The sequence below is a fragment of the Pseudomonas sp. Y39-6 genome (genome assembly GCF_023651955.1).
GTDB lineage: Bacteria > Pseudomonadota > Gammaproteobacteria > Pseudomonadales > Pseudomonadaceae > Aquipseudomonas > Aquipseudomonas veronii.
On record NZ_CP069594.1, the window covers coordinates 630,975 to 686,448 of the forward strand.

Sequence of the window (55,474 nt, forward strand, 5' to 3'; positions counted from 1 at the left end):
GCCGCCGTTGATCGTGCTGCTCACGCCTGGGCGTTTCAACGAAAGCTATTTCGAACACCTGTACCTCGCCCGTCAGCTCGGCTACCCGCTGGTGGAAGGCGGCGACCTCACGGTGCGCGACAGCACGGTGTTCCTGAAAACCCTCAGTGGCCTGCGTCGGGTACACGCGATCATGCGCCGCCTCGACGACGACTTCTGCGACCCCCTCGAACTGCGCACCGACTCGGCCCTCGGCGTGCCCGGCCTGCTCGACGCCGCGCGCCAAGGCAACGTGCTGGTGGCCAATGCCCTGGGCAGCGGTGTACTAGAATCCCCCGGCCTGCTGGGCTTTCTGCCGAAGATCAACGAATTTTTGTTTGGCGAAGAACTGCTCCTGCCGTCCATTGCGACGTGGTGGTGCGGCGAAGCGCCGGTGCTTGCCGAAGCGCTGGAGAAACTGCCCGAGCTGCTGATCAAACCGGCATTTCCGTCACAGAGCTTCAACCCGGTCTTCGGCCGTGACTTGAACGACGCACAACGCGAGGCCCTGGCCGAGCGCATGCGCGCGCGGCCTTACGCGTATGTCGCCCAGGAGCTGGCGCAGCTGTCCCAGGCGCCGGTGTGGCACACCGTCGAAGACCACCTGCAACACCGCGCCATCGGCATGCGCGTCTACGCCGTGGCCAGCGCCGACGGTTACCGGGTATTGCCCGGCGGCCTGACCCGCGTGGCTGCCGAGGCCGATGCCGAGGTGGTGTCGATGCAACGCGGCGGCGCGAGCAAGGACACCTGGGTGCTCGGCGAACGCGCCGCCGGCGGCGAGCAGTGGCGCGCGCAGCGGCCGATCGGCGCCCATGACCTGGTGCGCCGCGACCCTTATCTGCCGTCGCGGGTGGTGGAAAACCTGTTTTGGTTTGGCCGTTACTGTGAACGCTGCGATAACAGCGCGCGCTGGCTGCGCATCGTGTTGGCGCGCTATGTCGACGGCGACGATCCGCTGGCGTTGCAAGCGGCGGTCGAACTGGGCGAAAACCTGCGCCTGTTGCCGGAGGAGGGCGAGTTGCCCGAACGCCTGCTCGCGGCCTTGCTTGGCGACGACTGGCCGTCGAGCCTGCGCGCCAACCTGCAGCGCTTGCAGTGGGCGGCGTCCCAGGTGCGCGGCAAGTTGTCCCGAGAGAACTGGCAGGCCCTGGTGGAGCTGCAACGCGAAGCGCTGGAACTGGAGAGCGAAAGCCCCGACTTTGGCGAGTTGCTGGACTTCCTCAACCGCCTGGTGATGTCCCTGGCGGCGCTGTCCGGGTTTGCCCTGGACGACATGACCCGCGACGAAGGCTGGCGCTTTCTGATGATGGGCCGGCGCATCGAGCGCCTGCAGTTTCTCAGCAGCAGCCTCGCGGCGTTCCTGCGCGGCGTGGCGGTGTTCGATCAGGCCGGGCTGGAATGGTTGCTGGAACTGGGCAACAGCAGCATCACCTACCGCTCGCGCTACCTGGCGGTGCCGCAACTGATTCCGGTGCTCGACCTGTTGCTGCTGGATGAGCAGAACCCCCACGCCGTGTTGTTTCAGTTGAAGCTGGTGAGCCGCACCTTGCGTCGTCTCAACGATGATTTCGCGGTGCCCCGGGAAACCGGCCTGGCGCCGTTGGTCGAGCGCCTCGCGCGGTTCGACCTGGGTTGCCTGGAGAACCCGCTGTTTGGCGAGGCCAGCGTGCGTGCCGCGCTGGACGGCCTGGCCGACCTGCTGCAAGCGGTCGCCGATGAGAGTGGGCAAGTGTCGGATCGCCTGGCCTTGCGCCATTTTGCCCATGTGGATGATGTCAGCCAACAAACGGTGTCGGTGTGATGAGTGCGCGCTATCAGATTTTTCACGATACCCATTACCACTACGACAGCCCGGTGTCCCTGGCCCAGCAGTTGGCGCATCTGTGGCCACGGCCATGTGCCTGGCAGCGCTGCACCTCGCAGCAACTGGATATCAGCCCGTTGCCGTCCTCGCGCCGCGATGAGCTGGACGTGTTCGGCAACCCGATCACCCGCCTGGCGTTCGAGCGGCCCCATGATGAATTGTTGGTGAATGCCGGGCTGACCGTGGAAGTGCTGGCGCGGCCGCTGCTGGATTTCCAACAGTCGCCGGCCTGGGACCAGACTCGCGACAGCCTGACCTACAGCAGCCAGCCGCTGTCATCGGCGTTGATCGAAGCCTGTCGCTTTCGCTTCGAATCGCCCTACGTGCATCTGAAGAAAACCTTCGTCGAGTTCTCCGAAAGCTGTTTCCCGCCCGGGCGTCCGCTGTTGCTGGGCGCTCAGGCCCTGATGGAAAAAATCTTCGGCGAATTCACCTTCGATGCCGAAGCCACCCAAGTCGCCACGCCGCTGGTGGAGGTGCTGGAGCGCCGTCGCGGGGTGTGCCAGGACTTCGCTCACCTGATGCTCGCCTGCCTGCGCTCACGGGGCCTGGCGGCGCGCTATATCAGCGGCTACCTGCTGACCCAGCCGCCGCCCGGCCAGCCACGGCTGATCGGCGCCGATGCGTCCCATGCGTGGATTTCGGTGTACTGCCCGATGTCGGGCTGGGTGGATTTTGATCCGACCAACAATGTGCAGCCAGCACTGGAACACATCACCCTGGCCTGGGGCCGGGATTTCTCCGATGTTTCGCCGTTGCGTGGGGTGATTCTGGGGGGAGGCAGCCATGACCCGGAAGTGCGGGTGACGGTGATGCCGCTCTTGTAGGAGCGAGCTTGCTCGCGAAAAAACCGAGGGCGCCGCGTTGAACCAGGCACCCCGCGTTATCGTTAACGCACTTCGCGAGCACGCTCGCTCCTACAGTGATGCTTACTCGGCCGGGTCTTTCGGTGTCTCGGTGTCGTCGGTTGCCACTTCGCCTTCCGCATCCGGGTTCAGTGCGCCGGTCTCTTCGTCTGCAGCGGCTTTCTTGCGTTGCAGCTTTTCCTCTTTCTTCTGTTCCTTGGCCAAGTCTCTTTGACGTTTGGCGAAGGAGTAATTAGGTTTGGCCATGGGCGATCCTCTAGGGTCGAAGGTGAGGGTGGGCGGCGCGCAGCTGCCTTGGGTCGCTATGGTAGCAGCTTAGCGGCGCGCTTGGCCTTCACTTACCGCAGGCGTATGCGGCCAACAGACCGCTGAACAGATGATTGAGGTGCATGGTCCGGACTCCAGTGGGTGATGGACCGATCATAGGCGGGACGTGGCACTTTGGCTGGTTGATTGTATCGATAAGTCTGATAGCCTAAAGTTGTATACAATTTGTTGATTCAGGTCATAAGACTTTCTGCCCGCCTCGGGCACCCTTGTCGCACTATGCGTTGTTTAAACCCTGCCTTGGAGAATCACATGTTTGCCAAACTCGTTGCTGTTTCCCTGCTGACTCTGGCAAGTGGCCAGTTGCTTGCTGCAGAGTGCAAGGTCACCGTCGACTCTACCGACCAGATGTCCTACAACACCAAGGAAATCGTGATCGACAAGAGCTGCAAGACGTTCACCGTCGAGTTGACTCACTCCGGCAGCTTGCCGAAAAACGTCATGGGCCATAACTGGGTGCTGACCAGCGCCGCCGACACGCAAGCGGTCGCGACCGATGGCATGGCTGCCGGCCTCGACAAGAACTACCTGAAAGACGGCGACGAGCGCATCATCGCCCACACCAAAGTCATTGGCGCTGGCGAGAAAGACGCGGTGAGCTTCGATGTGTCCAAGCTGAAAGCGGGCACTGACTATGCGTTCTTCTGCTCGTTCCCAGGCCACATCTCGATGATGAAAGGTACTGTGGTCGTCAAGTAAGACCGCATTATCGTTCATCGGGGGCAAGCCCCCTCCCACATTCGACCGCATTCTCATATGGGAACTCGGTCAACTGTGGGAGGGGGCTTGCCCCCGATGGCTACCTCACAATCAACACAACACTATCTGGTTCACCTCACGGCGCAAACGGCATGACCCGCTTGTGCTCGGTCTTGCGATACGTCTCGCAAATGATCCTGAACGCTTCTTCCCGCACCGGCTCGCCGTGCAGGAACGCATCGATCTCGGCATAGGTCACGCCATGTGACGCCTCGTCCGGCTTACCCGGCGAGAGGTCTTCCAGGTCGGCGGTCGGGATTTTCTCCACCAGCGACTCCGGCGCACCGAAGTGCCGCGCAATCGATCGCACCTGGTTCTTCACCAGCCCGCTCAACGGTGCCAGATCGCAGGCGCCATCACCGAACTTGGTGAAAAAGCCCATCACCGCTTCCGCCGCATGGTCGGTGCCGATCACCAGGCCGCTGGCCGCGCCGGCGATGGTGTACTGCGCGACCATCCGCATGCGTGCCTTGGTGTTGCCCAGCACGAAATCGCGGGACACCGCCGCCTTGCCTTCAAATGCCGCCACTTCATTGGCCAGGGATTTCACCGCTGGGCCGATGTTTACGGTGTGGCGCTCATCCGGCTCGATAAAGTCCACCGCGGCCTGGGCGTCGATTTCATCGAACTGGGTTTCGTAGGGCAGGCGCACCGCGATAAAACGATAGGCCTCGTCGCCGGTGCTGGAGCGCAGCTCCTGCATGGCGCGTTGGGCGAGCAGGCCTGCGGTCAGGGAGTCGACGCCACCGCTGATGCCCAACACCAATGTCTTGAGCCCTGAATTGCGCAGGCAGTCCTGGATAAAGGTCACGCGCCGGGCGATTTCGGCCTCAAGGGCGGCCTGGTCTTTGAACGGCGCTTGAACCTTGAGCTGCTGCGCAATCTCACGCTGTACGGCTTGCATGATTCACTCCTTGCTGGAAAGGGCAGGTACTTTGAAAACGTGTCGCAAATAGGCGACGAAATTCGGGTCCGTGCAGTGGGTCTTGCCCGCTTCATCGGAGATCTTCGCGACGGGCTGGCCATTGCAGGCCGTCATTTTAAGCACAATGCTCATCGGTTCCACACCTGGAATATCGCAGGTCAGGTTGGTGCCGATGCCAAAGCTCACATTGATCCGACCACGCAGCGCCCGGAATATCTCCAGGGCCTTGGGCAGCGACAGGCTGTCGGAGAACACCAGGGTCTTGCTCATCGGCTCGATGCCCAGCTTGTGATAGTGGGCGATGGCTTTTTCCGCCCACAGCACCGGGTCACCGGAATCGTGGCGCAGGCCGTCGAACAGCTTGGCGAAGTACAAGTCGAAGTCGCTGAGGAAGGCGTCGGTGGTGATGCAATCGGTCAGGGCGATACCCAGCAGGCCGCGGTATTCGCGGACCCAGCAGTCGAGGGCGGCGATCTGGCTGTCGATCAGGCGCGGGCCGAGTTGCTGGTGGGCCATGATCCATTCATGGGCCATGGTGCCCAGCGGTTTCATATCGAACTCGCGAGCCAGGTGGACGTTGCTGGTGCCGACAAACCGGCCGGGGAAGTCGTGCTTGAGCACGCTCACCACTTCTTCCTGCACGCGGTAGGAGAAGCGTCGGCGAGTGCCGAAGTCCGCCACCTGCAGCTCGGCGAGCTCGTCGCTGCTGGCGTTTGCGATCAGCCAGTCGAACTTGCGGTACAACTGCTCGCGGGCCTGTTCGAGGACCACGGTCTGGTAGCGATAGCGGTTGCGCACTTCGCTGATGATGGCGAGCATCGGCACTTCAAACAGGATCACATGCAGCCACGGCCCGCGCAGGCGGATAAACAGCTCGCCGTTTTCGATGCCGGTGTGGACATAGCGCAGGTTGAAGCGGAACAAGCCGAGAAAGCGCAAAAAATCCGGCTTCATGAAGCTGATGCGCTCCAGGAAACTCAGTTGGTCCGCGCTCAGGCTCAACTCGGCGAGGCGCTCGAACTGGTAACGGATCTCCGCCAGGTACGGGCGCAGGTCTTCACTGTTGCGGCAACGAAACTCCCATTCAACTTCCACATTGGGGTAGTTGTGCAGCACCGCCTGCATCATGGTCAGCTTGTAGAAGTCGGTGTCGAGCAGGTTCTGCACGATGCGATCGGCAAACACACTCTCGCTCATAACGGGAATCTCCAGACAGGACGGCGATGGGCGCCGGCCTTTACGCACAAGAAAGGAAGGGGGCTAGTGGCGCATAGACCTGTGGGGTTTTGCCAGTGATTTTTTCAGTGAGGCCACTGGCCCTATCGGGGGCAAGCCCCCTCCCACACTTGGAATGCGTTTCAAATGTGGGAGGGGGCTTGCTCCCGATAGCGGTTGTGCAGACAACACAGGTTCACACTTGCTCCATCATCCACTTCACAAACTCCCGCACCTTGGGCACCTCCGCCGAATGCTCGGGGTACGCCAGGTAATACGCATCCTGGCTCGGCATTGCATGCTGCCAAGGGATCACCAGCTTTCCGTCGGCCAGTTCCTCCTCCACCAGGAAGCGCGGTAGCAACGCTACGCCACAGCCCACCTGCGCCGCCCGAATGCACATATAGAACGTGTCGAAACGCGGCCCGTGATAGCTGTGCTCGGTGTGAAACCCCTGGTCGGCGAACCAGTCATGCCAGCCCTGGGGGCGCGAGGCGTTTTGCAGCAGGACCAGGTTGCTCAGTTGCGTGGGGTCGGTGAAGGCTTGTGCGGGCAGGCTTTCCGGGGCGCACACCGGGATCAGTTCTTCACTGAACAGTTTCAGGCTCTCGGTGCCGGGGCGTGAGCCTTGGCCGAAGTAGAACGCCATGTCGGCCTTGCCTTGCAGCAGCTCGTCCGGTTCCTGTTCGTTGCACAGGTCCAGGTGGATTTGCGGATGACGCAAGCGCCAGCCCTTGAGGCGCGGCACCAGCCAGCGTGCGCCGAAGGTGTAGGGCGTAGACACGCGTAATACTTCGGTCTCGCCACCGTAGGAGCGCAGGTAATGGGTGGACATCTCCACCTGGGTGAGGATTTTGCGCACTTCCACCAAATACAAATCGCCCGCCGGGGTCATCTGCAAGCGTCGACGTACCCGGCGAAACAGCAGGTGCTGCAGCAGTTCTTCCAGTTGCGCGACCTGTTTGCTCACCGCGCTTTGCGTGAGGTTCAGCTCCTCGGCGGCGCGGGTGAAGCTCAGGTGGCGGGTGGCGGCTTCGAAACACTGCAGGGCAGTGATCGAGGGCAAATGTCTTTTGTTCAGCACGGCATGCCTCTTTTTATGCTTTGCATGAATAAACGGAATGATATCTCGCCTAATCGTCGTTTGTTGGCAAGTCTTGGGCCAGCTACAAATAAGCCCTGGATCGCCGTGCGGGCCGCGGCGCAATTTTTTCTGTATAGATTGAAGGAGTGACCCATGGTTGCCGCATTGCTTGATCGTCTCGGGGTAAACCCGGCGCTGTACCAAGCGGGGAAACAACCCGTGCATTCGCCGATCGATGGCAGCCGTATCGGCAGTGTGAACTGGGAAGGCGCCGCCGAGGTGGAGCAACAGGTCAGTCGCGCCGAGCATGCATTCGAGGCCTGGCGCAAGGTGCCGGCACCGCGTCGCGGCGAGTTGGTGCGCCAGTTCGGCGACGTGTTGCGCGAATACAAGACAGACCTGGGCGAGTTGGTCTCCTGGGAAGCCGGCAAGATCACTCAGGAAGGCCTGGGTGAAGTGCAGGAAATGATCGACATCTGCGACTTCGCCGTCGGCCTGTCGCGCCAGTTGTATGGCTTGACCATCGCCTCCGAGCGCCCGGGCCACCACATGCGTGAAACCTGGCACCCGCTGGGCGTGGTCGGTGTGATCAGCGCGTTCAACTTCCCGGTGGCCGTGTGGGCGTGGAACACCACCCTGGCCCTGGTGTGCGGCAACGCCGTGATCTGGAAGCCGTCGGAAAAGACCCCGCTCACCGCCCTGGCCTGCCAGGCGCTGTTCGAGCGCGTGCTGAAAAAATTCAACGATGCGCCGCAATACCTGAGCCAGGTGATCATCGGTGGCCGCGATGCCGGTGCCGCGTTGGTGGATGACCCGCGTGTCGCACTGATCAGCGCCACCGGCAGTACGCGCATGGGCCGTGAAGTGGCGCCGAAAGTCGCCGCGCGCTTTGCCCGCAGCATCCTCGAGCTGGGCGGCAACAACGCGATGATCCTCGGCCCAAGCGCCGACCTGGACATGGCGGTGCGCGCCATCCTGTTCAGCGCCGTCGGCACCGCCGGGCAGCGTTGCACCACGCTGCGCCGGCTGATCGCCCATGAGTCGGTCAAGGAAGAAATCGTCACGCGCCTCAAGGCCGCCTATTCCAAGGTACGCATCGGCCACCCGCTGGAAGGCAACCTGATCGGCCCGCTGATCGACAAGCACGGCTTCGACGCGATGCAGGATGCGCTGGAGCAGGCCCTGAGCGAAGGCGGCAAGGTGTTCGGTGGCAAGCGCCAACTGGAAGACAAATTCCCGAATGCCTATTACGTGTCGCCGGCGATTGTGGAAATGCCGGAGCAAAGCGACGTGGTCTGCACTGAGACCTTCGCACCGATCCTGTACGTGGTCGGCTACAGCGACTTCGCCGAAGCCCTGCGCCTGAACAACGCCGTGCCGCAAGGCCTGTCGTCATGCATTTTCACCACCGATGTGCGCGAAGCCGAGCAGTTCATGTCGGCGGTCGGCAGCGACTGCGGCATTGCCAACGTCAACATCGGCCCGAGCGGCGCGGAAATCGGCGGCGCGTTTGGCGGTGAGAAAGAGACGGGCGGCGGGCGTGAGTCGGGCTCGGATGCGTGGCGCGGGTACATGCGTCGCCAGACCAATACCGTGAACTACTCGCTGGAACTGCCGCTGGCCCAGGGCATTACCTTCGACTGATTACCTTAAGTCGAAGTGCGGTCAAAATGTGGGAGGGGGCTTGCCCCCGATGGCGGTGTGTCAGTCAACAGATGTCCAGCTGATCCACTGCCATCGGGAGCAAGCCCCCTCCCACAGTTGAGCTATATGCAGTTCGGAATAGATGTTTGTTAGGTCTCATCGGAGTCTGGCAATGGCACTACGCGAAACATGTTTGTGGGAACAACTCACCCCTGGCCGGCCGGATCGCGCTGCGCTCAAGGGCGAAGTGAAGGTGGATGTGTGCGTGATCGGCGCCGGGATTACCGGTTTGTCGGCGGCCATTCACTTGCTGGAACAAGGCAAGACTGTCGCCGTGCTGGAAGCCCATCGCACCGGCCATGGCGGCTCGGGGCGCAATGTCGGGCTGGTCAACGCCGGCCTGTGGATTCCCCCGGACGAGATCGAAGCCGGTTTCGGCGAGGCGGTGGGCAGCCAGCTCAATCGCATGCTGGGCGCGGCGCCGTCGCTGGTGTTCAGCCTGGTCGACAAATACAACATCGATTGCCAATTGCGCCGCGAGGGCACTTTGCACATGGCGCACAACGCCCGGGGCGAAGCGGATTTGCGCAGTCGTGAAGAACAATGGAAGCGCCGCGGCGCGCCGGTCGAACTGCTCACCGGTTCAGCCTGCGAGCAAGCCACCGGCACTCAAAAGATCGCCGCCGCACTGCTGGATAGACGTGCCGGCACCTTGAACCCGATGGCCTACACCAGCGGCCTGGCCAATGCGGCCGTGGGGTTGGGCGGGCAGCTTTTCGATCATTCCCCGGTTGCGCGCCTGGAACGCCAAGGTGCGGAGTGGTCGGTGCAGACCGCGAACGGTGCGGTGCAGGCTGCACAAGTGGTGATCGCCTCGAATGCCTACACCGAAGGCGAATGGACCGAACTGCGGCGCAATTTCTTCCCTGGCTATTACTACCAGGTCGCCTCCGCACCGCTGACCGACGACGCGGCCCAGCGAATCCTTCCCGGTGGCCAGGGTTCGTGGGACACGCGCCAGGTGCTCAGCAGCATCCGCCGCGACGCCGATGGCCGCCTGTTGCTCGGCAGCCTGGGCAACGGCAACCAGAAACCGACGTGGTTTCTCAAGGCGTGGGCCGATCGGGTGCAGCAGCACTACTTCCCGTACCTCAAATCGGTGCAGTGGGAATGCACCTGGACCGGCTGCATCGCGTTCACCCCGGACCACTTGATGCGCTTGTTCGAACCCGCGCCCGGCCTGGTGGCCGTGACCGGCTACAACGGCCGCGGCGTGACCACCGGCAGCGTGGTCGGCAAGGCCTTTGCCGACTACTTGTGTCACCAGAATCCCCAGGCTCTGCCGATTCCGTTCGCGCCGATGCAACCGCTGGCCGGGGTGGGCCTGCGCAGTTGCCTGTATGAAGCCGGATTCTCGCTGTATCACGCCGGCCAATGCTTGCGGATCGTGATCTGATCAGCGAAATAGCCTTCAGAAGCCGGCACGTTCTTCGCCGACGACTAATCTGTATTGGTGCAAGTTGTAGCAATCACGCACTGTAAATGTGCAGTTCCGTTACGTGCATTGTTACAGCTGTAGGAAGTGTCGTTTGGCGGTCTGGTTGCAGGTGCGACCCATGAAGGTTGTACTTTTTTGATCCATGGGTTGCACCTATTGAAGTTAGAGGGTTGCACGTCCCGACGAACGGAGCCGAAACACCTGCAATAACAATGACACCGTGTCTTTTTGAAGAATAAAAACGTAATGGCACGCGGCTTGCTCTGGGCTTTCAGTGAAAGTTTTGGTTGAAGGTTTGCAGTGAATACTTAGTGCCAATAAACAAAAACCTCGGAGCACCACTCATGTCCCAGACGTTTTACAAGAAAGGTTTTCTGGCCCTCGCCGTTGCAGCGGCGCTGGGTGTTTCTACGTTTGTTCAAGCTGATGTGAAGATTGGCGTAGCGGGGCCGATGACGGGCGCCAACGCCGCTTTCGGTGAGCAGTACATGAAGGGCGCCCAGGCGGCAGCCGATGTCATCAACAAGGCTGGCGGCATCAACGGTGAGCAGATCAAGCTGGTCGCCGGTGACGATGCCTGTGAACCCAAGCAGGCCGTGGCCGTGGCCAACCGCCTGGCCGACCAGGACAAAGTGATCGGCGTGGTCGGGCACTTCTGCTCGTCCAACACCATCCCGGCGTCCGAGGTCTACGACGAAGCCGGCATCATCGCCATCACCCCAGGCTCGACCAACCCGCAGGTCACCGAACGCGGCCTGGGCGCCATGTTCCGTATGTGCGGGCGTGACGACCAGCAAGGCATCGTGGCCGGCGACTACATCGTCGACGTGCTCAAGGGCAAGAAAGTCGCGGTCATCAACGACAAGGACACCTACGGCAAAGGCCTGGCCGACGCCACCGCTGCCCAGTTGACCAAGCGCGGCGTGAAACCGGTGCTGGAAGAAGGCCTGACCCGGGGCGAGAAAGACTTCAGTGCCCTGGTCACCAAAATCCGCTCCTTGGGCGCTGATGTCGTGTACTTCGGCGGCCTGCACCCGGAAGCCGGTCCGCTGGTTCGCCAGATTCGTGAAGCAGGCCTCAAGGACGTGAAATTCATGTCCGACGACGGCATCGTGACCGACGAACTGGTCGCGACCGCTGGCGGTGCGCAGTACGTGGACGGCGTGTACATGACCTTCGGCGCTGACCCGCGCCTGCTGCCGGACAGCAAGGCAGTGGTTGAAGAGTTCCGTAAAAACGGCACCGAGCCAGAAGGCTACACCCTGTATGCCTACGCGTCGGTCCAGGCCCTGGCTGCCGGCTTCAACGGTGCCAAGTCCAACAAGGGTGAAGACGCCGCCAAGTGGCTCAAGGCTCACCCGGTAAAAACCGTGATGGGTGAAAAAGCCTGGGATGCCAAGGGCGACCTGAAAGTCTCCGACTACGTGGTTTACCAGTGGGACAAAGACGGCAAATACCACCAGTTGGAAAAGCAGAAGTAAGGCTGAGTACCACAGACCTAATGTGGGAGGGGGCTTGCCCCCGATGACGGTGTATCAGCCACCCGATGTATAGCTGACCCTCCGCAATCGGGGCCAAGCCCCCTCCCACAGGGGGACTGGGTTGTGATTGAGATCTGTCTTTTCCTCCAGAAGCGCCGCACACCTACCGGTGTGCAGGTGCTCACCGCGTGAGATTGCGTTATGGATGGTATTTTCCTGCAGCAACTGGTCAATGGCCTGACCCTCGGGTCGGTCTATGGCCTGATCGCCATCGGCTACACAATGGTCTATGGCATCATTGGCATGATCAACTTCGCCCATGGCGAGGTTTATATGATTTCCGCTTACCTCGCGGCGATCAGTCTGGCACTGCTGGCTTATTTCGGCATCGAATCCTTCCCGCTGCTCATTCTCGGCACCCTGATCTTCACCGTGGTCGTCACCGGCGTTTACGGTTGGGTCATCGAACGGGTCGCCTACAAACCGCTGCGCAACTCCACCCGACTGGCACCGCTGATCAGCGCCATCGGTATCTCCCTGATCCTGCAGAACTACGCACAGATCGCCCAGGGCGCCAAGCAACAAGGCATTCCGACCCTGCTGGCCGGCGCCTGGCGCGTCGATATCGGCAGCGGTTTCGTCCAGTTGACGTACACCAAGGTCTTCATCCTGGTCGCTGCCTTCGCCGGCATGGCCTTGCTGACCTACATCATCAAGTACACCAAGCTCGGCCGCATGTGCCGCGCTACCCAGCAAGACCGCAAGATGGCCTCGATCCTCGGCATCAACACCGACCGCGTGATTTCCTACGTGTTTGTCATCGGTGCCGCCATGGCGGCCCTGGCCGGCGTGTTGATCACCCTCAACTACGGCACGTTCGACTTCTACGCCGGCTTCATCATCGGCATCAAGGCCTTCACCGCGGCGGTACTCGGCGGCATCGGTTCCCTGCCTGGGGCGATGCTGGGCGGGATCATCCTCGGTATTTCGGAGTCGCTGTTCTCGGGGTTGATCAACTCTGACTACAAAGACGTGTTCAGTTTCTCCCTGTTGGTGGTGATTCTGATTTTCCGTCCCCAGGGCCTGCTTGGTCGCCCACTCGTGGCTAAGGTATAAACATGTCTGCTGCCAAATCGATTGATATCAAAAAAAGTGTGGTCGATACGATCCTCGCCGGGCTGATTGCGTTGATCGTGTTCGGTCCGATCGTCGGCGTGGTGCTCGACGGCTACAGCTTCAACCTGCAACCTGCGCGCGTGGCGATCCTGGTCGCCATCGTGATGGCCGGCCGCTTTGCCCTCAGCCTGTTCCTGCAAACGCCCAAGGGCGTGAAGATTCTGCAGGGCTTCGAGAACAGCGGTTCGGGCGTCCACGTGCTGGCGCCGGACTACAAGTCGCGGCTGCGCTGGATCATCCCGGCGCTGATCGTGATCGCCATCGTGTTCCCGATCTTCGCCAACAAGTACTTGCTCACCGTGGTGATCCTCGGGCTGATCTACGTACTGCTCGGCCTGGGCCTGAACATCGTGGTCGGCCTGGCCGGCTTGCTCGACCTGGGTTACGTGGCGTTCTACGCCATCGGTGCCTACGGCCTCGCGCTGGGGTATCAATACCTCGGCCTGGGTTTCTGGACGGTGCTGCCGCTGGCGGCCATCGCGGCGGCGCTGGCGGGGTGCATACTCGGCTTCCCGGTGTTGCGCATGCACGGCGACTACCTGGCGATCGTGACCCTGGGGTTTGGTGAAATCATCCGCCTGGTGCTGAACAACTGGCTGTCGTTCACCGGCGGGCCAAACGGCATGCCGGTGCCTTCGCCGACCTTCCTCGGCCTGGAATTCGGGCGCAAAGCGAAGGACGGCGGGATTCCGTTCCATGAGTTCTTCGGCCTCGATTACAACCCCAACATCAAGTTCATGTTCATCTACATCGTGCTGTTCCTGGTGGTGCTGGCCGTGCTGTACATCAAGCATCGCCTGACCCGCATGCCGGTCGGCCGCGCCTGGGAAGCCTTGCGCGAAGATGAAATCGCCTGTCGCTCCATGGGCCTGAACCACGTGCTGGTCAAGCTCTCGGCGTTCACCATCGGCGCCTCCACAGCTGGTTTGGCCGGGGTGTTCTTCGCCAGTTACCAAGGCTTCGTCAACCCGTCGTCGTTCACCTTCTTCGAGTCGGCGCTGATCCTGGCCATCGTGGTGTTGGGCGGCATGGGCTCGACGGTGGGCGTGGTGATCGCGGCGTTCGTGTTGACCGTCGCGCCGGAACTGCTGCGCAGCTTCTCTGAGTACCGCGTGCTGCTGTTTGGCGTGTTGATGGTGGTGATGATGATCTGGCGGCCACGCGGCCTGATCCGGATCAGCCGTACCGGTGTGACCCCACGTAAAGGAGTGGCGCCATGAGCAAGGAAGTCATCCTGTCCGTGGAACATCTGATGATGCACTTCGGTGGCATCAAGGCCTTGAGCGACGTGAGCCTCAAGGTCGAACGCAACTCGATCTTCGCCCTGATCGGCCCCAACGGCGCCGGCAAGACCACGGTGTTCAACTGCCTCACCGGCTTCTACAAAGCCAGTGGCGGCAAGATCGAACTCAACGTGCGCGGCAAGCAGACCAACGTGATCCAACTGCTCGGCGAGCGCTTCGAGGCCATCGACTTCGTGTCGCCGAAAAGCTTCTTCAGCCGCGTGTACTACAAGATGTTCGGCGGCACCCACCTGGTGAACCGCGCCGGCCTGGCGCGGACCTTCCAGAACATTCGCCTGTTCAAGGAAATGTCGGTGCTGGAAAACCTGCTGGTCGCCCAGCACATGTGGGTCAACCGCAACATGCTCGCGGGCATCCTCAACACCAAGGGCTACCGCAAGGCTGAAAGCGACGCCCTCGACCACGCCTTCTACTGGCTGGAAGTGGTCGACCTGGTGGACTGCGCCAACCGCCTGGCCGGTGAGCTTTCCTACGGCCAGCAGCGCCGCCTGGAAATCGCCCGCGCCATGTGTACCCGGCCGCAGATCATCTGTCTCGACGAACCGGCTGCGGGCCTCAACCCCCAGGAAACCGAAGCCCTCAGCGCGATGATTCGCCTGCTGCGCGACGAACACGACCTCACAGTGGTGCTGATCGAACACGACATGGGCATGGTGATGAGTATTTCCGACCACATCGTGGTGCTGGACCACGGCAACGTGATTGCCGAGGGCGGGCCGGATGCGATCCGCAACGACCCGAAAGTGATCGCGGCCTACCTGGGCGCGGATGAAGAGGAGCTTGTATGAACGGGCCTATCCTCGAAATGAAGGACCTGGACGTGTTCTACGGCCCGATCCAGGCGCTGAAGAAAGTCTCGCTGCACATCAACGAAGGCGAAACGGTCAGCCTGATCGGCTCCAACGGCGCGGGGAAATCCACGCTGCTGATGTCGATCTTCGGCCAGCCACGGGCGGAGTCGGGGCAGATCCTCTACAACGGCGTCGACATCACCCACAAGTCGTCCCACTACATCGCGTCCAACGGCATTGCGCAGTCGCCGGAAGGGCGGCGGGTGTTCCCCGACATGACCGTCGAGGAAAACCTGCTGATGGGCACCATCCCCATCGGTGACAAGTTCGCCCAGGAAGATATGCAGCGCATGTTCGAGCTGTTCCCACGGCTCAAAGAGCGGCGTAACCAACGGGCGATGACCATGTCCGGTGGCGAGCAGCAAATGCTCGCCATCGCCCGCGCACTGATGAGCCGGCCCAAGTTGTTGCTGCTCGACGAACCGAGCCTCGGCCTGGCGCCGATTGTGGTGAAGCAGATCTTTTCCACCCTGCGCGAACTGGCGGCCACCGGGATGACCATCTTCCTGGTGGAGCAGAACGCCAACCATGCGCTGCGTCTGTCAGACCGGGCGTATGTGATGGTCAACGGCGAGATTCGCCTGACAGGCACCGGCAAGGAGCTGCTGGTGAACGAGGAAGTGCGCAACGCCTACCTCGGCGGCCACTGACGCATAAACCTTGTGGGAGGGGGCTTGCCCCCGATGGCGGTGTATCAGTCAGAACACCTGATACTGACCCACCGCCATCGGGGGCAAGCCCCCTCCCACATTTGTTTTTGTGGTGTTCACAAGTGCGATCCCAAATTGTGGAAAACAAATCCGGCCACCTTCCAAAGCGCGACAGATAGCCGCCGCAAATCGCTGTTTTGTCACAGTTTTGACTTGTCCCCATCCGCTGTGGAACCGGCTGTGGGTAACGTGGGAGTAGCTGGCTGAAAGCCTTTGATTACGTGGCCTGCAGCGTGATGGTTGTTTTTTGATCAGTGGCTTTTTGGCGACCTGCCGAGGGGTTTGTCAACCTGTTTAAAGACACAGGTATATGACCGGATTATGTCTGTCCAACCTGTGGATAAGTCTGTGGTTAAACTCTGGAAAGACGCCCGCAGAGGCCGGAATGACTGGCCTGGAGCCATCGTTCGGTTTTTCCTCTCGTGCATGGGCCTACATACCGCCTCGTCCAGGTCAAGCAAAAAACTTTGCAAAACCGCCTGAAAGCCTTGTACACAGCGGCTCTGGGCTTTTTGCACTTGCCCCCAAAGACTGTGGGCGCAATTGTGGATAACCTGCGCGCATATGGCTGCAGGCCACGGTGTGTAAGGCTTTGCGTGGTTTGGTTAAAAACTGATCAGGCGTGCATGGCGTGATGTGCATAGCGGTTGCCGCGACGACGGCGTAAGGGCATTCTGCTGGCTTATTTTTTCCCGATGCCCGCAAGGAGAACACCATGTCCAACACGCTGTTTATTACTGGCGCAACTTCAGGTTTCGGCGAAGCCTGCGCCCGTCGGTTTGCCGAAGCTGGCTGGAAAATGGTGCTCACCGGTCGTCGTGCCGAGCGTCTGAACGCGCTGGTCGAAGAGCTTTCCAAGCAGACCGAAGTACACGGCCTGGTGGTGGACGTGCGTGACCGCCAAGGCATGGAAGCGGCGATTGCCGGCCTGCCGCCCGCGTTCGCCAAGCTGCGCGGGCTGATCAACAACGCCGGCCTGGCCGTGGGCACCGATCCCGCGCCCAAGTGCAACCTCGACGACTGGGAAACCATGGTCGACACCAACATCAAGGGCCTGCTGACCACCACCCACCTGCTGTTGCCGCGCCTGATCGCCTATGGCCGCGGTGCCGGGATCATCAACCTGGGCTCCATCGCCGGCAGCTACCCGTACCCGGGCAGCCACGTGTATGGCGGCTCCAAAGCGTTCGTGAAGCAATTCTCGCTGAACCTGCGCTGCGACCTGCAAGGCACCGGCGTGCGTGTGACCAACATCGAGCCAGGGCTGTGTGAAAGCGAGTTCTCCCTGGTGCGCTTCGGCGGCGACCAGGCGCGCTACGACGCCACCTACGCCGGCGCCGAGCCGATCCAGCCGCAGGACATCGCCGACACCATCTTCTGGGTGCTGAACACCCCGGCGCACGTCAACATCAACCGCCTTGAGCTGATGCCGGTGAGCCAGAGCTGGGCCGGGTTTGCGATTGAGCGTGGGGCCAAGTAAGGGGTTAGACCGAGTCGCCTGTATCGGGGGCAAGCCCCCCTCCCACACTGAATTGGGTTCACACATCAATATCTGTGAACCACCTTCAAATGTGGGAGGGGGCTTGCCCCCGATGAGGCCCTGAAGGTCAGCCGAGAACCTTGACCAACCCCTGATAACAGGTCGCCAGATGATACGGCGTGGTCGACGGCATATCCCGTCGGCTCACGCTGCCCTGGGCATCCAGGCATTCATTCCAGCCCTTGGCATGCAGGAAGTGCTGCTGCAACGCGAGCAACTGGCGCTGCAGCACGGCTTCGCTGCCCGGCCGCAAGGTCAGTGCGCGCAGGTATTCCGCCTGGGCCCAGATGCGTTGGGTGCCGTCGCGCACGCTGCCGTCCGGGGCAAGCATGCCGCTGACCGCGCCGGTCCGGTTATCCACACCCGTTTGCTCGGCATAGGCAAAGGCCCGCGTCAGCGAAGCATGCAGCGGCGTGCCGCGCAGCACGTCGGAAGACTCAAGCAAGAAGAACCACTCGAACTGGTGCCCCGGCTCAAACCAGTTATCCACAGCGCCCAGCGGTTTTTCCATCATCACGCCGTGCTGGCGCTCGATGAAACGCTGCTGCATGGCCGTCGCCAAGGCCAGCAATGCGGTTTGCACCGCGGCGTCTTCACGCACCGCCAGGGTGGCGAGGAAGCCTTCCGCCAGGTGCATCAGCGGGTTTTGCAATGGGCCGGACTTGAGGGACGACCAATTACGCTCCAGCACCGCCTCGTACAGGCCATCGCCGCTGGCGAAACGTTGGGCGACCACTTCCAGCGCCGCATTCAACACCGACTCCACCAGCGGTTCGCGTACCTTGGCCCAGTAATGGGCGCAGGCGAAGATGATGAACGCGTGGGTGTAGAGGTCCTTGCGCTTGTCCAGCGGCTGGCCGGCGGGGTCGATGCTGTAGAACCAGCCGCCGTGCTCGGCGTCGTGGAAATGCCGTTGCAGCGAGCGGAACAACACGGCAGCGCGTTCTTCGGCAAAGGCTGCGCCGGGTTCGCCGATCAGGCTGGCGAACAGGTACAACTGCCGGGCACAGGCCATGGCGCGGTAGCGTTGCGGCGGCAGCGGCCGGTGGTCGGCGTCCAGCGCCTCGTAGGGCAGCGCCAGCTCGGCGTTCCAGCCCGGGCCCTGCCAGAGCGGCACGATCAGGTCATGGAAGTGCGTGAGCACGGCATTCAAGGAAGGCTGAAGGGCGGAGCTTGGAGCGATGGGCATCGGCTGGCGTCGTCACGGCAGGGGTGTAGGCGCGCATGGTAGCAGGCTTGGGAACGGTGGTGTCTGCGCCACCGCTATCGGGGGCAAGCCCCCTCCCACATTCGACCGAGTTCCAACTTTGGAATGCAAGCGAATGTGGGAGGGGCGGTGCGACGATTCGACTTGCCCCCGATGAGGCGCTTAATCGCGCCGCAAATCAGCCAGCCAGCAACCAAACCCCGGTCGCCGCCGAAGCCGCCCCGGCAACCCGCACCAACGGCGCCGCCGCAGTCGGCAGCCAGCGCACCACGGCATAACCGGCAGCGTGCAACGCAGCGGTGGCGCCGACAAATCCGGCGGCATACGCCCAAGGGCTGGACATGTCCGGCAGCTCCAAGCCATGGGCCACGCCGTGGAACAGCGCGAACAAGGCCGTCGCCCCCAGCGCCATGAACAACGGCGGGCGCACCGCCAGCGCCACCGCCAGGCCCAGGGCCAGCACCGACGCGGCAATCCCGCTTTCCAGCGCCGGCAACGCCAGGCCTTCAAAGCCCAACAGGCCGCCGAGCAACAGGGTGGCCACGAAGGTGCAAGGCAGCGCCCAACGCGCCGCGCCTTTTTGCTGGGCGGCCCACAAGCCGACCGCCAGCATGGCCAGCAAATGGTCGAGACCGCCCAATGGATGGCTGATACCCGCCACCAGGCCGTTGTCGCCGTGACCCGGGTGGGCGAAGGCCAAGGCGGGTGCGAGCAGCAGGGCGGCGGTGGCGAAGAGTTTTTTCAGGCGCATGGACAGGTTCCTTATGGGGTGATCAGGCCGCAGTCAGCAGGCCCTGGCGTTCGATGAAGGCGACGATCTCATCCAGGCCGACGCCGGTTTTCTGGTTGCTGAACACAAAGGGTTTACCGTTGCGCATGCGTTGGGTGTCGCTGTTCATCAGTTCCAGCGAGGCGCCGACCAAGGGCGCCAGGTCGATCTTGTTGATCACCAGCAGGTCGGATTTGCAGATGCCGGGGCCGCCCTTGCGCGGCAGTTTATCGCCGGCGGACACATCGATCACATAGATGGTCAGGTCCGACAGTTCCGGGCTGAACGTCGCCGACAGGTTATCGCCGCCCGACTCCACCAGGATCAGGTCCAGGCCGGGAAAGCGCCGGTTGAGTTGGTCCACCGCTTCCAGGTTGATCGAGGCGTCTTCACGGATCGCCGTGTGCGGGCAGCCGCCGGTTTCCACACCGATGATGCGCTCGGGCGCCAGGGCCTGGTTGCGCACCAGGAAGTCGGCATCTTCGCGGGTATAGATGTCGTTGGTGACCACCGCCAGGTTGTAGCGATCACGCAAGGCCAGGCACAGGGCCAGGGTCAGGGCGGTCTTGCCGGAGCCCACCGGGCCGCCGATGCCGACACGCAGAGGTTGTGTGTTCATGTGCTTCTCCTAGGAACGGAACAGGCGGCTGTACTGGCGCTCGTGGGCCATGCACGCCAGGGACAGGCCGAACGCGGCGCTGCCGAAATGGTTGGGGTCGATGTGGCTGGCGTCCTGCTGGGCGTGTTGCAGCAGGGGCAGCAGTTCACTGGTCAGGCGTTGGGCGGCCTGCTGGCCGAGCGGCAAGGTTTTCATCAGCACGGCCAGCTGGTTTTCCAGCCAGCTCCACAGCCAGGCGGCGAGGGCGTCGTCGGGGCTGATGCCCCAGGCGCGTGCGGCCAGGGCCCAGCCCAGCGCCAGATGCGGCTCGGCGTGTTGTGCGAGAAAATCACGGGCCGCGTCGTCCAGTTCCGGCAGGCCGTTGAGCAGTTGCTGCAGGGAGTACCCCATCTGCCGGCTCTCCTGATACAGCTCGCGGGTCTCGCGACTGGCGCGGTGTTCCTCGCACAGTTGCGTCAGTTGCGACCAATCGCCGGCCACGGCGGCGCGGCAATGCGCGAGCAACAGCGGCGCTTCGAAGCGGGCGAGGTTGAGCAGCAACTGGTCGCTGATCCAGCGGCGGGCGCCGGCCGCGTCTTTGACGCGGCCATTCTCCACGGCCATTTCCAGGCCCTGGGAATAGCTGTAGCCGCCAATCGGCAATTGCGGACTGGCCAGACGCAGCAGCGCCCAGGCTGGGTTCATAAACGCACGCCGAACTGATGCAGCTTCGGCGGGTAGTTGAAATCTTCATCGCCATGGCGTGAATGGTGGTGGCCGCCGCCGTAGGCCCCGTGTTCCGGCTGGAATGGCGCTTCGAGGGTTTCGGTCCGCGCGCCCAGCTGTTCAAGCATGGCCTTGAGCACGTAATCATCCAGCAGGCGCAGCCAGCCGTCGCCTACTTGCAAGGCCACGTGGCGATTGCCCAGGTGATACGCGGCGCGGGTCAGTTCAAATGCATTGCGACAGGTGACGTGCAGCAGTTGTTCAGGGCGCGCGCAGACGCGTACTACACGTCCGTCTTCAGCCTGTAGGAACTCGCCATCGTGCAGCGGCGGCTGGCCACGCTCCAGGAACAGGCCGACGTCTTCGCCGTCGGCACTGAAACAGCGCAGGCGGCTTTTGCTGCGTGCTTCGAAGTTCAGCAGCAACTCGGCGACCCAGAGGGCTTGCGGGGCGATTCGGCGGTGGATCACCAGCATCAGAAGGCTTCCAGCTATGAGCGATAAGAGAGCTAGAGCAAGGGGCTTGCCAATCCCGCGCAGGAGTAGGAATTCCCTGAAGGCGAGCGCAGCGATGCCACCGAATAGGGCGTCAGTCAGCGCCTTTATGCTTCAATTTGGTGCGCGTCTGGAGGTGTGGCACTGGATGGGGGCGTTGTGTGTGGATGTGGCGTGCGGTTTTGCATGAAATTTCTCTCATCTAATTCGCACTGGTGTTTTTTCAGATTTCTCCTACGCGGTATCCGGATTCCGCGTTCAAAAAGTTACGCGCTGTTTCTTTAGGATTTGCGCCGTCTTAACACCACGGCGATTCATCAATGTTCAAGTCACTTTTCTTTTTAATCCTTTTCAGTCTTTCCTGTGTCATCTCATCGGCCTCGGCCAACCTGAAACCCCAATCGACATTCGGCTCTTCGCTGCCTGGTGTCCCAACGTCTTCGGTGGCGAATGTGGTCGACCGCGCCCATGCCCTGCTGGGCACCCCGTACAAATGGGGGGGCACCTCGGCCGAGCAAGGGTTTGATTGCAGTAGTTTCCTGGTCTACCTGTTCAAGACCGAAGCCAACATTCACATCCCGCGCACGACGGCGGCGATGCACCGTTCAACGGCTGCGACCGTCAAGCGCAACGAGCTCAAGCCGGGGGACGCGGTGTTTTTCAAAGGCAACGGGCGCGGTCAGGTCAGCCATGTGGGGCTGTATATCGGCGAAGGGAAATTCATTCATTCGCCGCGGGCCGGCAAGAATGTGCGGATCGATTCGTTGAGCAACAACTACTGGAACAAGAACTACACCGGCGCCAAGCGTTTCCACACGGCGGGTTGACGGCTTACTCGGTGCTGCCGAGGCCCTGCCAGTGCTTGAGGCCAATGAAGATGAAGCGCAACTGTTGGGTGATTTTCGCCTGGGGCGTGAGGTGGGCGGGCAGCGCGTGGGCGGGCGGGTCGATGATGTCGGGCAGGGTGGCGAACACACTTTTGACGATCAGGTCGGCCATCACGTGCAGGCCGTCGGCGTCCAGGTGTTGGAGCTTGGGCATCAGGGTCAGGTCGGCGGCCAGGTCACTGGTGATGTCTTCGCGCAGCGCGCCGATGGCTTGGCGCACAGCCAGACAGCCACCGTACTGTTCGCGGGCCAGGAACAGGAATTGCGAGCGATTGGCCGCGACCACATCGAGGAAGATCCGCACGGACGCATCGATAATGCCGCCCATCATAAATTCGTTGTGGCGCACCAGGCGGATCGTGGCACGGAAGGTCTGGCCGACTTCGCTGACCAGCACCAGGCCCAGTTGGTCCATGTCGGCAAAGTGACGATAGAACCCGGTGGGCACGATCCCGGCTGTCTTGGCCACTTCCCGCAGGCTCAGGCTGCCGAACCCGCGGCCACACTCCATCAGATGGCGGGCTGCGTCCATCAGGGCGAGGCGGGTCTGTTGCTTCTGTTCGGCACGGGGCAGCATGGCGGGCGGGCTTTGTCGGCAAGTACAGCGACGCACTCTAGCAAAACCGCTTCATAGACGTCGAACTTGGCAGGGCATTGCGGCGTGGATACGTGACACGTTGTGCAGAAAGTCAAAAGCCCGATCCAGGGATCGGGCTTTTTTCCGGGCCACCACAGGCTTAGCTCTGAGCTTGATGCAGGTCTTGCAGACGGTCGGCACCGCCTTCAGCAACACCTTCTGTATAGGCACGTTTGTTGGCGTGTTCAGCACCACCTTCAACCAGGCCTTTTTCTTCCAGGCGGTTGTGGCCGTTTTCGGTCACGCCTTCGGTGTAAGCGCGTTTGTTGGCTTGTTCCGAACCATTTTCAGCAACGGCGCCTTTGGCGTAGTCACGGTTCTCTTGTTCTTGCGACCCGCTACGGGCGAGGGTTTGGCTGAATTGAACGGCATCGGCTTTGGCTTGTGGGATCGCTTGTTCAGCGGCCGGCAGGGCAAAGGCACTGGATGCCAGGACGGACAGCAGCACGGTAGCGAGTACTTGGCGTTTCATGATCGGTTGCTCCTTGGGAGGGCGATTAAGTGGGTACGGGGCTAATGCTACTCTCGATAAGTCGATATAAAAGTTCATAAACCCAATGGTAATAATCAACGGAATTGATTGTTCCCATGGGAGGCTCTAAGTCGAGCCTCTCAAGCCCGCGGTTTTGCACCGCGCTGGGTATTTTCGACACGCGCCTGGGTAACAATGGTGCGCTGGCGTGGGATAAATCTGTCGAAGTGGTCAGAAAAATGGGTTTTTTCCGGCAAAACGTTGATTGGGTTAAACCCCGGGAGGGTTTGCCAGTCCTAGCTGTATAAGCTGTCTCAAGGGCTGTGACTCAGCCAGTCGTATTCAGGAGCTCTGTGCAATGACGCGCACTCGTAAAATCGTCGCTTGGTGCTGCGCCAGCATCGTTCTATCAATCGCCGTGGTGGTGGTGTTTTTGCTGTTCTTCGACTGGAACCGCATCAAACCGCCGCTCAATGCCAAGGTTTCCGAAGAACTGCATCGGCCGTTCGCCATCAATGGCAACCTGGCGGTGGTGTGGCGCCGTGAACTGGACGAGGGCGGCTGGCGCGCCTGGGTGCCCTGGCCCCATGTCATTGCCGAAGACCTGAGCCTGGGCAACCCCGACTGGTCGAAAACCCCGCAGATGGTCACGCTCAAGCGTGTGGAGCTGCGTATCTCGCCATTGGCCTTGCTGGTGCAACGCGTGGTGATCCCGCGTATCGACCTCGTCGAACCGAGCGCCGAGTTGCAGCGCCTGGCCGATGGGCGCGCCAACTGGGTGTTCACATTCGATCCCAAGGACCCTAACGCCGAACCCTCCGCCTGGGTGGTGGACATCGGTGCCATCGGCTTCGACAAGGGCCACGTGACCCTCGACGACCAGACCCTCAAAACCCAACTGGACGTGATCATCGACCCGCTGGGCAAACCCATTCCGTTTAGCGAAATCGTCGGCGATGCGGATGCCAAAAAGGTCTTGGAAAAAGGCGCGGCCCCCCAGGACTATGCGTTCGGCCTCAAGGTCAAAGGTCGCTACCACGGGCAGACACTCGACGGCAGCGGCAAGATCGGCGGCCTGCTCGCCTTGCAGGACGCGGCCAAGCCGTTTCCGCTGCAAGCCCAGGTGAACGTCGCCGACACCCGCATCGCCGTGGCCGGCACCCTGACCGACCCGCTCAACCTCGGTGCCCTGGACCTGCGCCTGAAACTCGCGGGCGCCAGCCTGGGCAACCTGTACCCGCTGACCGGCGTCACCCTGCCGGACTCGCCGGCCTATTCCACCGATGGGCGCCTGATCGCGCAACTGCATCAAGCCAGCGGCGCGACGTTCCGCTACGACAACTTCAACGGCAAGATCGGCGACAGCGACATCCACGGCAACCTGGCCTACGTCGCCAGCCAGCCGCGGCCCAAACTCAGCGGCACGCTGGTGTCCAACCAACTGCTGATGGCTGACCTTGCGCCCTTGATCGGTGCCGACTCCAACGCCAAGCAAAAAGCCCGTGGCGGGATGAGCAAGCAACCGGCGACCAAAGTGCTGCCGGTGGAAGCGTTCCGCACCGAGCGCTGGCGTGACATGGATGCCGACGTGGAATTCACCGGCAAACGCATCGTCCACAGCACCGACTTGCCCTTCACCGATCTCTATACGCACTTGGTGCTGACGGATGGCGAACTGAGCCTGCAACCCCTGCGGTTCGGCGTGGCCGGCGGCAAGCTCGATGCACAGATCCGCCTGAACGGGCGCATCACGCCGATGGAAGGCCGCGCCAAATTGACCGCGCGCAACTTCAAGCTCAAACAGTTGTTCCCGACCTTCGAGCCGATGAAAACCAGCTTTGGCGAACTCAACGGCGATGCCGATATTGCCGGGCGCGGCAACTCGGTGGCGGCGTTGCTGGGCTCGGCCAACGGTGACCTGAAGATGCTGATCAACGACGGCGCCATCAGCCGAGGCCTGATGGAAATCGTCGGGCTCAACGTAGGCAACTACGTCGTCGGGCGCCTGTTTGGCGACAAGGAAGTGAAGATCAACTGCGCGGCGGCCGACTTCGGCATCAAGACCGGGCTCGCGACCACGCGCTTGTTTGTGTTCGATACCGAGAACGCCATCGTCTATATCGATGGCACGGCGAACATGGCCTCGGAGCAGCTCGACCTGACCATCACCCCGGAGTCGAAAGGCTTCCGCCTGTTCTCGCTGCGCTCACCGCTGTATGTGAACGGTCCGTTCATCAAACCGAATGCCGGCGTGAAAGCCATCCCCCTGGCACTGCGTGGCGCCGGCATGGTCGCGCTGGGCGTGATCGCCGGCCCGGCTGCCGGGTTGCTGGCACTGGTCGCGCCGAGCGGCGACGTGCCCAATCAGTGCGCGCCGTTGTTGCAGCAGATGAAGGAAGGCAAGGCGCCGAAGACCGTGAAAGGTTGATTCGGCGCAGTCGTAAGAAAGGGCGCCCCTAGGGGCGCCTTTTTGATGGCGGTGCTGTAAGTGTGCTCCTGGTCTTGCGTAGTTCATTTCTGAAACAGCAAATCCGCCCCTGATTCCCCTTATACCTCCTGCGGCGCCTTCTTATAGTCGGCGGTCACAGTCACTTGGAGGTGGACGCGATGCAGGAGCCTTATGTGTTTATCGCCATAAAGGGCGTAGCCGTGGGCGCTTTAGGTAGCCACACCGGTGAGCAAATAGGCTCCCTCCTTTACCAAGTTTCAGGGAGTGGGCAATGACGCTTGAGTCCATGGGGATAGTCTCGGGGGTTATTATGATGCTGAGTTTCCCTATATCTTTTTATTCTATGTATACAAAGCTGGAAGAGGCCGAGAGCTATTTGCGGTTCAGCACATTTATAGTGATGTTCAAGCACATGTTCAAAGCCGGATTGTTTGAGGGGAGGATGAAGAGACTCTTCGCTGTCGCCCTTGTTATTCTTATGCCCGCGGCTTTTCAATGGAGACGTTTAGTACTCGTTGAAGATGTGAAAGCTATTCCCATAAGACTCAAACTCTGGATGGTCATGCCCTTCCTGCTCACACTGTTTTCCATCACTGGAATGGTCCTGTCATGGTTTCTGACGAACTGACGGTCAAAAGGGGAAGCGGTCTAATCCGCTTCCCCCTTTTTAGACGCGCAGTCATTTACAGACTTTCGAGAATATCCGCCATGTCATCCGCATGCTCTTCTTCCTGAGCCAGGATTTCTTCGAACAGGCGGCGGGTGGTCGGGTCTTTGTCACCGATGTACTGGATGATTCCACGGTAGCTGTCGACCGCAATCCGCTCGGCGACGAGGTCTTCGTAGACCATTTCCTTCAAATTGTTGCCGGCCACGTATTGCGCATGGGCGTTCTTCGATAGCAGGTCCGGGTTGAATTCCGGCTCGCCGCCCAACTGCACGATACGTTCGGCGAGTTTGTCGGCGTGTTCGGCTTCCTGGGTCGCATGTTCGAGGAATTCTGCAGCGGCGATCTGCGCCTTCACGCCGCTGGCCATGAAGTAGTGACGCTTGTAGCGCAGCACGCAGACCAGTTCGGTGGCCAGCGAGGCATTGAGCAGGCGAATAATCTCTTCGCGGTCGGCGTCGTAGCCTTCGGTCACGGCGCCGTTTTCGACGTTCTGGCGGGCGCGTTGGCGCAGGGTCGCAACGTCAGTCAGGTTTGCTGCAGTCATCTCAACCTCCTGGGGCTAATCCGGTTTTACGCCACGCTCTGTCGGCGTGATCGCTCCAAGTTGTGAGTCGTGGGCGGGGCAAAAAGTTTTATTGGATTTGCCGGCAGATGTCATCAGCCCGTCGCCGGATTGGGTTAGCCTGCGCTCATCCTTTCTTGATCAAGGACGTTCGCTTCATGTCGCAGTCGTTAGCCACGCGTTACCCCTTGGTGCTGGTGCCGGGCATGCTGGGGTTTGTGCGCCTGGGATTGTTTCCTTACTGGTACGGCATCGTCCCGGCGTTGCGGGCCGGCGGGGCGCAGGTGTTTGCGGTGCAGGTGGCGCCGCTCGATTCCAGCGAGGTGCGTGGCGAGCAGTTGCTCGCGCAGGTCGAGCGGATTCGCCGCGAAACCGGTGCCGACAAGGTCAACCTGATCGGCCACAGCCAGGGTTCGCTCACTGCGCGCTATGCCGCGGCCAAATGTCCGCAGTGGATCGCCTCGGTGACGTCGGTGGCCGGCCCCAACCACGGTTCGGAGCTGGCGGATTATTTCCACACCCATTACCCCCGGGGCAGCCTCAAAGGCCGGATGGTCAGCGCGCTGTTTCATCTGGTCGCCGCCGTCATGAGCCTGCTGGAGACCGGCTACCGAGGCCCGCGCTTCAAGGCCGACCTGCATGCCTCGCACCAGTCGCTGACCAGCGCCGGCGTGGCGGTGTTCAATCGTGAGTATCCCCAGGGATTGCCGCCGACATGGGGCGGGCAGGGCGCCGCAGAGGTCAATGGCGTGCGCTATTACTCATGGTCCGGCACCTTGCAGCCGGGTAAGACCGATCGCGGGCGCAACCTGCTCGATGGCACGAATCGCAGTTGCCGCTTGTTCGCCCGCAGCTTCGTGCGCGAGAAAGGCCAGTGCGATGGCATGGTCGGGCGCTACAGTTCACACCTGGGGACGGTGATCGGCGATGACTACGCCCTCGACCATTTCGATATCGTCAACCAGTCGCTGGGGCTGGTGGGCAAGGGCGCGGAGCCGATCCGCTTGTTCGTCGAGCATGCGCAGAGGCTCAAGGCGGCTGGGGTGTAGGAGATGCACCGCGTTATCGTTCATCGCGGGCAAGCCCCCTCCCACATTGGACCGCGTTCGCCCTGGCGCCTCGGTCAACTGTGGGAGGGGGCTTGCCCCCGATAGCGATAGCTCAGGCAACGCCCAGCTTACGCCCGACCGGCGTAGTCCAGCGCTCCGACAAAATCACCCCGCCCAACGTCAGCAGCCCGCCCACCAGGTGATACAGCGCCAACGCTTCCTTCAACACCAGCGCCGCGATCAGCGCGGTAATCAGCGGCAGCAGGTTGAAAAACAACGTGGTGCGGCTCGGCCCCAGGGTTTTCACCGAGTGCATCCAGGCCAATGGTGCGAGCATCGAGGCCAGCAGGCAGGCGTACAGCACCAACGGAATATTCGCCCAGCCCAACCCGGCTTTTGCCGAGTACAGAAACAGCGGAAACAGCACCACCACGGCCACCAGCACCTGCAGATACAGCAACACCAACGGCGGCAGGCGCAGCTGCCATTTTTTCAGCAGGGTACTGTAGACCGCGTAGGCCAGGGTGGCGACCAGCATCATCGCGTCGCCCAGGTTGACCCCGTGTTGCAGCAGCGTGCCCAGGCTGCCGGACGACACCACCACCGCCACGCCAGCGAACGACAGCACCGCGCCGCTCAGCGCGCCGAAGGTCAGGCGTTGGCCGAGGCTGATGATCGCCGCCGTCAACGCCATCAATGGCATCAGCGACAGGATGATGCCCATGTTGGTGGCGCTGGTCAGCGACGCGGCGTAATAGGCCAGGCTTTGATACACCGCCATGCCCAGCACGCCGAGGATAAAAATCTTGCCCAGGTTCGGGCGGATGATCGGCCACTGGGCAATCACCGGCTTGAGCATGAACGGGGTAAACAGCAGCGCCGCGAGCAACCAGCGGTAGAAGCCGATTTCAGCGGGGAAGATCGAACCCACGGCCAGTTTGTTGACCACGGTGTTGCCGGCCCAGATGAAAATGGCCAGCAGGGGATACGCGTATTGCATTGAAAACAACCCAAGGTGTTGGTGAGACGGGAGTATGGCGCAGTACCGACGGGCGAACATCCGTAGTCGGTGAAGATGTTACAAGGTTTGGCTACACTCCTCCGTAGGCCGCGCCCTCCGGCGCGGTAACAGGGAGAAAACTCCATGAAGATGCTGCGAATTCCGTTGTTGATGATGGGCCTGCTGCTGTGTTCCCAAGGCTTTGCCGCTACCGCCCAGCAAAATAAAATGACCACCTGCAATGCCGAGGCCACCACCAAGACGCTCAAAGGCGACGAGCGCAAAGCGTTCATGAAAACCTGCCTGTCGGCGCCCGCCGCCAATGATGCGAAGACGCTGACCCCGCAGCAGCAGAAGATGAAAGATTGCAATGCGTCGGCGAAAACCAAGGCGCTGACCGGCGATGCGCGCAAGACGTTCATGAGCACCTGTCTCAAAGGCTGATCGCGCGTTCGCGCTCGCTGAAGATCAAATGTGGGCGGCTGGCTGGGCCCCCCGGTCTACCTGAAGGGCCAGCCCGCTCCCACGCTTGATCGCATTGACTACCGATCCACTCGCTTGATTCCCTCAAGGCTGGCAGACTGCCCATCCTTTAACGCCGTTCGTTTTGAGGCTGTATGCCAACGTTTTCTCAGCGTCACGTGTTATTGCTGGCCAGTTACATCATCATTTTCGGCGGATTACTGCTGGTTCTGCCGCTGAAGTTGCTGCCCAGCCTGCTGGCCGGGCTGTTGGTATTTGAACTGGTCAACATGCTTACCCCTCAACTGCAACGGCTGATCGAAGGTCGGCGTGCGCGCTGGCTGGCCGTGGCCTTGCTCGGCACCCTGATCGTCAGCGTGTTGACCCTGATCTTTGCCGGCGCGATCAGCTTCCTGCTCCACGAAGCGGAAAACCCCGGGGCCTCCCTCGACAAATTCATGGGCGTGGTCGACCGCGCGCGCGGCCAGCTGCCGCCGTTCCTCGACGCTTACCTGCCCGCCAGCGCCGCCGAATTCCGGGTGGCCATCGGCGACTGGATCAGCAAACACCTCAGCGATCTGCAATTGGTGGGCAAAGATGCCGCCCACATGTTCGTCACCCTGCTGATCGGCATGGTGCTCGGCGCGATCATGGCGCTGCAGCGCATCCCCGACCTGACCAAGCGCAAACCCCTGGCTGCCGCGCTGTTCGATCGTCTGCACCTGTTGGTCCAGGCGTTTCGCAACATCGTCTTCGCACAAATCAAGATCGCCGCCCTCAACACCGTGTTTACCGCCGTGTTCCTCGCCGTGGTGCTGCCGCTGTGCGGGATTCACCTGCCGCTGACCAAGACCCTGATCGTGCTGACCTTCCTGCTCGGCCTGCTGCCGGTGATCGGCAACCTGATGTCCAACACCCTGATCACCATCGTCGCGCTGTCGCTGTCGATCTGGGTCGCGGTGGCGGCGCTGGGGTATTTGATCGTGATCCACAAGGTCGAGTATTTCCTCAATGCGCGCATCGTCGGCGGGCAGATCAGTGCCAAGTCGTGGGAGTTGTTGCTGGCGATGCTGGTATTCGAAGCCGCGTTCGGCCTGCCGGGGGTGGTGGCGGGGCCGATTTACTATGCGTACCTGAAGAGTGAGCTGAAGCTCGGCGGGATGGTCTGAGGAGGGAGGACACTGCTCTGCTGTAGGAGCGAGCTTGCTCGCGAAAAACCCAAGAGCGCCGCGCGCCGTCAGACAGCCCGCGTTATCGTTGGCGTCCTTCGCGAGCGAGCTCGCTCCTACAGGGGGGCAGTGCGACGGTATCAGCTGCCGTAGCGCTTGCTGGCCTCGATCGCCAACCCGCTGCCGATACTGCCGAAGATATTCCCTTCCACATGCCGCGCATTCGGCAGCATCGCCGAGATGCTGTGGCGCAGCGCCGGAATGCCGCTGGAACCGCCGGTAAAGAACACCGTGTCCACCTGCGCCACATCCACCGACGCGTCGCTGAGCAATTGGGTGACGCTGTTGCGCACGCGCTCCAGCAGCCCGTCGATGGCCGACTCGAACAACGTGCGGCTCAGGTCTACGCTCAAGCCCGGCTCAACCCGGTCGAGCAGCACATGACGGCTGTCTTCGTGGGTCAGCTGGATCTTGGTTTCTTCGACTTCCATCGCCAACCAGTGCCCGGCCCGCTGTTCGATCAGCTTGAACAGGCGGTCGATGCCGCCGGTGTCTTCGATGTCATAGCGCATGCTGCCCAGGGCCAACTGGGATTTTTGCGAGTACACCGAGTTGATGGTGTGCCAGGTGGCCAGGTTCATGTGATGGCTGGTGGGCATGTACGCGCCGCTTTTCATGCGGCTGCCGTAGCCGAACAGCGGCATCATGCCGGCCAGCGAGAGTTGTTTGTCGAAGTCGGTACCGCCGATGTGTACGCCGCCGGTGGCGAGGATGTCGTCGTGGCGGTTGTCGTTGTGGCGACGGTCCGGCGACAGGCGCACCAGCGAGAAGTCCGAGGTACCGCCGCCGATGTCGACAATCAGCACCAGCTCTTCTTTTTCGATGGTGGACTCGTAGTCGAAGGCCGCGGCAATCGGTTCGTACTGGAACGAGATGTCCTTGAAGCCGATCTTGCGCGCCACGTCGACCAAGGTGTTCTCGGCTTCCTGGTCGGCCATCGGGTCGTCATCGACGAAAAACACCGGGCGACCCAGCACCACTTCTTCGAACTCGCGGCCGGCGGTGGCTTCGGCGCGGCTCTTGAGTTGGCCGATAAACAGCGCGAGCAAGTCGGTGAACGGCATCGCGGTGCCCAGCACGCTGGTGTCGTGCTTGATCAGCTTGGAACCCAGCAGGCTCTTGAGCGAGCGCATCAGCCGGCCTTCGTAGTTCTCCAGGTATTCGTGCAGCGCCAGGCGACCGTAGACCGGGCGGCGCTCCTCGAAGTTGAAGAACACCACCGACGGCAAGGTGATTTTGTCGTCCTCCAGCGCGATAAGCGTTTCCATGCCGGGGCGAATCCAGCCGACGGTGGAGTTGGACGTGCCGAAGTCGATGCCGCAGGCACGGGCTGGGGATGGGTTTTTCATGTCTATCGGGTTCCGGTTGAAAAACGGCCGCGCAGTGTATGCCACCCGCGTGCAGATGCGTAGGCCGACGATCTGTTAAATAGCCGGCGGCGCGCCTTGAAAGAGCGGGGTTTGCCCCCAACTTGTCCAGCATACGGTCGGCGGCTGCAAGGTTATTCGTGCGGTGCCGATAAACTACTCAGACGCATCCATCGGCTTGGGATTGAGTTCAGTCAATCCAAACGCTGCAAACCGGCGCATGCTGTGCCCTTGGCTGTGCGATATCGATGACGGAGGGTGACCCCCCAGATGGACTTTAAAGACTATTACAAGATCCTTGGCGTGGAGCCGACAGCGGACGACAAGGCGATCAAGGCCGCCTATCGCAAGCTGGCGCGCAAATATCACCCGGACGTGAGCAAGGAAAAAGACGCCGAAGCCAAGTTCAAGGACGCGTCCGAAGCCTATGAAGCGCTGAAAAGTGCCGACAAGCGTGCCGAGTACGACGAGTTGCGCAAATACGGCCAGCATGGCCAGCCGTTCCAGGGCCCACCGGGCTGGCAGAGCCGTGGCGGCTATGGCGGCGGCCAGGACACGGGCGACTTCTCGGACTTCTTCAGTTCGATCTTCGGCGGGCGCGGCGATGCGTTCGGCGGCGGTCAGCGCCGCAGTACCGGGCGCAAGGGCCAGGATGTGGAGATGCAACTGTCGGTGTTTCTTGAGGAGACGCTGTCGACCGAGTCCAAGCAGATCAGCTTCCAGGTGCCGCAATACGACGCCTCGGGCCGGCATGTCAGCAACACCACCAAGAGCCTGAACGTGAAGATCCCTGCCGGGGTGACCGACGGCGAGCGCATCCGCCTCAAGGGCCAGGGCGCGCCGGGCGTTGGCGGCGGGGCCAATGGTGATCTGTACCTGATCGTCAAGTTTGCGCCGCACCCCAAGTTCGAGGTCGAAGGCGAAAACCTGGTGATCACCGTACCGGTGGCACCGTGGGAGCTGGCGTTGGGCACCGAAGTCGCGGTGCCGACCCTGACCGGCAAGATCAACCTCAAGGTCCCGGCCGGCAGCCAGAACGGCCAGCGCATGCGCGCCAAGGGCCATGGCCTGCTGAACAAGAGTGGCCAGCGCGGTTACCTGTTCATCCAGCTCAAAGTGGTGATGCCCAAAGAAGCCAGCGAGGAGGTGCTCGGGTTGTGGAAGGCGCTGGCCGACAGCGCCGCCTTCGATCCGCGCAAAGGCTGGAACGCCTGACCCTCCCGGGCGACTGTCTTGCAGAGTTCGGCCCAGGCCCGTGGGGGCCATGAATAAGCTGCTCATTTTCACAATGAGGCGCTATTCATGGCCCACGCTCAAGCCCCGTTCCCTCCGGGCGATGGGGCGCAGCGCCAGCGTGGCGTAGGGCGCTTCAGAACAGAAAGTAGCGCTGCGCCATCGGCAGCACATCCGCCGGCTCACACCACAGCAACACGCCGTCGGCCTTGACCTGATACGTCTGCGGGTCCACCTCGATGTGCGGCAGGTAGTCGTTGTGGATCAGGTCGGTTTTCTGCACGTCGCGGCAGCCCTTGACCACTGCGATCTGCTTCTTCAGGCCCAAGGCTTGCGGCAAGCCGGCGTCCGCGGCGGCCTGGCTGATAAAGGTCAGGCTGGTGGCGTGCAGGGCGCTGCCGAAGCTGGCGAACATCGGCCGGTAGTGGACCGGCTGCGGCGTGGGAATCGAGGCGTTGGCATCACCCATCAGGCTTGAGGCGATCGCGCCGCCCTTGAGGATCAGCGTCGGCTTGATGCCAAAGAACGCCGGCCGCCACAGCACCAGATCAGCCCATTTGCCGACTTCGATGGAACCGACGATATGGCTGATGCCATGGGTGATCGCCGGGTTGATGGTGTACTTGGCGATGTAGCGCTTGGCCCGGAAGTTGTCGTTGCCGGGGCCGTCGCCGGGCAGGGCGCCGCGCTGTTTTTTCATCTTGTCGGCGGTTTGCCAGGTGCGCGTGATCACTTCACCGACGCGGCCCATGGCCTGGCTGTCGGAGCTGATCATCGAGAACGCGCCGAGGTCGTGCAGGATGTCTTCGGCGGCGATGGTTTCGCGGCGGATGCGGCTTTCGGCGAAGGCCACGTCTTCGGCGATGCTCGGGTCGAGGTGATGGCAGACCATCAACATGTCCAGGTGCTCGTCGATGGTGTTGCGCGTGAACGGCCGCGTCGGGTTGGTCGAGCTGGGCAGCACGTTGGGGAAGCCGCAGGCCTTGATGATGTCCGGTGCGTGGCCGCCGCCAGCGCCTTCGGTGTGGTAGGTGTGGATGGTGCGGCCCTTGAGCGCGGCCAGCGTGGTTTCGACGAAGCCGGACTCGTTGAGGGTGTCGCTGTGAATCGCCACCTGCACATCGTATTGGTCGGCGACGTTCAGGCAGTTGTCGATGCTCGCGGGCGTGGTGCCCCAGTCTTCATGCAGCTTCAAACCGATGGCGCCGGCCTTGACCTGCTCGATCAGCGGCTCCGGCAGGCTGGCGTTGCCCTTGCCGGTGAAACCGATGTTCATCGGGAACGAGTCGCTGGCCTGCAGCATGCGCGCCAGGTGCCACGGGCCGGAGGTGCAGGTGGTCGCGTTAGTGCCGGTGGCCGGGCCGGTGCCGCCGCCGATCAGGGTGGTGACGCCGCTGGTCAGCGCTTCTTCGATCTGCTGCGGGCAGATGAAATGCACGTGGCTGTCGATGCCGCCGGCGGTGAGGATCATGCCTTCACCGGCGATCACTTCGGTGCTGGCGCCGATGGCCATGGTCACGCCGGGCTGGATATCCGGGTTGCCGGCCTTGCCGATGGCGTGGATGCGGCCGTTCTTGAGGCCGACGTCGGCCTTGACGATGCCCCAGTGGTCGATGATCAGCGCGTTGGTGATCAACGTGTCGACCACTTCATGGGCGAGCAATTGGCTCTGGCCCTGGCCATCGCGGATGACCTTGCCGCCGCCGAATTTGACCTCTTCGCCATAGACGGTGAAGTCCTGCTCCACTTCGACGAACAACTCGGTGTCGGCCAGGCGGACCTTGTCGCCGACGGTGGGGCCGTACATGTCGGCGTAGGCTTGGCGGCTGATTTTCATGTGTGTGAGCCCTGAGAAAAATGTGTTGAATGTGAAATCGCTATCGGGGGCAAGCCCCCTCCCACATGGGAATGCGTTCCAACTGTGGGAGGGGGCTTGCCCCCGATGAGGCCCTAAAGGTCGCCCATGATCCGCCCGGCAAACCCGAACACCCGCCGCCCACCGCCGAAGTCGACCAACTCGACCTCACGGCTCTGCCCCGGCTCGAAGCGCACCGCGGTGCCCGCCGGGATATTCAGGCGCATGCCGCGGCTCAATGCGCGGTCGAAGGTCAGCGCGTCATTGGTCTCGAAAAAGTGATAGTGCGAGCCCACCTGGATCGGCCGGTCGCCGCTGTTGGCCACGCTCAGGCTGACGGTGCGGCGGCCGACGTTGAGTTCGATGTCGCCAGGCTGGATCTGAAATTCACCAGGAATCATGCAGGTTGCCCCAGGGTCTTGTAGTAGATGGCGGTCGGGCTGTAGCGCCCGTCCGGGCTTTGGCAGTAATCGGGCAGTTCACCGACCTTGGTGTAGCGCAGCGCCTGGTAGAAGGCTTCGGCCTCGGAGCCGGCTTCGGTGTCCAGGTACAGCAGGCCGCGCTTGTGTTGGCGCGCGGCGAGTTCCAGGGCGTGCATCAACTGGTGGCCCAGGCCGTGGCGGCGGGCGCTGCTGTGGACCAGCAGTTTTTGCACTTCGGCGCGGTTCAGACCGTTGGCTTTCTGGCACAGCGCCAGTTGCACGCTGGCGATCACCCGCTCGTCGCGCACCACCACCCACAGCAACAGGCTGGCGTCTTCGATGCTCGCTTGCACGCCGTGCAAATACGCGCGGGCCTGGGCCTCATCGAAGTCGGCCATGAAGCCGATCGACGCGCCGTGCCTGACCGCATCCAGCAACAGCTCGATCAAGCCCTGGCGATAGTGGGCAAAACTTTCAGCATTGACTCGACGCAGTTGCGCGGCGTTCATCGATCTCACTCCTGGGGCGGTTCGGCGCCCGGATTCAAGGTCAGTTGCATAAAGGTCAGGTCGAGCCAGCGGCCGAATTTGATGCCCACTTGCGGCATCTGCCCGGTGGTGCTGAAACCCAGGCGCTCATGCAGGCGGAGCGAGGCCTGGTTGCCGCTTTCAATGGCGGCGACCATCACGTGTTTACCGTCGGCGCGCGCGCGTTCGATCAGGGTTTGCATCAGGCGTGGGCCGAGGCCTTTGCCGCGCTGATCGTTGCGCACGTACACCGAGTGCTCGACGCTGTAGCGAAAACCCTCGAAGGGGCGCCAGTCGCCGAACGAGGCGTAGCCCGTCACTTCGTGGTTTTCCACCGCGACCAGGATCGGGTAGCGCTGCGCCTGGCGCGCAGTGAACCAGGCCAGGCGGTTAGCCAGATCCACCGGCTGTTCGTTCCAGATCGCCGTGGTGTTCAGCACCGCGTCGTTGTAGATGTCGCGGATCGCTGGCAGGTCTTGCTCGGTTGCATCACGAATCATGGCTGGGCCTCACGCGATGGGTTGGTGGACGGTCACCAGTTTGGTGCCATCGGGGAAGGTGGCTTCCACCTGGATATCCGGGATCATCTCCGGGATGCCTTCCATCACCTGCTCGCGGCTGAGCAGGGTGGTGCCAAAGTGCATCAGGTCGGCCACGGTACGGCCGTCGCGGGCGCCTTCCATCAGCGCGGCGGAGATGTAGGCGATGGTTTCCGGGTAGTTGAGCTTCACGCCGCGCGCCAGGCGCCGTTCGGCAACTAAGCCTGCGGTGAAGATCAGCAGTTTGTCTTTTTCCCGTGGGGTCAGGTCCATGGTTCAAGGTCCTTCATAAAATGCATTCTTAAATACAATGGAGATCAAGTGTGGGAGGGGGCTTGCCCCCGATAGCAGAGTGTCAGGCAATGCATCTGTAACTGACCCACCGCCATCGGGGGCAAGCCCCCTCCCACATGTTGATCTTCATGTGCTCCAGATTCGCGGTGCTACGGCCTCTCGGCCCAGCACCGCCGGGCGCAACAGCCGCCATAAATCAATCAACCAGCCCCGCGCCAGCAGCGCCTCGCTGGCCAGGCAGCGGGCGACCAGCAAGCCGGGCAGTTGGGTCAGGTCGCCGCGCACCGCATGGGGCAGCGAGCGGCAGTGTTCGAGTAATTCAGGCTCGATATCACCGGTCAGCAACAAGGTGGCGAATACCGGTTGTCCGTCCAGGCCGATCGGTGAGTCGAGCAAGCCATCGTCGCCCACAATGCGCTGGCGTTCGTGCCAGAGCAACTGGCCGTCGCGGCGGATATCCAGGTGCGATTGAAAGTGCCCGAGGTCGAAGCGCTCGCCGCTGGCCGGGCGGCCGAGGGCGACCACGTCCCAGTACAACAGCCGCGCATCGCCGTGCAGCGCGATGCGTGTGCTGAGTTCGGCCTGGGCGGCGCTGAACACGATGGTTTCCTGAGGCAGCCATTCCAGGGTGGCGCCGGCCTCGACGCTCAGCTCCAGTTGCTGAAACGCCGGGCCGCTGGCGCGGTACCACTTGGCCGCGCCAGGGCTGGTCAATTGCGCCCAGGCGCCCGCGGCGACGTGGGCGCGGATGTCCAGGCGGTCGCCGCCGGCAATGCCACCGGGCGGATGCACGATGATGTGCTGGCACACCTCGGGGCCTTCGGCGTACAGGTGTTTCTGCACGCGCAGCGGGCCGAGGTGGCGGCGCATCACCGGGCGCGTGGTGGCGCCGAAACGCGCGTAGCCGAGCTCCAGCTCGGCGTGCCAGCTGGGGGTGAACAGGGCAGTGGAAACGGGCAGGTTCATGGCGTGTGCTTATCGTTAGGACGCTACAGATTAGATGGTTACGAGACCGCGCACACCGTCGCGTTCCATATTTTCGCCACGGCCTTGCTGGACGATTTCCCCGCGTGACATCACCAGGTACTGGTCGGCCAGTTCGGCGGCAAAGTCGTAGAACTGCTCCACCAACAGGATCGCCATGTCGCCACGGGCCGCAAGCTTTTTGATCACCGCCGCGATCTCCTTGATCACCGACGGCTGGATACCTTCGGTCGGCTCATCGAGAATCAACAGGCGCGGCCGGCTGGCCAGGGCGCGGCCGATCGCCAGTTGCTGTTGCTGGCCGCCGGACAAATCGCCCCCGCGGCGGTGCTTCATTTGCAGCAGCACCGGGAACAGTTCGTAGATAAACCCCGGCACTTCCCTGGCCTCGGCGCCGGGAAAGCGCGACAGGCCCATCAGCAGGTTTTCTTCCACGGTCAGCCGCCCGAAAATCTCGCGGCCCTGGGGCACGTAGGCGATCCCGGCGTGAACGCGCTGGTGTGGCTTGAAACCGGTGATGGCCTTGCCTTCCCAGTTCACCGCGCCCTCTTTGGCGGGCAGCAGGCCCATCAGGCACTTGAGCAGGGTGGTCTTGCCCACGCCGTTACGGCCGAGCAGGCAGGTGACTTCGCCGACCTGCACCTCGAATGAAAGCCCGCGCAGGATGTGGCTACCGCCGTAATACTGGTGCAACTTGTCGACTTGCAGCATTCTCAAAACCTCCTCTATTCCCTGTAGGAGCGAGCTTGCTCGCGAAAAACCTGAGGGCGCCGCGTGCATTCAGGCTGCCCGCGTTATCGTTAACGATTTTCGCGAGCAAGCTCGCTCCTACAAAAAAGCGAACTCAGCGCCCGAGGTATACCTCGATCACGCGCTCGTTTTCCTGCACCTGTTCCAGCGACCCTTCAGCCAGCACGCTGCCCTGGTGCAACACGGTCACATGGTCGGCAATCGAACCGACAAACCCCATGTCGTGCTCCACCACCATCAGCGAGTGCTTGCCCGCCAGGCGCTTGAACAGTTCGGCGGTGAATTCGGTTTCGGCGTCGGTCATGCCCGCCACCGGTTCGTCGAGCAGCAACAGTTGCGGGTCTTGCATCAGCAGCATGCCGATTTCCAGGAACTGTTTCTGGCCGTGGGACAGCAGGCCGGCCGGGCGATGCACCGAGGCGGTGAGGCGGATGGTGTCGAGCACTTCATCGATGCGGTCCTTCTGTTCCCCGCTCAGGCGTGCGCGCAGGCTGGCCCACACCGACTTGTCGGTCTTCTGCGCCAGCTCCAGGTTTTCGAACACGCTCAAGGCTTCGAACACCGTGGGTTTCTGGAACTTGCGGCCAATGCCGGCCTGGGCGATCTGCACTTCGCTCATCGCAGTCAGGTCGAGGGTTTCGCCGAACCAGGCGTTGCCGTGGCTGGGCCGGGTCTTGCCGGTGATCACGTCCATCAGCGTGGTTTTGCCGGCGCCGTTGGGGCCGATGATGCAGCGCAGTTCGCCGACGCCGATGTAGAGGTTCAAGGCGTTGAGTGCCTTGAAACCGTCGAAGCTGACGCTGATGTCTTCCAGGGTCAGGATCGTGCCGTGGCGCGTATTGAGGCCCGTGCCGGCGGCCTGGCCGATGCCGATCGCGTCGCGGCCGTTGCCGGTGTCGAGAATAGGTTCGAGCATAAATTCCGCCGTCGCAGTCACTCTCATTGTTCACCCCGTTTCTTCAACAGGCCGATCACACCCTTGGGCAAATACAGGGTGACGATGATGAACAACGCCCCCAGGAAGAACAGCCAGTACTCCGGGAACGCCACGGTGAACCAGCTCTTCATGCCGTTGACCACCCCGGCGCCGAGCAGCGGCCCGATCAAGGTGCCGCGCCCACCCAGGGCCACCCACACGGCGGCTTCGATGGAATTGGTCGGTGACATTTCGCTGGGGTTGATGATGCCCACCTGCGGCACGTACAACGCCCCCGCCAGGCCGCACAGCACCGCGCTCAATACCCACACGAACAGCTTGAAACCACGCGGGTCGTAGCCGCAGAACATCAGGCGGTTCTCGGCATCGCGCAAGGCGGTCAACACCCGGCCGAACTTGCTGCGGGCCAGGCGCCAGCCGATGTACAGGCTGCTCACCAGCAACAGCACGGTGGCGGCAAACAACACCGCGCGCGTGCCCGGTTCGGTGATGCCGAAGCCGAGGATGCTGCGGAAATTGGTGAAGCCGTTATTGCCGCCGAACCCGGTCTCGTTGCGAAAGAACAACAGCATCCCGGCGAAGGTCAGCGCCTGGGTCATGATCGAGAAATACACGCCCTTGATCCGCGAGCGGAAGGCGAAGAAGCCGAACACCAGCGCCAGCAACCCCGGCGCCAGTACCACCAGGCACAGCGCCCAGAGGAAGTGCTCGGTGCCGACCCAGTACCAGGGCAATTCGGTCCACGACAAAAAGGTCATGAACGCCGGCAACTCGTCGCCGGAGGCCTGGCGCATCAGGTACATGCCCATGGCATAACCGCCGAGGGCGAAGAACAGGCCGTGGCCGAGGGACAGCATCCCGGCGTAACCCCACACCAGGTCGAGCGCGAGGGCGACGATGGCGTAGCAGAGGATCTTGCCCACCAGCGTCAGGGTGTAGGCCGAGACATGCAGCGCGTTGTCCGCTGGCAGCAGCGACAGCAACGGCAGCGCCAACAGCACGCCGAGGATCAGCGCGCCGACGGCAATCGTCAGCTTGGGGCCGGCCTTTTGCGTGGCCGTGAGCATCAATGGCTGGTTCATCAGTCGATCACCCGTCCTTTCAGTGCGAAGAGGCCTTGCGGGCGTTTCTGGATAAACAGAATGATCAGCGCAAGGATCAGGATCTTGCCGAGCACGGCGCCGATCTGTGGTTCGAGGATCTTGTTGGCGATCCCCAGGCCGAACGCGGCCATCACGCTACCGGCCAATTGGCCGACACCGCCGAGCACCACGACCAGGAAGGAGTCGATGATGTAGCTCTGGCCCAGGTCGGGGCCGACGTTGCCGATCTGGCTCAGCGCCACACCGCCCAGCCCGGCGATGCCGGAGCCCAGGCCAAAGGCGAGCATGTCCACGCGCCCGGTGGGCACGCCGCAGCAGGCGGCCATGTTGCGGTTCTGGGTGACGGCGCGCACGTTGAGGCCCAGGCGCGTCTTGTTGAGCAGCAGCCACGTCAGCACCACCACGCACAGGGCGAAGGCGATGATCACGATGCGGTTGTACGGCAACACCAGGTTGGGCAGCACTTGAATGCCGCCGGACAGCCACGCGGGGTTGGCCACTTCGACGTTCTGCGCGCCGAACACCAGGCGCACCAGTTGGATCAGCATCAGGCTGATGCCCCAGGTGGCGAGCAGGGTTTCCAGGGGGCGGCCGTACAGGTGACGAATCACCGTGCGCTCCAGGGCCATGCCGATGGCGGCGGTGACGAAAAACGCCACCGGCAGTGCGATCAGCGGGTAGAACTCGATGGCGTGCGGCACGTAGCGCTGCATCAGCAACTGCACCACATAGGTGGAATAAGCGCCGAGCATCAGCATCTCGCCGTGGGCCATGTTGATCACGCCCAGCAGGCCGAACGTGATCGCCAGGCCCAGGGCCGCGAGCAGCAGGATCGAACCGAGGGACATGCCGCTGAAGGCCTGGCCGAGCAGCTCGCCCAGCATCAGTTTGCGCTTGACCTGGGCCAGGCTGGTCTCGGCGGCGGTATGCACGGCGGCGTCGGTTTCCACGCCGGGGGCGAGCAGGGTTTCCAGGCGTGTGCGCGCCAACGGGTCGCCGGTGCTGCCGAGCAGACGCACGGCGGCCAAACGCACCAGCGGGTCGCTGTCCACCAGTTGCAGGTTGGCCAGGGCCAGGCTGAGGGCGCTGTGTACCTCCTCGACGGTTTCGGCGGCGACACGCTGGTCGAGGAACTTGAGCTGCGCCGGTTGTGCGGTTTTTTGCAGGGTCTGCGCGGCGGCCAGGCGTACCTTGGGGTCGGCGGCGAGCAGTTGCAGGCTGGCCTGTACGTTGTCGATCAGACCGCGCAGGCGGTTGTTCAGGCGCACGGTCTTGGTTTCACCGTTGACCGTCAGTTGGCCTTGTTGCAGCGCGTCCACCAACTCGATGCGCGCCGGGTCGGGCTGGGCGGCCCAGTCCTGCAGCAGTTTGGCTTGTTGCGTCGGGTTGGCGGCGAGGAAGTCTTCGGCGTCGCCGGCGTGTGCGGCAACAGGCAGCAACAGCAAGGCCGTGAGGATCAAGCGGTAGAGGGCAGTGGGCATAACAAAATGTCCTGAGCATGCACGGGTCGGCTTTATGTGGGAGGGAGCTTGCTCCCGATAGCGGTGGGTCAGGCAATGCATGTACTGACTGATCCACCGCTATCGGGGGCAAGCCCCCTCCCACATGGGGCCGTGGCGGGGCTTAGTTACTTTTCACGGCGTAATCAGGTTTTTTGTCATTGCCAGGAATGTACGGGCTCCATGGCTGTGCGCGGATCGGTTCCTGGGTCTGCCACACCACCGAGAACTGCCCGTCGGCCTGGATCTCACCGATCATCACCGGCTTGTGCAGGTGGTGGTTGGTCTTGTCCATGGTCAGGGTGAAACCCGACGGCGCGGCGAAGGTCTGGCCGGCGAGGGCTTCACGCACTTTGTCGACGTCGGTGGACTTGGCCTTCTCCGCCGCCTGCGCCCACATATGAATGCCCACGTAGGTGGCTTCCATCGGGTCGTTGGTCACGGCTTTGTCCGCGCCCGGCAGGTTGTGTTTCTTGGCGTAGGCTTTCCAGTCGGCGACGAATTTGGTGTTCACCGGGTTCTCTACCGACTGGAAGTAGTTCCAGGCGGCGAGGTTGCCCACCAGCGGCTTGGTGTCGATGCCGCGCAGTTCTTCTTCGCCCACCGAGAACGCCACCACCGGTACGTCGGTGGCTTTGAGGCCCTGGTTGGCCAGCTCTTTGTAGAACGGCACATTGGAGTCGCCGTTCACGGTGGAGATCACCGCGGTCTTGCCGCCCGCCGAGAATTTCTTGATGTTGGCGACGATGGTCTGGTAATCGGCGTGGCCGAACGGGGTGTAGACCTCTTCGATGTCTTTATCCGCGACGCCTTTGGAATGCAGGAACGAACGCAGGATCTTGTTGGTGGTGCGCGGGTACACGTAGTCGGTGCCCAGCAGGAAGAAGCGCTTGGCGCTGCCGCCTTCTTCGCTCATCAGGTATTCCACCGCCGGGATCGCCTGCTGGTTCGGCGCTGCACCGGTATAGAACACGTTCGGCGACATCTCTTCGCCTTCGTATTGCACTGGGTAGAACAGCAGGCCGTTGAGTTCTTCGAACACCGGCAATACCGATTTGCGCGACACCGAGGTCCAGCAGCCGAATACCACGGCGACCTTGTCCTGGGTCAGCAACTGCCGGCTTTTTTCCGCGAACAGCGGCCAGTTCGACGCCGGGTCTACCACCACTGGTTCCAGCATCTTGCCGTTCACACCGCCCTTGGCGTTGATCTCGTCGATGGTCATCAGCGCCATGTCTTTGAGCGAGGTTTCGGAGATGGCCATGGTGCCGGACAACGAATGCAGGATGCCGACCTTGATGGTCTCGGCGGCCTGCACAGTCCAGGTCATGCCCATGGCGACAATCGATGCCGATAGGGTGAAAGCCTTGAGCAAACTACGACGCTTCATGGTGCGATCTCCGGGGATTTGATTTTTTTAGTGGCAGAGTTGGAAGCTGAAGAGTGCATAGCAAGGCCTGTGCCTAAGGCCCGAAACCTCCACTTAAATCGTCACGCTGGGTGTCGCGGGCAAGCCTGGTGCACCGCTTTGGCTCGCGGTCGCAGGGTCGTGCAGGCGGGAGCCCCGAAAGAGGGCATGGAGATGCGGTGCCCCGCTGCTGTCCGGGTCTTCCGGGATTCGCGCTTTGCATTCAATACACGGGAGAGCCACTGCATCGATGCGCGCTTTGACATGCTCGCGAAACGCGATGCAGTAATGGCCTCACTGGCGTGTGCGATTGGGTGTTTGTGACAGTACTTTTCGTACAGGACCTAAATAAGTCATACCTATCTACCGTCTCTGAACGAGCGGTGTACTCCATCTTTGAAGGGGTGCGTCACGGCGATTATTTGCCAGGACGCACGCTTTCTTCGATGAGGTGAAACATGAATGACTTTACGGAACTGCCGCAACAAACCCCTGGACATATACCGGTCCTTCCGGCGCTCAGCCCGTTGTTTATGTCGGCCGACGATGCCGCCCGTTGGGCTTATGAGCGGATCGACTACTCGGTGGCCGACAAGGAATACGGGGGTGCCATTCTTAAACAAGGCAACCGCTACTTCGCCACGACGCCAATCGCTGACCAGCAGTTGACCTTCGATCATCGGATCTTGCTGGCCACGGATGCCGACGACAACTTCATCGCGCCCAACGGCTACAGTTGCGAGGCGCTTTACCATTCTCACCCGCCGAACCTGGAGCAGGTGAAAGCGAGAAACCCCGGGATTAGCGATGATCATGCTTCGATGATGATCAGTTTTTTTTCGCCTGCGGACCTGAGTTTTATCATTGAGCACCGCAGCTCGGTGCGCGCTCATTATTTGTGCGGCCCCGAGGGCTCGCTGCTTAAGTACACAACCTCGGGTTCGGCGGCGGAGGTCCTGCTGAGAAAGCGCCTTCTCGGCGAGGAGCCGTTCCCGGCTTCTGCGGATCGGGAGTCATTGATCTGGATGACCGCCGATGCCGGCGACCTGCGGGTAGTGGTGCCCAACCGCCAATGGGGAGGCGTGCGTGGGCAGATGAAGCGGGGTTGGAGAGTCAATGCCGCCGTGACGCAAGTGACCCAGGAGCAGCCATTTTTCACCCAGGTATTCGCACAGCCTGAATTGGCCGTGATGGCGGCGCTAGCCCTGTCGGCGTCGGCGGCTGGCGAGTATGCCTTCGGGTTTGTACTGAAACACACCCAAAGCGAAAGTTACATCGCGACCTACCCCGAGCTCGCGCCCAAGGCATTGTTCTCTGCCGCCGGGCTCTTCCCCGAGCAAGCCTCCGGCAAACTGAAGCTGCCCTCCAACTTTCGGCTCGAAGCCCTCTACTACCGCTCTAAAGCCGCGCCAACGGACATCCCCGAAAACGAGTCCTGGTTGTATGCCACATTCCCGACCCCTGCGGAGCTGGTGGCGGCCATCGTGCAGTCAGAAGCGACCCGGGACGTACAGAACAAAAGCCGAGGTTTGCGCCTTTACATCGAAACCTCGGATGACGCACTGCTTGAACTCAAGGTGCCAGCGCCCAGTGATGCCGGTGCGCTGGTCAACACCGGCGACGATGGCGTGCTCGGTGACAATGGCGCCCAGGCCGCGCTGAAGGCCGGCAGCCTCAGCCCGCGTGACTATGTGCGCCGGGTGATTGCCGCGACGTCGGTGTCAGTGGTCCAGGCCGGCTTGCTCTGGCGTGTCGTCGGCCCGCTGGACAACCGTTCGGCGGTGTTGAACGGTTTCTATCAGGCGGTATTGAGCCCGCCCTTTATTTCTGCCCACGACGCAGCGGTGTATGCCCACGAGCAGATCGGCTCACGACGTGAGCGAACCTACGGCGGCTATGTACTCAAGGACAAAGAAGGCCGCTTCTTTATCACCCAGCCCCTGGCCAGCGACGCCAACCCGTTTGCCCTCAGGCTGTTTTTTCCGACGGAGCTACCCGGCCCGTTGATCCCACCCGAGGCTTACGCGATTCACGGCCGCTACGGCTCCCACCCGGCGCTGTCGATGGTCGACCCCGGCTGGGTCAATCAGCGCAACTGGACGCGCGAAGACGCCCTCATCAACCTGCAGATTTTTGGCACCGCCCAAATCTACGATGTGATCCAGTCGGGGCGCCCGGCGTATATGTCGGCCGCCGAGGACTGCCTGCTGGCGTACACCCCGAGCGGCTCCACGCATGAGGCATTGGTGTCTGCCGGCGCTGCGCCGCAACCGGCCGGCAGCGTGCTGCAAAAACGTTTGGACAGCGGTCTGTTCAAACCCGCGCTGTGGGTCACCCGGTTGGCTGAGGCGGGTGACTTGCGGGTGATCCAAGGCAATGTGTTATGGGGCCCGCGTTCGCCGATCTATAAAGACTGGACGCCCTCTTTCGAGTACGCGCCCAGAACCGGCGCTCCCGACTATGTGACCTATGGCGCGTTGTTCGGCACGGCAGACGAAGCCGCCCGCGATCTGCATGCGCGGGTCCATGGGCGCAACCTGCCGGAGCAGGCGTACTTTGCGTTTATCCTCAAGCACCGGGACAAGGCGTTGTACCTGGCCACCGAGGTGGTGGGCGTCAATGAACGGGTCAAGCTGTTCAATCTCAACAGCGTGTTTGCACCGACAGAAGACAATGACTATCGGTTTCCCGCTGGGTTTTCGCTCTGCGGGCTATTTCGTTCGCAGCAATGGCAACCGACCGGGCTGTCGCCATCCAGTGCCTGGCTGACCCGCTATTTTGTGATGCCGATGGTGTTGTACGAGGCGCTGTACGAGAGCCAGCGCAGAGGGGTGAAGTACAACGGCGGTAGAAACCTGCCGGTGTACTTTTCAACGCAGGAGGGGGCCCTGTTGAGATTCGTCGCGCTGCCATTTCGCGTGGGCGGCGGCGGGCCGGTGGAAAGTGCCTTTGAACAGGCCGCCAGCGCATTGGCCTCCGGTGAAAAGACGACGCAGACCTTTGTCAGGGAGTGGGCCAACAGCGGCGAGCTCTACGTGGTGCGTACCAGCCAATGCTGGGACCAGCAAGGGCGGGTGTCGCGCACCTGGACCGGTTACGAACACCTGACCCGCCGTCGCGTGGGGCCCGCGTTTGCCAACCCGGACGATGCGGCACGGTATGCCGCGGGCATTGTCGGTGAGGGCCGGCGCCGCACCTATGGCGGCGTCCTGCTCAGGTTGCCCGATGGTGTGTTCGTCGCGACTGATCCGCTGGTGGTGCCGCCCCAGGGCTTTGCGCTGAACTGGATTTATCCCGACCCGGCGATCGCGCAAGGGCTGTACCCGCCGGGAAGTATCATCGTCGCGCGTTACCGCTCGGTGCTCAAGCAAGAGACACAGATACTGTTTTCGGCCACGCAAAAGGCGGTCTACCAGAGCATGTTGCCCACGAGCGTGCTGTCGAACCTGCTGTTCCGTGAAGTCCACATCAAGCGCGAATATGTGTTTGGCCCCGAGGGGGGCATCCTGCGTTATCAACTGACGGGGTCGGCGGAGGAGGAGGCGCTCAAGCTGACGTTGGCGCCGTTGAACCTGGTCAGGGGGGATGTGGCCGACAATGAAGTCGAACGGCAACTGCGCAGCGGAACGCTGCTCCCGGTCGACTTCGTCACGCAGGTGGCGAAGGCCGGCGATCTGCGGGTGGTCAACGGCAACCGCCTGTGGGGCCACCCGCGACGGTTGAGCGGGCCGTTCGTGCCGGACTTGGCCGAGGTCGCGGCGCTGGCGATCAAGCAGGTGTTTGCCGATGCGCCGTGCGGTCCGCTCTTTACCCAGGCTTACGACGCCGTGCGTCATGTGCAGCGAGTGTCGTCGCCCCAGGCACAGGTGCAGTTCGGTTATGTACTCAAGGATGCGCGGAAAAACCTGTACATGACGTCCTTGCCGTTGGTGCGCGCCGATTACACGCGTTTCGAACAGGTCTTCGTCGATGGCCTGTTGCCCCAGGGGTATACGCTGGATGGCTTGTATCTGTGCGCCTCCACCGTGGCGATTGCGCCGGCGAGCGATGACATGGCGCTGAGTTTCTTCTCGCCCCAGGTACTGGCCGGCGCGGTCAATTTTCTCAGCAACCTGGCCGGCAACGGTGCCCTGCCGCTTTACCTGCTGTGCGCCGACGGCGCGCTGCTGAGGTATTCCTTGCGAAAGCACGAGGGGCAAGCGCTGAGCAGCGAGGCCCGAACGCTCGGACCGCAGTTGCTCGAAGGCGCCTCCAGCGTCGCCGACTACGTGCGCGGGCTCGCGACCAAGGGCGACTTGTATGTGCGTGTCAGGAGCACGGTGTGGGGCAAGGAACAAAGCGTCACCGCGCAGTGGCAACCCAAGGCCGCGCCCTGGCCCGCCCAGGACAACCCACACTTCCTGTCCTTTTGCGGGCCGCTGTTCGGTCATGCCGACGACGCCGCGCGCTGGGCCGAAAAACAGCTGGGCGGTTTCAAGGGCCGCGAATACCTCGGCGCCGTGCTGGCGCCGCCAAAGGCGCGGGGGCTCGTGGCGCTTGAGCCGGTGGAGGATCACCGTGCGTGGTTGGTGGACACGATTTCACAGCTGTTCTGGTTCGGTCATCTCGGCTTTGATATCACCCCCGATCATCCGCTGTTCTTCTACACCATCAAAGCGCTCCAGGCGTTTTACAAAGTCATCCCTTTGGGCCTGAATCTATCGGTGCTGGATCAGCGGTTGCTGGACAATTTTGCCGACAAAAATGATCTGCGCCTGTACCTGGACATCATCCGCAGTAACCGTCCGGTCGCCGAGAGTGTCTACCTGGCGTGTCGCGGCGGTGCGCTCCTGAAGTATGTGCCGGTTTTCACGGCGGACGAGACGCGACTGCTGAGTGTCGACTCGTCGCCTTCGCCCAGCGTGCTGGTCAGCGGCTTGCGCGCGGCCGGCACGTTGAGTGTGTTGGAAACCGATACCTTCTGGACGCGACCGGGGGCGCTGGGGGCGGAATGGCAGGTCAAGGACGTACTCGCCGAGCCGGACCCGCAAGCCGTGCTGTACGGCCGGGACAAAGACGAACTCTGACAACGGCGCGGCGCTGACCAAGCCGGCCGCCGTGGATCGCCCGGTCCCCGGCGGCACTTGACCGGCACCCGGGCGTCAAACCCGCGAAGGCTGCGCAAACAGCCGCGACAGCAGCAGGCGATCGAGCGCCCACACGACGATCAACGACGCGCCCACCAACGGGAAGGCGATCGCCAGCCCGAGCATGATCACCATCGCGGTTTTCCACTTCGGCAGGTCATGACGCAACGGCGGCACTCCGAGGCCGCCCACCGGCCGCCGTTTCCACCAGATCACCACGCCGCTGACGGCACTGAGCAGGATCATCAGGCAGATCAGCAGCACGATCAGTTGATTCACCCAGCCGAACATCTTGCCCTCGTGCAACATTACGCCGGTCTCGGTCGCCCGCGCCACGCCGTTGTAGTGTTCCCAGCGCACATCGGCGAGGACCTTGCCGGTGTACTGGTCCACATGCAGGGTGGCGTCATTGCGCGGGTCGTTGGCGAACACCGAGACAGTGAATACGCCCTCGGCGGTGGTGGGCGGGGTGATGCTGTAGCCGGGCTCGACCTTGCGCGAGGTGGCCAGGTCGACCACCTGTTGCAGGCTGATGGTGGGCGCGGCGGGGGCGGCATGCATCGCGCCGTGGTTCATGTGTTCGGCATGGTCGCCGGACACCGGCATCGGTGTGTTTTCCATGGCCCAGGGCACGGTCTGTTGCGTCGCGGTGTTGAGCACGCGCGCCTGTTGATCGGAGGTCGGCACGTTGTTCCACATCGCCGCCGGGAAGCGGTTCCACAGGTCGGCGTATTGCTTGCCCCAGAAGCCGGTCCAGGCCATGCCGCTGAGCAGCATCACCAGCAACAACGCCGCGCCCCAGAAACCGGTGACGACATGCAGGTCGCGCCAGAACACACGGCCACGGGTGTTGAAGCGCGGCCACAGCACCCCGGACGATGACTTGCCGCGTGGCCACCACAAGTACATGCCTGAGATCACCAGCATCACGCCCCAGCCGGCGGCGAGCTCGACCAGGCGGTCACCCACGGTGCCTATCATCAACTCGCCGTGCAGGGCGCGTGCGATGGCTTGCAGGTTGTTTTTCGCGTCCTGCGTGCCGAGCACGGTGCCGCGATACGGGTCGACGAACACCGTCATTTCGCGGCCGCCGTCGTGCATGACGAACTGTGCGCTGCTGGTGGCGTCGGCCGGTGGCAAGTATTTGCTGAGCCGGCCCTGGGGGTAGGCGGCCTTGGCGCGTTGCAGTTGCTCGTCGGCGCTCAGTGCGCGTTCGGCGGCGGGGACGGTGAGCAGGTGGCCGTACATCAGCGGGTCGAGCTGGGGCTTGAACAGGTAGATGATGCCGGTCAGGGCCAGCAGCACCATGAAGGGGGCGACAAACAGCCCGGCGTAGAAATGCCAACGCCAGGCCAGGTTGTAGAAGGAGATTTTTTGTGTGCTCATCAGGGGGGCTCCGCAAGGTTTTTTTTGGGGGGGCAGTTACACCGCCATCGGGGGCAAGCCCCCTCCCACAGTTGGCATGCATTTCAAGTGTGGGAGGGGCGGTGCGACGATTCGACTTGCCCCCGATGCTTTTAGAAGCTCATGTCGACCTTGGTCCAGAGCGTGCGCCCCGGCTCCTTGATGGCCTGCGGATCGTTGGCCGGGTAGCCGAACCCGGCGTTGCCGGCCAGGTTCAAATGCTCGGCGTAGGCTTTGCCGAACAGGTTGTCGACGCCGGTACTGACCTTGAAGTTTTTATTGATGCGGTACGCCGCATTCAGCGAGAACACGCCAAAGCCGCCGCTCTTGTCGTAGTCCTTGCCGACCACGTTGCCTTTGTTCTGATCGATGCGGTTTTGCGCGGCGACCACTCGCCACAGGGCGCCGGCGCTCCAGTCGTCCTCGCTGTAGGTCAGGCCCAGGCGCGCATCCAGCGGCGGCATTTGCGGCAGGGGCTTGCCGTCGCTGCTGTTCTTGCCCCAGGCGTAGGCGAGGGTGGCGTCGGCCTTCCAGTTTTGGGTCAGCTTGTACGCCGCACCCAGTTCGCCGCCCATGATCCGTGCGTCGACGTTGCGCGCCTGGGACGTGGTGCCCATCATTCCGGTCCGGTAGTCGAACAGGATGAAGTCGCGCACCTGGCCGACGTAACCCGAGGCCCAGGCTTCGAGGTCGGCGGTCTTGTATTGCGCGCCGAAGTCGAGCTGGGTGGTTTTTTCCGGTTTCACGCCATCGAACGCGTTGACCGAACCGGCCGCGCCGGTGTTGGGGGAAAACAGTTCCCAGTAGTCCGGGAAGCGTTCGGCGTGGCCTAGCCCGGCGTAGAGCGTGGTCGGGGTATCTGCCAGGTCGTGCTCGTAACGCATGAAGCCCGAGGGCAGGGTGTCGGCGCGGGTGTCGTCGGCGGTCGGGTTGGCGCGTGCCGACATGCCTGAGCCGATGGTCTGGCGGAAGTCCCGGGCCGAGGCGCGGTCCAGGCGCGCGCCGGTGATCAGGCGGTCGCGGTCGGCGGCGTACCAGGTCAGCTCGCCGAATACGCCGTAGTTATGGAAGTTGGCGTCCTTGTTGCGCGGCAAATCCTTGTAGGTGTCGACGCCCATGCTGCTGCGCTGGCGGTGTTCGTTGGTCTGTGCATCCAGGCCGCCGATCAGTTGCAGATCGGCCCAGCGCCAGGTCGCCTTGATCCGCGCGCCGAGGGTGCGGCGGTCGACGTTGGAGGCCATGGGGCCTGCCATCATCCCGGTGCCCGACGGGACGCGCAGGCTGTAGTTGTCCATGACGTGGTCGGCGTAGTTGTAGTAGACCTGGGCCTCGACCTTGTCCAGCACCTCGCCGATATTGGATTTTTCGAAGCGCAGCCCCAGGCTTTCGCGCAGGAACTGCGAGCCGTCCATGCCGCGCCCGGCGTAGCGCGCCTCGCCATCGCCGCGGCCGGCGGTGAGTTCGAGCAGGGTGTCGGCGTCGGGGGTGAAACCGACCGCGACGTCACCGTTCCACTTGTCGTAGCGCGAGGCGACGGTGTCGTTGTTGCCGTCCTTGTAGTCGTCGGCGTGCGCCTGGTTGCCGATCACCCGCACGTAACCCAGGGGCCCGCCGGCAGCGGCGTCGATGACTTTGTCGAAGCGCCCGTTGGAGCCGGCCAGCACGCTGGCGTTGAGTCGCGTGCCCAGTTCGCCGAAATGCTCGGGCTCGCGCTCGAACAGGATGGTGCCGGCCGACGCGCCCGGGCCCCAGAGCACGGTTTGCGGGCCTTTGATCACGGTGAGTGTGTCGTAGGTTTCCGGGGAAATGTACGAAGTGGGCGCGTCCATCCGGCCCGGGCAGGCGCCGAGCATCATGCTGCCGTTGGTGAGGATGTTCAGGCGCGAGCCGAACATGCCGCGCAGCACCGGGTCGCCGTTGGTGCCGCCGTTGCGCACCAGGGCGAAGCCGGGGATGGTCTTGAGATAGTCGCCGCCGTCGCTGGCGGGCACTGGCTGGCGCGGGTCTTTCGGGTTGGTGACCACGGTCAGCGGCGAGCTGGGGGCGATCGCGGTGATCACGGTGGGGCTCAGTTCGTGCTCGGCGTGCTCATCGGTATCGGCATGGGCCTGTGGCATCAAGAGCGCGCCGCACAGAACGGCGAACACGGGAGTGCTTCCCAAACGGGTGTCAGCAGAAAACCTGGACATGAAAAATTCCATCTATCAATCGTAAACAACACGGCCAGCAGCCTGTGGCTGTCTGTCTAACGTCGGCCGGGGTGAAGTAACGGTGTCAAGTGCTTACGCGGCGATGGGTGGGGCACGGCTGCGCGCGCCGGGGAAAATGCTCTGCCGGGCATGGCCCAGGCGCGGTGAGGGGGTGAGGGCGTTGGCCGGCGATGGGGCGCCGAGGGTGAGGTAGGACACGCTGCCGGGCAGTGCCGGGCAACTGAAGAGCAGGCTGCAATAGCCGCACTTTTCCCAGAGGACGTGGTGTTCGTCGGGGGCTTGTTTTTGAGGCGGACGGTGTTGCGGTTCGCCGTGGCACTCGGGCATGTCCATGGACATGCTCATGCTCATGGACATACCGGCGTGCTGATTCATCGGCATCGCTTGGGAAATCAGCGGACCGATAAAGATCATCAGCATGGCGAACAGGCTGATCCAACTGCCGCGCTTAAGGCTCACGGGCCTGCGGCGCGGCGCGGACAACCTGGCGCGAGGGGCGCCCATCAAGTGTTGGCCTACTCGCCGTGTTTATGCTCGTGGGGCGCCATCGGCGGGACTTTCTGCACGGACACTTGCACCTCGACGTCCCCGGCTTTTTCGAAGGTCAGGGTCAGTGGGAAGTGCTTGCCGTCGGCCAGTACGCTGCGGTCTTTGAGGTCCAGCAACATCACGTGATAGGCCATGGGCGCGAAGGTCAAGTCACCCTTGGCCGGCACGGCAACGCTGGGCACTTGTTGCATCTTCATCAATGCGCCTTGCATCACATGCTCATGCAGTTCGGCTTTGTCCGCCACCGGCGTCTTGGCGCTGAGCAGGCGGTCCGGGGTTTCGCCGGTATTGTGAACCACAAAGTAGGCCGCGACGGTCGGCGCGTTGGGGGGCAATTCCTGGGACCAGGGATCGCTGACCAGCAGGTCGCCGGCCTTGAAGTCGTCGGCATTGGCAGCACTGAACACCGGCAGCAGCAATGCGGCCAGAAGCAGGGAAGATTTGAGCATGGCAGTTCTCCAGAACGGTTCTAAACGCAGTTCACTTGCGAAGACCATCAGACCGTTGGAGAGGCGCGCGGGTTAAGGCTCGGCCATTGCTGGCGCGGCGTCGGGGACTGCAATGACGGTGGCGGCAGGCTCTGCGCCGCCTCGAACCGCGTGACATACAACTGCGGCACATGCCCCGGCAACGCCACCAACGGCGCCGAGCCCGAGCAACACCAGCAATGCTGCATGGCGGAATGATCGTCCTGCGCCGGTGCCGGAATGTCCAACTTGCCCAGGGCAACGGTTTTCAGGCTGGCGCCATTGGACGAACAGAAACTGCCCCACAACAGTTGCTGCGCGGGGTCCTTGGACTGCTGCATCGCCCCGGCCAGCGGCATGGCAAAGGCGTTGAACAGCACTGCAAAGCAGGCGATCCAGACGATTGCAAAGCGTTGACGGGCCATGGCGGACAATCCGTAGGGTTAAACGATCAGGCGGGTATTTAGCCTGATCGGGGGGGATAAGTAAAAAGTGGCGGTGTGGTTTGGTGTCGCAGTGTGTCAGAGCGCGGTGGCGTGAAGTTTGAGCCCCAGTGCTCTCATGACCTTCATGATAGTCGCGAACTCGGGATTGCCAGTGCTGGAGAGGGCTTTGTACAAACTTTCTCGTCCTAGGCCGGCGTCGCGAGCGACTTGGGTCATGCCTTGGGCGCGAGCGATATCGTTCAACGCTGTGCGAATCAACAGACCGTCGCCAGCATCTTCTTCAAAGCAAGCATCCAGATAGGCGGCCATCTCAAAAGGAGTCTTAAGGTATTTTGCGGCATCGAAACGGGTAAAGGATTCGCTCATAAGTCACTCCTTGCGGCCAAGATTTTTTGCCATGTGTATTGCACGCTGGATGTCTCGGCTTTGTGTTGATTTGTCGCCGCCCATCAGCAGCAGATAAACCACCTTGTCTCGGAGAGTGAAGTAAACCCGATACCCGGGGCCTTGGTGGATTCGCATTTCGCAAACGCCCTCTCCTACAGCCTCACAGTCGCCGAAGTTTCCTGCTTGCGCCATGCGCAGCCTTGTCACAATGCGTACTTTTGCGAGCGGATCGCGCATTGCTTCGAGCCATTTGACAAACTCAACGGATTCTTCGAACTCAATCATCGCAAATCGTATTTCTTGGGATACAGGATGGCAAGTTGCGACGCGCTGCAACTGCAGTGCATCCCCATCGCGGAAGCGGGTGCAAAACCGCGAGAGGGGAGGTTAGGGCGGGAGCTTTTGGCTGAACTAGCCGGCTGGTTCGGAGTTGGTCGTAAGGTGAATCGTCTTTCTGCTGGGTAAACCAAACAGTGGGTGTTTTGGCTAGGTCTTCGTACAAACAGAAACGTGCGACACCTTGTTTGAGGTTGCTGGTCGCAAACGTGATCGCTAGTCTGCGGACATCGATGCAAACTCAGCGATCATGCGACTGCTACGCCGTTGAACGGGAGCAAGTTCCCACATTGGCGAGGTGTCGTTTAGCGAGACGATATTGCCTGTAGCACCGCAGCCACGGCTGTAAATTCTCGATCCGCCGTAGCCAACACCGGCCGCCTCAACACCAACACCGGCACCCCTCGCTCGCGCGCCACTTCCAGCTTCGGTTCGGTGGCGGTGCTGCCACTGTTCTTGCTGATCAGCACATCGATCTTTTGTCGTTCGAACAACGCACGCTCGTTTTCGATCAGAAACGGCCCACGCGCGCCGATGACTTCGCAGCGTTCATTGCCCGGATACACCTCCAACGCGCGCAGTGTCCAGAATTGCTCCTGCGGGATCTCATCAAGATGCTGCAACGGCTCGCGGCCCAAGGTGAACAGCGGGCGCTTGAAGGGTTTCAGGGCCTCGATCAGCTCGGCCCAGTCAGCGACTTCGCGCCAGTCATCCCCCGCTTGCGGTCGCCATGCCGGGCGGCGCAGGGCCCAACACGGCACACCGCACAACCGTGCTGCCTGGGCGGCGTTTTGGCTGATCTGTGCCGCATACGGGTGGGTGGCGTCGAGGATCAGGCCGATGTGTTCGTCGCGCACGAACTGCGCCAACCCTTCAACCCCGCCGTAGCCACCGACACGCACCTGGCAGGTGAGGTCGGTCGGCACGCGGCCCACACCGGCCAGACTGTAGATATGTTCAGGGCCGAGGGTGCGGGCGATGGCGAGGGCTTCGGTGACGCCGCCCAGTAGCAGGATCGGTTTCATAGGGGCTTGATCACGTCCAGCAGGGTGATCGGCAGCGCCTGGCGCCAGGTGTCGAATTCACCGAGCGGCTGGGCCTGGGCCACGTGGAGGCGGGTCAGTTCGCCGCCGTGTCGGGCGCGCCAGGCCATCA

The 55,474-nt window shown here is 62.3% G+C and carries 53 protein-coding genes and 1 pseudogene (2 of these 54 only partly in view); 19 read left to right on the plus strand and 35 right to left on the minus strand.

Annotation, left to right across the window (positions count from 1 at the left end; all coding sequences use genetic code 11):
• A protein-coding gene (locus tag JN756_RS02700) for a circularly permuted type 2 ATP-grasp protein (protein ID WP_046384889.1) crosses the window boundary here: on the plus strand, positions 1 to 1,822 show its 3' portion. 665 nt of this gene lie to the left of the window's left edge; the window shows 1,822 of its 2,487 coding nt (coding positions 666-2,487); its start codon lies off the left edge, out of view; its stop codon occupies positions 1,820 to 1,822.
• On the plus strand, positions 1,822 to 2,712 hold the full coding sequence (locus tag JN756_RS02705) for a transglutaminase family protein (RefSeq protein ID WP_108526109.1): 891 nt from the start codon (positions 1,822 to 1,824) through the stop codon (positions 2,710 to 2,712). Before JN756_RS02700 ends, JN756_RS02705 begins: the two co-directional genes overlap by 1 nt.
• A 102-nt stretch (positions 2,713 to 2,814) precedes the next feature.
• Here the strand turns inward: JN756_RS02705 and JN756_RS02710 are convergent, their stop codons facing one another.
• The gene (locus JN756_RS02710) at positions 2,815 to 2,997 is read right to left on the minus strand and encodes a hypothetical protein (RefSeq protein ID WP_017849733.1); all 183 of its coding nucleotides are present in this window, start codon (positions 2,995 to 2,997) and stop codon (positions 2,815 to 2,817) included.
• A gap of 333 nt (positions 2,998 to 3,330) precedes the next feature.
• Here JN756_RS02710 and azu point away from each other — a divergent pair, with 333 nt between their 5' ends.
• Complete coding sequence (azu, locus tag JN756_RS02715; RefSeq protein ID WP_126588419.1) at positions 3,331 to 3,777, plus strand: azurin; 447 nt, start codon at positions 3,331 to 3,333, stop codon at positions 3,775 to 3,777.
• A 136-nt stretch (positions 3,778 to 3,913) separates the two neighbouring features.
• On the opposite strand, the gene nadE is transcribed toward azu, so the two are convergent.
• The 3 genes from nadE to JN756_RS02730 form a co-directional block, all read right to left on the minus strand.
• Positions 3,914 to 4,741 (minus strand): NAD(+) synthase, encoded by an 828-nt coding sequence (gene nadE / locus JN756_RS02720; protein ID WP_017849731.1) that lies wholly within the window; start codon positions 4,739 to 4,741, stop codon positions 3,914 to 3,916.
• A 3-nt stretch (positions 4,742 to 4,744) separates the two neighbouring features.
• Complete coding sequence (pncB, locus tag JN756_RS02725; protein WP_017849730.1) at positions 4,745 to 5,959, minus strand: nicotinate phosphoribosyltransferase; 1,215 nt, start codon at positions 5,957 to 5,959, stop codon at positions 4,745 to 4,747.
• A 214-nt stretch (positions 5,960 to 6,173) separates the two neighbouring features.
• On the minus strand, positions 6,174 to 7,061 hold the full coding sequence (locus JN756_RS02730) for a LysR family transcriptional regulator (RefSeq protein WP_104904045.1): 888 nt from the start codon (positions 7,059 to 7,061) through the stop codon (positions 6,174 to 6,176).
• A gap of 153 nt (positions 7,062 to 7,214) precedes the next feature.
• On the opposite strand from JN756_RS02730, the gene amaB reads away from it, so the two are divergent.
• The 8 genes from amaB to JN756_RS02770 all read left to right on the plus strand — a co-directional run bounded on the left by amaB (position 7,215) and on the right by JN756_RS02770 (position 17,205).
• Positions 7,215 to 8,705 carry an L-piperidine-6-carboxylate dehydrogenase gene (gene amaB, locus JN756_RS02735; protein WP_057003684.1) on the plus strand — a complete coding sequence of 497 codons (1,491 nt, stop codon included), beginning with the start codon at positions 7,215 to 7,217 and terminating at the stop codon, positions 8,703 to 8,705.
• A 172-nt stretch (positions 8,706 to 8,877) separates the two neighbouring features.
• Entirely contained in the window at positions 8,878 to 10,161 is a 1,284-nt protein-coding gene (gene amaA, locus JN756_RS02740; RefSeq protein ID WP_201021759.1) for an L-pipecolate oxidase, read from the plus strand.
• Between the two features lie 386 nt (positions 10,162 to 10,547).
• The gene (locus JN756_RS02745; RefSeq protein WP_046490657.1) at positions 10,548 to 11,684 is read left to right on the plus strand and encodes a branched-chain amino acid ABC transporter substrate-binding protein; all 1,137 of its coding nucleotides are present in this window, start codon (positions 10,548 to 10,550) and stop codon (positions 11,682 to 11,684) included.
• Between the two features lie 201 nt (positions 11,685 to 11,885).
• The gene (locus JN756_RS02750; protein WP_003236186.1) at positions 11,886 to 12,800 is read left to right on the plus strand and encodes an ABC transporter permease subunit; all 915 of its coding nucleotides are present in this window, start codon (positions 11,886 to 11,888) and stop codon (positions 12,798 to 12,800) included.
• A 2-nt stretch (positions 12,801 to 12,802) separates the two neighbouring features.
• Positions 12,803 to 14,080 (plus strand): high-affinity branched-chain amino acid ABC transporter permease LivM, encoded by a 1,278-nt coding sequence (gene livM, locus JN756_RS02755; protein WP_046490653.1) that lies wholly within the window; start codon positions 12,803 to 12,805, stop codon positions 14,078 to 14,080.
• Positions 14,077 to 14,952 (plus strand): ABC transporter ATP-binding protein, encoded by an 876-nt coding sequence (locus tag JN756_RS02760; RefSeq protein WP_201021760.1) that lies wholly within the window; start codon positions 14,077 to 14,079, stop codon positions 14,950 to 14,952. Before livM ends, JN756_RS02760 begins: the two co-directional genes overlap by 4 nt.
• Positions 14,949 to 15,665, plus strand: coding sequence for an ABC transporter ATP-binding protein (locus JN756_RS02765; RefSeq protein ID WP_017849723.1), 717 nt, complete (start codon positions 14,949 to 14,951; stop codon positions 15,663 to 15,665). Before JN756_RS02760 ends, JN756_RS02765 begins: the two co-directional genes overlap by 4 nt.
• 775 nt (positions 15,666 to 16,440) lie before the next feature.
• Complete coding sequence (locus tag JN756_RS02770; RefSeq protein ID WP_201021761.1) at positions 16,441 to 17,205, plus strand: SDR family oxidoreductase; 765 nt, start codon at positions 16,441 to 16,443, stop codon at positions 17,203 to 17,205.
• Positions 17,206 to 17,332: 127 nt separating this feature from the next.
• Here JN756_RS02770 and JN756_RS02775 read toward each other — a convergent pair whose 3' ends face one another.
• The 5 genes from JN756_RS02775 to ureE all read right to left on the minus strand — a co-directional run bounded on the left by JN756_RS02775 (position 17,333) and on the right by ureE (position 21,041).
• A complete protein-coding gene (locus tag JN756_RS02775) occupies positions 17,333 to 18,454 on the minus strand; it encodes an AGE family epimerase/isomerase (protein ID WP_169864652.1) in 1,122 nt (373 codons plus the stop codon).
• Positions 18,455 to 18,650: 196 nt separating this feature from the next.
• Positions 18,651 to 19,223 (minus strand): HupE/UreJ family protein, encoded by a 573-nt coding sequence (locus JN756_RS02780; RefSeq protein WP_201021762.1) that lies wholly within the window; start codon positions 19,221 to 19,223, stop codon positions 18,651 to 18,653.
• Between the two features lie 22 nt (positions 19,224 to 19,245).
• On the minus strand, positions 19,246 to 19,860 hold the full coding sequence (ureG, locus tag JN756_RS02785; protein WP_017849719.1) for an urease accessory protein UreG: 615 nt from the start codon (positions 19,858 to 19,860) through the stop codon (positions 19,246 to 19,248).
• Positions 19,861 to 19,869: 9 nt separating this feature from the next.
• Entirely contained in the window at positions 19,870 to 20,544 is a 675-nt protein-coding gene (locus tag JN756_RS02790) for an urease accessory protein UreF (RefSeq protein WP_126588416.1), read from the minus strand.
• On the minus strand, positions 20,541 to 21,041 hold the full coding sequence (gene ureE / locus JN756_RS02795) for an urease accessory protein UreE (protein ID WP_046384879.1): 501 nt from the start codon (positions 21,039 to 21,041) through the stop codon (positions 20,541 to 20,543). The genes JN756_RS02790 and ureE overlap by 4 nt, the downstream gene beginning before the upstream one ends.
• A gap of 338 nt (positions 21,042 to 21,379) precedes the next feature.
• On the opposite strand from ureE, the gene JN756_RS02800 reads away from it, so the two are divergent.
• Positions 21,380 to 21,886 carry a C40 family peptidase gene (locus tag JN756_RS02800; protein WP_026140377.1) on the plus strand — a complete coding sequence of 169 codons (507 nt, stop codon included), beginning with the start codon at positions 21,380 to 21,382 and terminating at the stop codon, positions 21,884 to 21,886.
• A gap of 4 nt (positions 21,887 to 21,890) precedes the next feature.
• Here JN756_RS02800 and JN756_RS02805 read toward each other — a convergent pair whose 3' ends face one another.
• Entirely contained in the window at positions 21,891 to 22,523 is a 633-nt protein-coding gene (locus tag JN756_RS02805; protein WP_046384878.1) for a TetR family transcriptional regulator, read from the minus strand.
• A 160-nt stretch (positions 22,524 to 22,683) separates the two neighbouring features.
• The gene (locus JN756_RS02810) at positions 22,684 to 23,055 is read right to left on the minus strand and encodes a hypothetical protein (RefSeq protein WP_046384877.1); all 372 of its coding nucleotides are present in this window, start codon (positions 23,053 to 23,055) and stop codon (positions 22,684 to 22,686) included.
• 358 nt (positions 23,056 to 23,413) lie between these two features.
• On the opposite strand from JN756_RS02810, the gene JN756_RS02815 reads away from it, so the two are divergent.
• Positions 23,414 to 25,483 carry an AsmA family protein gene (locus tag JN756_RS02815; protein ID WP_046384876.1) on the plus strand — a complete coding sequence of 690 codons (2,070 nt, stop codon included), beginning with the start codon at positions 23,414 to 23,416 and terminating at the stop codon, positions 25,481 to 25,483.
• 292 nt (positions 25,484 to 25,775) lie between these two features.
• On the plus strand, positions 25,776 to 26,132 hold the full coding sequence (locus JN756_RS02820) for a hypothetical protein (RefSeq protein WP_046384875.1): 357 nt from the start codon (positions 25,776 to 25,778) through the stop codon (positions 26,130 to 26,132).
• A gap of 55 nt (positions 26,133 to 26,187) precedes the next feature.
• On the opposite strand, the gene JN756_RS02825 is transcribed toward JN756_RS02820, so the two are convergent.
• Entirely contained in the window at positions 26,188 to 26,718 is a 531-nt protein-coding gene (locus JN756_RS02825) for a ferritin-like domain-containing protein (protein WP_046384874.1), read from the minus strand.
• 176 nt (positions 26,719 to 26,894) lie between these two features.
• Here JN756_RS02825 and JN756_RS02830 point away from each other — a divergent pair, with 176 nt between their 5' ends.
• Positions 26,895 to 27,785: an esterase/lipase family protein gene (locus tag JN756_RS02830; protein WP_046384873.1), complete on the plus strand. Its 891-nt coding sequence runs from the start codon at positions 26,895 to 26,897 to the stop codon at positions 27,783 to 27,785.
• 112 nt (positions 27,786 to 27,897) lie between these two features.
• On the opposite strand, the gene JN756_RS02835 is transcribed toward JN756_RS02830, so the two are convergent.
• Entirely contained in the window at positions 27,898 to 28,785 is an 888-nt protein-coding gene (locus JN756_RS02835; RefSeq protein ID WP_057006068.1) for a DMT family transporter, read from the minus strand.
• A gap of 144 nt (positions 28,786 to 28,929) precedes the next feature.
• Between JN756_RS02835 and JN756_RS02840 the strand changes: the two genes are divergently transcribed.
• Together JN756_RS02840 and JN756_RS02845 are read left to right on the plus strand one after the other, a co-directional pair.
• Positions 28,930 to 29,229, plus strand: a complete 300-nt coding sequence (locus JN756_RS02840; protein ID WP_017849707.1) for a PsiF family protein — start codon at positions 28,930 to 28,932, stop codon at positions 29,227 to 29,229.
• Positions 29,230 to 29,402: 173 nt separating this feature from the next.
• Positions 29,403 to 30,416 (plus strand): AI-2E family transporter, encoded by a 1,014-nt coding sequence (locus JN756_RS02845; RefSeq protein WP_046384871.1) that lies wholly within the window; start codon positions 29,403 to 29,405, stop codon positions 30,414 to 30,416.
• A 140-nt stretch (positions 30,417 to 30,556) separates the two neighbouring features.
• Here the strand turns inward: JN756_RS02845 and JN756_RS02850 are convergent, their stop codons facing one another.
• Positions 30,557 to 31,825: an Hsp70 family protein gene (locus tag JN756_RS02850; RefSeq protein ID WP_017849705.1), complete on the minus strand. Its 1,269-nt coding sequence runs from the start codon at positions 31,823 to 31,825 to the stop codon at positions 30,557 to 30,559.
• A 288-nt stretch (positions 31,826 to 32,113) separates the two neighbouring features.
• Here JN756_RS02850 and JN756_RS02855 point away from each other — a divergent pair, with 288 nt between their 5' ends.
• The gene (locus JN756_RS02855) at positions 32,114 to 33,058 is read left to right on the plus strand and encodes a DnaJ C-terminal domain-containing protein (protein ID WP_046384870.1); all 945 of its coding nucleotides are present in this window, start codon (positions 32,114 to 32,116) and stop codon (positions 33,056 to 33,058) included.
• Between the two features lie 154 nt (positions 33,059 to 33,212).
• Here the strand turns inward: JN756_RS02855 and ureC are convergent, their stop codons facing one another.
• The 12 genes and pseudogenes from ureC to urtA form a co-directional block, all read right to left on the minus strand.
• Positions 33,213 to 34,913 carry an urease subunit alpha gene (gene ureC / locus JN756_RS02860; protein WP_057006066.1) on the minus strand — a complete coding sequence of 567 codons (1,701 nt, stop codon included), beginning with the start codon at positions 34,911 to 34,913 and terminating at the stop codon, positions 33,213 to 33,215.
• Positions 34,914 to 35,026: 113 nt separating this feature from the next.
• Positions 35,027 to 35,332, minus strand: coding sequence for an urease subunit beta (locus JN756_RS02865; RefSeq protein ID WP_017849702.1), 306 nt, complete (start codon positions 35,330 to 35,332; stop codon positions 35,027 to 35,029).
• A complete protein-coding gene (locus JN756_RS02870; protein ID WP_017849701.1) occupies positions 35,329 to 35,862 on the minus strand; it encodes a GNAT family N-acetyltransferase in 534 nt (177 codons plus the stop codon). The genes JN756_RS02865 and JN756_RS02870 overlap by 4 nt, the downstream gene beginning before the upstream one ends.
• Positions 35,863 to 35,867: 5 nt before the next feature.
• Positions 35,868 to 36,380: a GNAT family N-acetyltransferase gene (locus tag JN756_RS02875; RefSeq protein ID WP_201021763.1), complete on the minus strand. Its 513-nt coding sequence runs from the start codon at positions 36,378 to 36,380 to the stop codon at positions 35,868 to 35,870.
• Between the two features lie 9 nt (positions 36,381 to 36,389).
• Entirely contained in the window at positions 36,390 to 36,692 is a 303-nt protein-coding gene (locus JN756_RS02880) for an urease subunit gamma (RefSeq protein ID WP_010213535.1), read from the minus strand.
• A 147-nt stretch (positions 36,693 to 36,839) separates the two neighbouring features.
• Positions 36,840 to 37,679 (minus strand): urease accessory protein UreD, encoded by an 840-nt coding sequence (locus JN756_RS02885; RefSeq protein ID WP_126589075.1) that lies wholly within the window; start codon positions 37,677 to 37,679, stop codon positions 36,840 to 36,842.
• A 30-nt stretch (positions 37,680 to 37,709) separates the two neighbouring features.
• Positions 37,710 to 38,408 (minus strand): urea ABC transporter ATP-binding subunit UrtE, encoded by a 699-nt coding sequence (gene urtE / locus JN756_RS02890; RefSeq protein ID WP_017849698.1) that lies wholly within the window; start codon positions 38,406 to 38,408, stop codon positions 37,710 to 37,712.
• Between the two features lie 22 nt (positions 38,409 to 38,430).
• Positions 38,431 to 38,517: pseudogene (locus JN756_RS02895) on the minus strand (outer membrane lipoprotein carrier protein LolA); the annotation flags it as partial.
• Positions 38,518 to 38,541: 24 nt separating this feature from the next.
• On the minus strand, positions 38,542 to 39,390 hold the full coding sequence (urtD, locus tag JN756_RS02900; protein WP_026140376.1) for an urea ABC transporter ATP-binding protein UrtD: 849 nt from the start codon (positions 39,388 to 39,390) through the stop codon (positions 38,542 to 38,544).
• A complete protein-coding gene (gene urtC, locus JN756_RS02905; RefSeq protein ID WP_017849696.1) occupies positions 39,387 to 40,466 on the minus strand; it encodes an urea ABC transporter permease subunit UrtC in 1,080 nt (359 codons plus the stop codon). The genes urtD and urtC overlap by 4 nt, the downstream gene beginning before the upstream one ends.
• On the minus strand, positions 40,466 to 41,968 hold the full coding sequence (gene urtB, locus JN756_RS02910; protein ID WP_104904032.1) for an urea ABC transporter permease subunit UrtB: 1,503 nt from the start codon (positions 41,966 to 41,968) through the stop codon (positions 40,466 to 40,468). The genes urtC and urtB overlap by 1 nt, the downstream gene beginning before the upstream one ends.
• Positions 41,969 to 42,110: 142 nt before the next feature.
• On the minus strand, positions 42,111 to 43,376 hold the full coding sequence (gene urtA / locus JN756_RS02915; RefSeq protein WP_017849694.1) for an urea ABC transporter substrate-binding protein: 1,266 nt from the start codon (positions 43,374 to 43,376) through the stop codon (positions 42,111 to 42,113).
• 476 nt (positions 43,377 to 43,852) lie between these two features.
• Between urtA and JN756_RS02920 the strand changes: the two genes are divergently transcribed.
• Entirely contained in the window at positions 43,853 to 48,460 is a 4,608-nt protein-coding gene (locus JN756_RS02920; protein WP_201021764.1) for a DUF4329 domain-containing protein, read from the plus strand.
• A gap of 75 nt (positions 48,461 to 48,535) precedes the next feature.
• On the opposite strand, the gene JN756_RS02925 is transcribed toward JN756_RS02920, so the two are convergent.
• The 9 genes from JN756_RS02925 to cbiE all read right to left on the minus strand — a co-directional run.
• Positions 48,536 to 49,906 (minus strand): PepSY-associated TM helix domain-containing protein, encoded by a 1,371-nt coding sequence (locus JN756_RS02925; RefSeq protein ID WP_046384863.1) that lies wholly within the window; start codon positions 49,904 to 49,906, stop codon positions 48,536 to 48,538.
• A 131-nt stretch (positions 49,907 to 50,037) separates the two neighbouring features.
• Entirely contained in the window at positions 50,038 to 52,113 is a 2,076-nt protein-coding gene (locus JN756_RS02930; protein ID WP_026140374.1) for a TonB-dependent copper receptor, read from the minus strand.
• Between the two features lie 93 nt (positions 52,114 to 52,206).
• A complete protein-coding gene (locus tag JN756_RS02935) occupies positions 52,207 to 52,638 on the minus strand; it encodes a DUF2946 domain-containing protein (RefSeq protein WP_102618699.1) in 432 nt (143 codons plus the stop codon).
• Positions 52,639 to 52,649: 11 nt separating this feature from the next.
• Positions 52,650 to 53,132, minus strand: a complete 483-nt coding sequence (locus JN756_RS02940) for a copper chaperone PCu(A)C (protein WP_057006060.1) — start codon at positions 53,130 to 53,132, stop codon at positions 52,650 to 52,652.
• A 47-nt stretch (positions 53,133 to 53,179) separates the two neighbouring features.
• Positions 53,180 to 53,575: a DUF2946 domain-containing protein gene (locus tag JN756_RS02945; RefSeq protein ID WP_046485671.1), complete on the minus strand. Its 396-nt coding sequence runs from the start codon at positions 53,573 to 53,575 to the stop codon at positions 53,180 to 53,182.
• 96 nt (positions 53,576 to 53,671) lie between these two features.
• Positions 53,672 to 53,962 (minus strand): addiction module antidote protein, encoded by a 291-nt coding sequence (locus JN756_RS02950; protein ID WP_017849687.1) that lies wholly within the window; start codon positions 53,960 to 53,962, stop codon positions 53,672 to 53,674.
• A 3-nt stretch (positions 53,963 to 53,965) separates the two neighbouring features.
• Entirely contained in the window at positions 53,966 to 54,268 is a 303-nt protein-coding gene (locus tag JN756_RS02955; protein WP_108526130.1) for a type II toxin-antitoxin system RelE/ParE family toxin, read from the minus strand.
• A 356-nt stretch (positions 54,269 to 54,624) separates the two neighbouring features.
• Positions 54,625 to 55,344, minus strand: a complete 720-nt coding sequence (locus JN756_RS02960) for a cobalt-precorrin-6A reductase (RefSeq protein ID WP_128192597.1) — start codon at positions 55,342 to 55,344, stop codon at positions 54,625 to 54,627.
• Positions 55,341 to 55,474: the final stretch of a precorrin-6y C5,15-methyltransferase (decarboxylating) subunit CbiE gene (gene cbiE, locus JN756_RS02965; protein ID WP_201021765.1), read on the minus strand. The gene runs 1,072 nt beyond the window's last position; 134 of the gene's 1,206 nt are visible here — the last part of the coding sequence; its start codon lies beyond the right edge, outside the window; its stop codon occupies positions 55,341 to 55,343. Before cbiE ends, JN756_RS02960 begins: the two co-directional genes overlap by 4 nt.

What these genes read in the sequence shown, in the direction of transcription:
- JN756_RS02790 (WP_126588416.1), bottom strand. Translation starts at nt 20,544, where the DNA reads ATGAACCCAGCCTGGGCGCTGCTGCGTCTGGCCAGTCCGCAATTGCCG.
- JN756_RS02770 (WP_201021761.1), top strand. Translation starts at nt 16,441, where the DNA reads ATGTCCAACACGCTGTTTATTACTGGCGCAACTTCAGGTTTCGGCGAA.
- urtC (WP_017849696.1), bottom strand. Translation starts at nt 40,466, where the DNA reads ATGAACCAGCCATTGATGCTCACGGCCACGCAAAAGGCCGGCCCCAAG.
- JN756_RS02750 (WP_003236186.1), top strand. Translation starts at nt 11,886, where the DNA reads ATGGATGGTATTTTCCTGCAGCAACTGGTCAATGGCCTGACCCTCGGG.
- JN756_RS02850 (WP_017849705.1), bottom strand. Translation starts at nt 31,825, where the DNA reads ATGAAAAACCCATCCCCAGCCCGTGCCTGCGGCATCGACTTCGGCACG.
- JN756_RS02845 (WP_046384871.1), top strand. Translation starts at nt 29,403, where the DNA reads ATGCCAACGTTTTCTCAGCGTCACGTGTTATTGCTGGCCAGTTACATC.
- JN756_RS02765 (WP_017849723.1), top strand. Translation starts at nt 14,949, where the DNA reads ATGAACGGGCCTATCCTCGAAATGAAGGACCTGGACGTGTTCTACGGC.
- JN756_RS02940 (WP_057006060.1), bottom strand. Translation starts at nt 53,132, where the DNA reads ATGCTCAAATCTTCCCTGCTTCTGGCCGCATTGCTGCTGCCGGTGTTC.
- urtA (WP_017849694.1), bottom strand. Translation starts at nt 43,376, where the DNA reads ATGAAGCGTCGTAGTTTGCTCAAGGCTTTCACCCTATCGGCATCGATT.
- JN756_RS02710 (WP_017849733.1), bottom strand. Translation starts at nt 2,997, where the DNA reads ATGGCCAAACCTAATTACTCCTTCGCCAAACGTCAAAGAGACTTGGCC.
- amaB (WP_057003684.1), top strand. Translation starts at nt 7,215, where the DNA reads ATGGTTGCCGCATTGCTTGATCGTCTCGGGGTAAACCCGGCGCTGTAC.
- JN756_RS02880 (WP_010213535.1), bottom strand. Translation starts at nt 36,692, where the DNA reads ATGGACCTGACCCCACGGGAAAAAGACAAACTGCTGATCTTCACCGCA.
- JN756_RS02885 (WP_126589075.1), bottom strand. Translation starts at nt 37,679, where the DNA reads ATGAACCTGCCCGTTTCCACTGCCCTGTTCACCCCCAGCTGGCACGCC.
- JN756_RS02830 (WP_046384873.1), top strand. Translation starts at nt 26,895, where the DNA reads ATGTCGCAGTCGTTAGCCACGCGTTACCCCTTGGTGCTGGTGCCGGGC.
- JN756_RS02820 (WP_046384875.1), top strand. Translation starts at nt 25,776, where the DNA reads ATGACGCTTGAGTCCATGGGGATAGTCTCGGGGGTTATTATGATGCTG.
- pncB (WP_017849730.1), bottom strand. Translation starts at nt 5,959, where the DNA reads ATGAGCGAGAGTGTGTTTGCCGATCGCATCGTGCAGAACCTGCTCGAC.
- nadE (WP_017849731.1), bottom strand. Translation starts at nt 4,741, where the DNA reads ATGCAAGCCGTACAGCGTGAGATTGCGCAGCAGCTCAAGGTTCAAGCG.
- JN756_RS02955 (WP_108526130.1), bottom strand. Translation starts at nt 54,268, where the DNA reads ATGATTGAGTTCGAAGAATCCGTTGAGTTTGTCAAATGGCTCGAAGCA.
- JN756_RS02935 (WP_102618699.1), bottom strand. Translation starts at nt 52,638, where the DNA reads ATGGGCGCCCCTCGCGCCAGGTTGTCCGCGCCGCGCCGCAGGCCCGTG.
- JN756_RS02760 (WP_201021760.1), top strand. Translation starts at nt 14,077, where the DNA reads ATGAGCAAGGAAGTCATCCTGTCCGTGGAACATCTGATGATGCACTTC.
- ureE (WP_046384879.1), bottom strand. Translation starts at nt 21,041, where the DNA reads ATGCTGGTGATCCACCGCCGAATCGCCCCGCAAGCCCTCTGGGTCGCC.
- JN756_RS02855 (WP_046384870.1), top strand. Translation starts at nt 32,114, where the DNA reads ATGGACTTTAAAGACTATTACAAGATCCTTGGCGTGGAGCCGACAGCG.
- azu (WP_126588419.1), top strand. Translation starts at nt 3,331, where the DNA reads ATGTTTGCCAAACTCGTTGCTGTTTCCCTGCTGACTCTGGCAAGTGGC.
- JN756_RS02815 (WP_046384876.1), top strand. Translation starts at nt 23,414, where the DNA reads ATGACGCGCACTCGTAAAATCGTCGCTTGGTGCTGCGCCAGCATCGTT.
- JN756_RS02800 (WP_026140377.1), top strand. Translation starts at nt 21,380, where the DNA reads ATGTTCAAGTCACTTTTCTTTTTAATCCTTTTCAGTCTTTCCTGTGTC.
- JN756_RS02745 (WP_046490657.1), top strand. Translation starts at nt 10,548, where the DNA reads ATGTCCCAGACGTTTTACAAGAAAGGTTTTCTGGCCCTCGCCGTTGCA.
- JN756_RS02875 (WP_201021763.1), bottom strand. Translation starts at nt 36,380, where the DNA reads ATGATTCGTGATGCAACCGAGCAAGACCTGCCAGCGATCCGCGACATC.
- JN756_RS02945 (WP_046485671.1), bottom strand. Translation starts at nt 53,575, where the DNA reads ATGGCCCGTCAACGCTTTGCAATCGTCTGGATCGCCTGCTTTGCAGTG.
- JN756_RS02865 (WP_017849702.1), bottom strand. Translation starts at nt 35,332, where the DNA reads ATGATTCCTGGTGAATTTCAGATCCAGCCTGGCGACATCGAACTCAAC.
- urtE (WP_017849698.1), bottom strand. Translation starts at nt 38,408, where the DNA reads ATGCTGCAAGTCGACAAGTTGCACCAGTATTACGGCGGTAGCCACATC.
- JN756_RS02835 (WP_057006068.1), bottom strand. Translation starts at nt 28,785, where the DNA reads ATGCAATACGCGTATCCCCTGCTGGCCATTTTCATCTGGGCCGGCAAC.
- JN756_RS02705 (WP_108526109.1), top strand. Translation starts at nt 1,822, where the DNA reads ATGAGTGCGCGCTATCAGATTTTTCACGATACCCATTACCACTACGAC.
- JN756_RS02805 (WP_046384878.1), bottom strand. Translation starts at nt 22,523, where the DNA reads ATGCTGCCCCGTGCCGAACAGAAGCAACAGACCCGCCTCGCCCTGATG.
- JN756_RS02920 (WP_201021764.1), top strand. Translation starts at nt 43,853, where the DNA reads ATGAATGACTTTACGGAACTGCCGCAACAAACCCCTGGACATATACCG.
- JN756_RS02930 (WP_026140374.1), bottom strand. Translation starts at nt 52,113, where the DNA reads ATGTCCAGGTTTTCTGCTGACACCCGTTTGGGAAGCACTCCCGTGTTC.
- JN756_RS02810 (WP_046384877.1), bottom strand. Translation starts at nt 23,055, where the DNA reads ATGAAACGCCAAGTACTCGCTACCGTGCTGCTGTCCGTCCTGGCATCC.
- JN756_RS02960 (WP_128192597.1), bottom strand. Translation starts at nt 55,344, where the DNA reads ATGAAACCGATCCTGCTACTGGGCGGCGTCACCGAAGCCCTCGCCATC.
- JN756_RS02840 (WP_017849707.1), top strand. Translation starts at nt 28,930, where the DNA reads ATGAAGATGCTGCGAATTCCGTTGTTGATGATGGGCCTGCTGCTGTGT.
- JN756_RS02870 (WP_017849701.1), bottom strand. Translation starts at nt 35,862, where the DNA reads ATGAACGCCGCGCAACTGCGTCGAGTCAATGCTGAAAGTTTTGCCCAC.
- JN756_RS02825 (WP_046384874.1), bottom strand. Translation starts at nt 26,718, where the DNA reads ATGACTGCAGCAAACCTGACTGACGTTGCGACCCTGCGCCAACGCGCC.
- urtB (WP_104904032.1), bottom strand. Translation starts at nt 41,968, where the DNA reads ATGCCCACTGCCCTCTACCGCTTGATCCTCACGGCCTTGCTGTTGCTG.
- ureG (WP_017849719.1), bottom strand. Translation starts at nt 19,860, where the DNA reads ATGAACACACAACCTCTGCGTGTCGGCATCGGCGGCCCGGTGGGCTCC.
- livM (WP_046490653.1), top strand. Translation starts at nt 12,803, where the DNA reads ATGTCTGCTGCCAAATCGATTGATATCAAAAAAAGTGTGGTCGATACG.
- JN756_RS02780 (WP_201021762.1), bottom strand. Translation starts at nt 19,223, where the DNA reads ATGCGCCTGAAAAAACTCTTCGCCACCGCCGCCCTGCTGCTCGCACCC.
- amaA (WP_201021759.1), top strand. Translation starts at nt 8,878, where the DNA reads ATGGCACTACGCGAAACATGTTTGTGGGAACAACTCACCCCTGGCCGG.
- JN756_RS02950 (WP_017849687.1), bottom strand. Translation starts at nt 53,962, where the DNA reads ATGAGCGAATCCTTTACCCGTTTCGATGCCGCAAAATACCTTAAGACT.
- JN756_RS02775 (WP_169864652.1), bottom strand. Translation starts at nt 18,454, where the DNA reads ATGCCCATCGCTCCAAGCTCCGCCCTTCAGCCTTCCTTGAATGCCGTG.
- JN756_RS02925 (WP_046384863.1), bottom strand. Translation starts at nt 49,906, where the DNA reads ATGAGCACACAAAAAATCTCCTTCTACAACCTGGCCTGGCGTTGGCAT.
- urtD (WP_026140376.1), bottom strand. Translation starts at nt 39,390, where the DNA reads ATGAGAGTGACTGCGACGGCGGAATTTATGCTCGAACCTATTCTCGAC.
- ureC (WP_057006066.1), bottom strand. Translation starts at nt 34,913, where the DNA reads ATGAAAATCAGCCGCCAAGCCTACGCCGACATGTACGGCCCCACCGTC.